This window comes from Kitasatospora sp. P5_F3 (assembly GCF_054049135.1).
Genome location: NZ_JBFUMY010000015.1, coordinates 56468 through 114138, shown reverse-complemented (window position 1 = coordinate 114138; position 57671 = coordinate 56468). Strand labels below are relative to the sequence as shown.

Genomic DNA, 57671 nt, shown 5'->3' with positions numbered 1-57671 from the left:
GCTGAACCGCCCCGGCACGTCGGCCGGGGCGGTGAGTGGTCGGGGTCGAGGGAGGGGCAACGGTCAGGCGGCCCGCAGGGCCTCGGCGGCGAGCGCGTCGCCCTCGCCCCGTCGGACGGGTGCGCTGACCTCGTGCAGGAAACTCGCGACCTCGCGGTACGAGGCCCAGAAGCCGACCTCGCGGTACGGCACGCCGCGCTCCGCGCAGTACTGCATGGTCAGCTCCCGCGCGCGGGCCAGGTGCTTCTGCGCCATGGCGGGGAAGAGGTGGTGCTCCACCTGGTAGTTGAGGCCGCCGTAGAGGAAGTCGATCAGCGGCGAAGGGTTGATGTTGCGCGAGGTGAGGACCTGGCGCTCCAGCCAGTCGAGGGTCTCCTCCTCGCCGTCCCGGACGTCCATGCCCTTGTGGTTGGGAGCGAAGAGCATGCCGAAGTACACGCCGAGCACGGCCGTCTGGACCAGGATGAAGGCGACGCCCAGGGCCGGCGGCAGCACCACGAACACGGCGCCCAGGTAGAGCGCGGCCCGCAGTGCGATCAGCGCGGACTCCAGCACCGGGTACTTGGTCTCACCCTTCGCGATCGCCTTGACGGCGGTCCGCTGCATCTTGAAGCCCTCGAGGGTCAGCAGGACGAAGAAGAGCACGCTCTGGTAGCGCACGATGAATCGCTGCACACCGCGGCGGGTGGCGTACTGCTTGATGTCGAAGATCGCCGTGCGGCGGCCGATGTCGGGGTCGAGCTCCAGGTGGTTGGGGTGGCTGTGGTGCCGGTTGTGGTGGTTGACCCACCAGCCGTAGCTGACCCCGTTCACGAAGTTGGCGTGGAAGTAGCCGACGATCGAGGCGGCCTTCTTACTGCGGAACATCGACTTGTGGCCGGCGTCGTGCCACATGAACGAGCTCTGCGCACCGCACAGGCCCATCCAGGCGGCGACCAGCAACTGCCACCAGGAGTCGCCGAGTTCGAAGAAGGCGACCAGGCCGCCCAGGATCATGGCGGTGTTGAGGACGAGCCGCCGGACGTAGTAGCGGGGGTCGAAGTCCAACAGCCCCTCGGCCTTCACCCGCTTCAGCAGCTCGGAGAAGGTGGCGGAGGCCCCGACTCCCGACGCAGCGGCCTGCTTCGGGTCGCCGGGAGCGTCGAGTGTGTCGAGGGCGCCAGGTTCGGCCTGGCTGACGTGCGGAGACTGCATGCCGTGAGCTCCTTGGGGCAGGCACCCGGTCGTGGCTGACGGCGCTGCCGTCAAGTGACGCGAGGCGCGGCGGGAAGGTGAGATCCGCTGGCGGCGTACGGGCTCGGAGGGCCGAGAGGCGCGAAGATCGCGGTGCCGGACGCCGGACAGGGCCCAGAATCAGGCACCGCGCTGATGCGGTGCTGATCTGTCCCTGACCCGGCGTCACCGTCCGTGCCCGTCACCGCTGGTGAGGCGGAGGAGGTTCAGGCCGCGACGGACTCGGCGGCGAGCCGTTCGTCGAGGGTGCGGACCACCCGGTCGGCGGCCCGGGCGACCTCCAGGTCGTCCGGTGCCCCGATGATGGCCATGAACGCCTCCACCAGGGACTGCTTGAGCGTGTCGGTGTCGGGTGCTTGCTGCTCGGACATCCGGGTCTCTCCTCTTGAAGGTCGATCAGAAGGCTTTGGGTCAGCAGGTATTGGCTCAGAAGGCGTTGCAGGCGCGGAAGATGTGCGCGAAGGAGGCGAGCGAGGCCGGCCCGTCGAAGGCGACGTACTCGGGCAGCAGCACGTCCGGCGCCCACTTGTCCTTGTAGGCGAGCTGGGTCTGGGCGGGGTAGATCGCCTCGCCCTCGGCCCACAGGAAGTGCATCAGCCACTGGAACGAGGCGCTGTGGCCCGGGAGTTCGTGTGCCGCATCCAGACCGGTGAACGGGGTGAAGCCGAAGTGCAGCCAGTCCACCCCCTCGCTGCGGAAGACCTCGATGGCGGAGGAGTTGATCGCCTCCATCAGGCCCGGCGAGCCGCCCGGGATCCGGCGGCTCAGGTCGTGCATCCAGCCGGCCCGGCTTCCGTACACCGGGGAGTACGAGATGTAGCCCACCGGGGCGCCGTCGATGGTGCCGACGAAGAGCCGACGGTGCGACTGGACGGGACCGCCGATCTGGCCGACCAGGAACTCCAGTTGACGGGCGTGATCGCCCTTGGAGCCGAGCCAGGCGCCGTCGATCTCCTGCAGCGCGCCCTCCCACTGGTCGGCCGGGACCTCCTGCACCTGCAGGCCGTTGCGGAAGGCCCGGGAGATCTTGTTGCGCAGCTGCATGAACCGGGAGCCACGCAGGGTGAAGTCGGGCAGGTGGACCGCCCAGGACGCCCCGAGCTGATTGACCGTGAAGCCGCGAGCGGCGTAGTGGTCGGCGTCCGGGCGCTGCAACTGGACGCTCACCAGCTGGAGTTCCTGCTCCCTGGCGAAGGCGGTGAAGCGGTCGAGCAGCGGGCTGTAGGCCTCGGGGGAGGCGAACGGGCCGCCGAACTGGACCAGGTGGCGGCCGGTGCGGCGGTAGACGATGACGCCGTCGGTGCCCGGGGCGGTGAACACGCTGTTGCCGCTGTTGAGGGCGAGGAAGGCGCTGGGGTTCTCGGAGCCGGTGTGGCTGCGGACGGCCTGGAGGACCGGATTATCGGTCTCGGTGGCGGTTGACATCAGGTGTCGGTCCCTTCCGGATCGAATGTGCGGTGAGAGAGAGTAGAGCACCTGGAAATGGCGTCGGGAAAGGGGTGAAAATTCCTTCTGCGGGGCGTCAGCGGGGCGTCAGGGGGATATCAGGGACGGCAGGCAGTGTTATCCCTGTGAACGGCACGGGGAACCGGGTCGGGAACAGGGAGAGGTGCCCGGAGTGGTTTATCGGGGGCCGGGGCTTTGGTCCTGGTCGGGTTTGCGCCCACGCAGGTTCGAATCCTGCCTTCTCCGCGTCCGAATCGGCCGTCGGCTCTCGCCGGCGGCCGATTGAGGCTGTCGGCATCGTGTCTGGAGACTTGTGAGCATGGGATCCGCAGCTGCCCAGCGCCCCCGGCGGGCCCTGATCATCGCCAACCCGACGTCGGGGACCACGCATGCGGCACTGCTCGAAGAGGTCACCGGGCTCTGCTCCGCGCGGTTCGACTCCGTCGTCCTGCACCGCACCACGCACCGCGGCGATGCCACCGACACGGTGCGTGCCGCGCTCCGGGGCGAGGGTGGCGTGCCGGCCCCGGATCTGGTGGTCGCGGTGGGCGGCGACGGCACGGTGCGCGAGGTGGTGGAGGGGATGACCCGGCCCGGCCACGGGACGGCGGCCGCCCTCGCGATCGTCCCCGCCGGAACCGGGAACTCCGACTACCGGATGCTGTGGGGCGAGCGTCCCTGGGCCGAGGCGCTCACCACGGCGCTGGACGGCGCGGGGGAGGCGGAGCTGTACCGGATCGACCTGGCTCTGCTCGCCGAGACCGACGAGCTGGTGCTGCTCGGGGCCTGCTCCGGCGTGATCGCCGAGGCGCTGGTCACCGCGCGGGGCATCCCGCTCACCGGACGGGCCCGCTATGCGAAGGCGTTCGCCGACACCGCTGCGGCGTTCACCCCCTACCCGGGCCGGGTCACCGTCGACGGAGTCGTGCTGCACGAGGGCGACACCGTGCTCGCCAACGTCGGCGGCGGCCGCTACCGCGGCGGTCAGTACCAGGTCCTGCCGCACTCGGAGCTCGACGACGGCCTGCTCGACGTCTGCGTGATCGGCGCCGAGGTGCACCCGACTCAGGTGCCCGAACTGACCCGGGAGGCCCGCCACCTCGATCTGCCTGGGGTCGCCTACGGGCGCGGCCGGAAGATCGTGGTGGAGCGGCTGGACGCGACGCCGCTCTGCTTCGAGCACGACGGTGAGCTGCAGGAGCGCCGCTGGGCCTCGATGACCCTTGAGGTCCTACCGGGCGCCCTCCCGGTCTGGGGTGCGGCCCGGCTTTAGGCCGACCGGCAAGTGCAACTGGCTGCGGCCCCAAGGCCGTTCCGTGCCGGGCCGCCCGATTCTCAGGGAGCCCCACCGTGCCCGTGCTCAAGGAACTCTCGAAGTGGGCAGCCTGGCTGCGCCCGGAGGACATCCCCGATCGGGTGCGCTCGCTGGCGGCCAGTCAGGTGCTCTCCCAGCTGGCCTCGATCCGGGCCGGCGCCGAGCACCCGCTCGGCCGCCGGATGATCGAGGCCTTCGGCCCGCCGTTGCAGCACGATGTCCGGCTCTCCGCCTGTGTGTTGTCCGGGCTCGGGTCGTTCCTCAACCTCGACGACACCGCGTACGCGGGCCATCTCTCCAACTCCACCGTCGCGGTGCCGGTCGCCTACGCGTACGACCGCCGGCTGGACGGCGCCGCGCTGGTCGCCGCCGTGGTCGCCGCCAACGAGTGCGCGGCCAGGATCACCGCTGCTGCCACCCTCGGACCGCTGCGCGGCCACAGCGCGGTGCACACCCACCTGGCCGGGGCGGTCTGCGGCCGGCTGCACTGCGAGGGTGCCGACGACGTGGTGTGGACCAGCGCCGTCGGCCTGGCCTTCGCGATGCCCAACTGGCCGCTGATGCGGGCCTTTCTGGCCAGCGACGCCCGTCTGTTCAACTCCTTCACGCCCGTCCGCACCGCGATGGACGCCTGCGACGCGGCCCGGGTGGGCCTGCGCGGTGCGGCGGACATCCTGGAACACCCGGACGGCTTCCTGGACCGGTTCTCCGCGGTCCCGCTGCCGGACGCGGTCAACGCCGGTCTCGGCGAGCGCTGGCACACCGAGACCCTCTCGTTCAAGATGCACCCGGGCGGCCCCGGGGTGGACGCCGCCGTGGACTGCGCCGCCGCCCTGCGCCGGGAGTTGGGCCCGATCCGCCCCGACGAGATCGCCGAGGTGGTCGTCGAGGCGTCGCTGTACACACTGTTCGCCGGGCGCAAGGCCGCCTCGTACGTGGTCGGCCCCGGATCACCGCTCGGCGCGCTGGTGCTGCACACGCCGTACCCGGTGGCCACCGCGCTGCTCACCGGCGGGCTCACCGTCAACGACTTCTCGGCGCCGCTGCTGAACGACCGGGGCCGCTGGCAGGTCGCCGAACGCGTCCGGCTGGTGCACGACCCCGAGTTCACCAGGGCGCTGTTCGCCTCCGAGGCCCCGTTCGGCGAGGCACTGCGGCAGGCCGGGGACGCGGCCGAGCCGTGGTTGCGCGAGTTCGCGGGAGAGGCGGAGGCGAAGCTCGCGGTGGACGCGGCGAACAGTCGGGAGTCGGGCGACTTCTCCGCGTCCACCAAGGCCACCGGAGCCCGGGTGACGGTCCGGCTGACCGACGGCCGTACGGCGTCCCGGGAGCGTCTCGTCCCGCTGGCGGCGGCCGGCCCGCACACCCGGGCCAACCACGCCGAGCTGATGCGGGAGAAGTTCGTCGAGTTCGGCGGCGACAAGGACGTCGCCGTCGCCGCCGACCGGCTGGACCGGATGACGGCCGACGAACTGCAGGAGTGGATCTCCGCAGCCCTGCGCTGATCAGCTCCGCGTCAGCGGGGAGTCAGAATGCTCTGTCACCATCAACTCGCTTCAGCCAAAGAATTCCTCGGAAAGGCCTGATGATGCTTCTTGACGAATCGGCGGTGGGAATCCTCTCCGGGAATTCCGGTGCTCCTGGTTCCGCTGCCGAAAATGGGCGGGAAAAGCCGCTCCGCAGCTACCCGCTGTATATCGCCGGAAAGGACATCGACGGCGACGGCTGGGTCTACACGGTCAGTGCCAGGTCGCTGCTGGAGGACGTCTTCACCAGCGTCAGCCTGAAGCGCGCCCTGGAGCAGGACCCGGACTCCGACGCGGCGGAGCACCCGTACGTGGTGGGCCGGTGCGCCATCGCGAGCAACGAGGCGATCGATCTGGCGACTGAGGCGGCCGCCGCCGCCGCGCCCGGCTGGGCGGCCGTGCCGCTGGAGCGCCGGATGCGGCTCGGCACCCTCTTCCGCGAGGAACTGATCCGCCGTCAGGACGAGTTCATCGACATGCTGGTCTCCGAGGCGCACCCGGTGCGGCTGGCCCGCTGGGAGCTGAGCTGCCTGCTGCAGGTCTACAGCGAGGAGAGCATCTACTGGTACCGCCAGCGGATGCACACCGAGTTCGAGCACGCAGGTCGCCGGCTGATCGTCCGCCGCCAGCCCGACGGCGTGGTGGGCTTCAACCCGCCGCAGAACGCCCCGGCGCCGAGCGCCGCACTGGCCGTCCTCGCGCTGATGGCCGGCAACGCCGTAGTGGTGCGCGCCCCCCGGAGCATCCCGCTGAGCACCATGTGGATCCTGCGCGACGTGGTGGCGCCGCTGCTGGACGAGGTCGGTGCGCCCCCCGGTGTGCTGAACGCGGTCTGCAGTAACCCGAAGCAGACGCTGGACCGTTGGGTGGAGAGCCCGCTGGTCAACGACATCTTCTACATCGGCGGCAGCCAGGAGGGCCTGCGCTTCCAGGAGCAGTGCGTGGCACACGGCAAGAAGCCGATCCTGGAGCTGGCCGGGAACGACGGCATCATCGTCTGGGAGGGCGCGGACCTCAAGTACGCCGCCGAGGCGATCGCCGAGTCCTTCTACGGCTCCGGCCAGATCTGCATGGTGCCCAACTACGTGCTGGCGCACCCCGCGATCGCGGACGAGCTGATCGAGGAGGTCAAGAAGCAGGTCGCGACCGTGCTGCCGGGCTACCCGGAGGACGAGAACGTGCTGCTCTCCCCGGTCCGGCGGAGCGAGAAGTTCTTCGCCCTGCTGAAGCAGTCGCTGGCCCACGGCTCCGAGATCATCACCGGCGGCCAGCGCACCGAGCTGGACGGGACCCCGTCCGAGACCGGCGTCTTCCTGCAGCCCACGGTGCTCCGGGTGAACGGTCTGGCCGGGGCGCGTGAGCACGACGTCGTCCGGCACGAGACCTTCTTCCCGCTGCTGCCGATCGTGGTGCCGGACGCGGGCGACAACGACGAGCTGCTCGACAGCTTCATCACCTTCGTCAACAGCAACGAGTACGGCCTGCGCAACTCGCTCTGGGCCAAGTCCGCGCGGGTGATCAACGCCTTCGTGCAGCGCGTCACCAACGGTGGCCTGCTGAAGATCAACGACTCGCACATCGGCTTCCTGCCGTACCTGCCGAGCCACGGCGGCACCGGCCTGACCGGCGGCGTCTACGGCGAGGCGAACTACCCGATGCTCAAGACCTCCCACATCCAGGGCGTCAGCATCGCCCACGACGTGAGCCCGCGCGAGGCGGTCTTCGGCTCCAACCCGTCCTGATCGCCCCGTCCTGATCACCCACGACCGGAGGTTTTCTGCCGTGCGCTCCCTCGATTCCGCCCGCGAGACCTGTGAGCGGTACCACCCGGGGCTGGTCAAGGCCCTGGCCGACATCCCCTACGCCGAGCGGGAGGCACCGGGCAGCCCGGTGATCGACCTGTTCCGGGCCAACGGCGGAGTCGCCCTGCTGGTGCCGGCCGAGTACGGCGGGCACGGGGCCGACCCGGTCGAGGCCGTCCGGGTCCAGCGGGCCCTGGGCTCGCTCTCGCCCTCGCTGGCCGCCGCGGTGACGATGCATCACTTCACGGCCGCGATGCTCTACTCGCTGGCCGGTGACACCGGCAGGCTGAGCGCCGCGCAGCTCGACCTGCTGCACGGGGTGGTCCCCGAGCAGCGGGTGATGGCCTCCGGCTGGGCCGAGGGCCGCACCCAGCAGAACATCCTCACCCCGGCGGTGACCGCCGTCCCGGTCGAGGGCGGCTACCGGCTGGGCGGCTCGAAGAAGCCGTGCAGCCTGGCCCGTTCGATGGACCTGCTGACGGCGAGCATCGCCGTCCCGGGCGAGGACGGCACTCCGGAGATGGCGCTGGCGCTGGTCCCGGCGGACTCGCCGGGGCTGACCGTGCACCCGTTCTGGGGCAACGACGTGCTGGCCGCGGCGGAGAGCGACGAGGTCCAACTCGCCGACGTCTTCGTACCGGAGGACCTGGTCATCCGTACCTCCGAGGCCGACCCGCACCGGATCGACGACCTGCAGACCGCCGGGTTCGTCTGGTTCGAGATGCTCATCTCGGCCGGCTACGCGGGCGCCGCCTCCGCGCTGATCGAGCATGTGCTGGACCGGGGCAAGGGCAGCGCGGGCGAGCGGGCCGCCGCCGCGATCCGGGTGGAGGCCGCCTTCGCACTGCTGGAGGGCGCGGCCCGCGCGGTGCGCGACGGGGTGGCGGGCGAGGAGGCGGTCGCCCAGGTGCTGGTCGCCCGGTTCGCCGCCCAGGAGGCGCTGACCAGGGCCGCCGACCAGGCGCTCGAACTGCTCGGTGGACTGGATTTCATCCGCTCCTCCGACCACGCCCGACTCGCCACCGCCGTACGGCCGTTGGCCTTCCACCCGCCGTCCCGGGGCAGCGCGGCAGAGCCGCTGCTGAAGTACTTCGGCGGCGCCCCCCTCGAACTCTCCTGAACGACGTAGCGCCCTGAAAGGGAGTCATCCGTGACCGTGATGCAGACCGCCCCGATCAACGCCGGAAGGGTCGACACCGGCAGCGTCGACACCGAGGAGAACATCCTCAACCTCTACCGGGCCCACCTCAGCAAGGGCCGGGCGACCCTCGCCGAGCTGTTCGGCAGCCACATGGAGGTCGAGTCCTCCGGTGCCTGGGTGACCGCCAGCGACGGTGAGCGCTTCCTCAACGCCGGTGGTTACGGCGTGTTCATCATGGGTGCCAGGCACCCGATCGTGATGGAGGCGGTGATGCGCCAGCTGACCACCCATCCGGTGGCCACCCGCATCCTGCTGGAGCCCACCGTGGCCCGCGCCGCCGAGGCGCTCACCTCGATCACCCCGCCGGGGCTTGACCGGGTGCACTTCGCGCTCTCCGGCGCCGAGGCGGTGGAGACCGGCCTCAAGCTGGCCCGCGCCAACGGCTACAAGCGCACCGTCTCGATGCGCGGTGGCTACCACGGCAAGACCCTCGGCGCGCTGTCGGCGACCGCCAAGGAGGTCTACCAGGCACCGTTCCGCCCGCTCATCCCGGACGTCTCGCACCTGCCCTTCGGCGACCCGGACGCGCTGCGCGACGAGCTCCGCGCGCACCCGGGCCAGGTCTGCGTGATCCTGGAGCCGGTCCAGGGCGAGGGCGGCGTGATCATCCCGCCGAAGGGCTACCTCAAGCAGGTCGAGGAGCTGGTCCGGGAGTTCGACGGCTTCCTGATCCTGGACGAGGTGCAGACCGGCTTCGGCCGGCTCGGCGAGTGGTGGGGCATCGACACCGAGGGCGTGCAGCCGGACGTGCTGCTGGCCGGCAAGGCGCTCGGCGGCGGTGTGGTGCCGGTGTCGGCGGCCATCGCCACCCGGAAGGCGTTCAAGCCCTTCGACAAGGACCCGTACATCCACACCGCCACCTTCTCCGGACAGCCGCTGCTGATGGCCGCCGTCCAGGGCGCCGTCCAGGCGATCAAGGAGGAGCGGCTGGTCTCCAGGGCGATGGAGCTCGGCTCCCGGCTGCTGCCGCGGATCGCCGAGATCGCCTACCGCAACATCCCCGAGCTGGTCGTCGACGTCCGGGGCCAGGGTCTGCTGATCGGCGTGGAGCTGGTCGAGGCGGGCCTGGCCGGAGAGCTCCTGATCGAGCTCTTCAACCACGGCGTGGTGGCCAACCACTCGATGAACGGCAGCTCGGTGGTCCGGTTCACCCCGCCGGCGATCCTGACCGACTCGGAGGTCGAGTTCCTGCTCGACTCCTTTGACAAGGCCACCCTGGACCTCGTTCGGGGCTCGGCCAAGATGCCGGAAGGCGGTAACTGACCGTGCGACACGTCGAACTCGACGCCGTAGTGCGCAACGACAAGGCCGAGGACGTCTTCACGACCGTGGCGAAGTGGGAGCGCTACCCGGAGCTGGCCCCGCATGTGCGGGCCACCACCGTGCACTCCACCCTGCCGGAGCCGGTGGGCAGTTCCAGCTGGGAGCTGCACTTCCGCAGTGGCCTGCTGCGCTGGACGGAGGCGGACACCTTCCACCAGGACCGCCTGGAGATCCACTTCGAGCAGACCGACGGCGACTTCGACAGCTTCGTCGGCAAGTGGGTGCTGCGCCAGGACGGCGCCGATGTCGTGGTGCATTTCGAGGCGGACTTCGACTTCGGCATCCCGAGCCTTGAGGGCATCCTCGACCCGATCGCCGAGCGGGTCATCAAGGAGACCGTGGCCTGGGCCGTCACCGGCCTGTTCGCCGACACCGCCATCCTCGGCGACGCCTCGCTGGCCCAGCCGGTGGCCGCCGCAGGCTGACCGACCAGCGGCGGCGCCGGAACCCCGCCSGGCGCCGCCGCTCCCGCCGACGAAGCTTCCCCCGCACCTCGAACCCGCACCTCGAACCCGCCACGCTGCTCCAGGAGTTGAAACAGTGGACCAGGCCAATCCCTTCGAGACCCCGAGCACCTACTCCCTGCACCGCGCCGAGTACCTGGTCGGCTTCGCGGTCACCACCGGGCTCCTCGTCGCGCACCTCGGCGAGATCCGCTGGCTGCCGGCGATCGGGCTGTTCCTCTACATCGACCTGATCGGATACATCCCGGGCGCGCTCGCCTTCAAGAAGGCGGGCGGGCAGCCGATCTCCAAGACGTACTACGTGCTCTACAACGTCATGCACAGCCTGATCACCCAGGCGGCGGTCGCCGCGCTGTGGTGCTGGCTGGTCGAGCCGGAGTGGGCGCTGCTCGTGCTGCCGTTCCACCTCTTCGGCGACCGGGCGCTGTTCGGCAACTTCATGAAGTCCTTCGCGCTGCCCTTCGAGCCGGTGCGCCAGCAGGGCTACCTGCGGCTGCTGGACGACCTGGGCCTGCCGCACCCCAAGCCGGTCGGCCACGAGATGACGCCGACCCCGGTCGGGCACATCCCGGCGGCCGTCACCCCGCCGGTCCGCGAGCTTCGCGAGGTCCGGGAGCCCGTCGCCCGGGAGGCGGTCCGGTGAGCACCACGGCCGAGCCGATCCGGCGGACCACCGCCGACCCGGTCCAGCGGCGCCGCGATCTGCGTCATCTCGCCTGCCCGGTATCGGTGTTGACGGTCAATCAGCTGGGGCGGGTGCACGGCACCACCGCCAGTCAGGTCACCACCGTCTCGCAGAGCCCGCTGATCGTCGGCGCCAGCCTGAAGGCCGGCTCGGTGCTGGCCGAACTGGCGGCCGAGGCGGGCCGGTTCGCGATCAACGTGGTCGGCGGCGGCCAGAGCGCACTCGCTCGCTGGTTCGCCGACAGCTCCCGCCCGGACGGCGCCGAGCAGTTCGCGGGACTCGACTGGCGGCCCGCCCGGTACTCCGGGGCGCCTCTGCTCGACGGCGCGCTGGCGCACATCGACTGCCGGGTGGCCGGCCGGATCCGGGTCGGCGACCACGAGGTCCTGCTCGGCCGGGTGGTGCACGCCACCGCGGGCGAGGGCGAACCCCTGCTCAGCTTCGCCGGCGGTCTGTACGTCGGCGCGCTCCTGCCGGTCCCCGTCCAGGGGCCCGGTGTCAGCGGAACCAGGAAGGAGAACGTGGGACTATGACCAACACCGTGGCACACGAGGCCGGTTGGGACACCGCACCCGGGCTGCTGGACGGGGCGAAGCACCTCACCCTCGGCCCGGAGCAGTGCAATCTGGCCTACTGGTTCACCGAGGTCGCCCAGGGCACGCTCCGCGATCGGGGCGAGACCGGGCACCACAAGGACGCCGGAGTACCCGACTTCCTGAAACAGCCGGGTCCGCTGCGCGACGCCCTGGTTCTGGAGTTCGGCTACCGGGGACTCTCCGAGGAGATCGCCACCCGGCTGCTGGCCCACTACGTGGCCATCGCGCCCGGCATCCCGGAGCTGGAGTTCTACGCCACCCAGCTGATCGACGAGGCCAGGCACGCCCGGGTGTTCCGCAACCACCTGGTCGAACTCGGCCTCCCTGCCGCCACCTTGGTCAAGGACATCGACGAGATGGCCGCCGACTACCGGCGCCGGGTGCTCCAGCCGGTGGAGGACTTCACCCTGGAGATCGTCCGCGACCAGGCGGACTTCATGGGCGGCGTCGCGGTCTTCGCCATCGTCATCGAGGGCGTACTGGCCCCCGCCGCCGAGCTGAGCGAGCGCAAGTGGACCCCGCTGTCGCCCGCCACCGGCGAGATCTCCCGGGGCACCGCGATCGACGAGATCCGCCACCTCACCGTCGCCAGCACCATCCTTAAGGACCACCTGGCGGCCCACCCCGAGTACCGGCCGAGGCTGCTGGAGATTCTGCGGGCCGGCGTCAAGCTCTGGGACGAGGTGCCCGACAAGGAGTTCGTGATCCACCGCGAGCAGCTCTTCCAGCAGGGCATGGCCGAGCACGCCGACAAGATCGGCGACTACGAGATCTGGCCCGGCGTCCGGATGCTCGACACCACTCCCGAGCAGCGCTACGACATGGCCGAGCAGTGGACCGACGAGATGGCCGCCGAGCGGATGGCGTACATGGGCCTCCCGGTGGAGGTCCTCAGCAGCACCGGGGGTGACGCGGTATGACCGTCGGCCTGGCGGACCCGAGCCTGCGTCCAGGACCGCCGCAGGGCCGTGCCGCGGTCATCGTCGGCGTCGGCGCCTACGTCCCGCCGGATCTGGTCAGCAACGAGGACCTGGTGTCCCGGCTGGACACCTCGGACGAGTGGATCCGCACCCGGACCGGGATCTCCACCCGGCACGTGGTCTCGCCCGGCACCGCCACCTCCGACCTCGCGGTGGAGGCCGGCCGACGGGCCCTCAAGTCCGCCGACGACTCGCAGGTCGACGCGGTGGTGCTGGCCACCACCACCCCGGACCGCCCCTGCCCGGCCACCGCGCCGGACGTGGCGGCCAGGCTCGGCCTCGGTGGTGTCCCGGCCTTCGACGTCTCCGCGGTCTGCACCGGCTTCCTCTACGGGCTGGCCACGGCGGCGGGCCTGATCGCCTCCGGCATCGCGGAGCGCGTCCTCTTGATCGCCGCCGACGCGTTCACCACCATCATCGACCCGACCGACCGCACCACCGCCGTGATCTTCGCCGACGGCGCGGGCGCGGTGGTGCTCCGGGCCGGCGAGGCCTGGGAGCCCGGCGCGATCGGCCCGATCGTGCTCGGCAGCGACGGCGACCAGAGCGATCTGATCACCGTCCCGGCCGGCGGCTCGCGCCAGCGCTCCTCGGGCGAGGCCGCCAAGCCCGGCGACGAGTTCTTCCAGATGGCCGGCCGGGCGACCTACCGGCACGCCGTCGAGCGGATGACGGAGGCCTCGCTGCAGGCCGTCGCCGCAGCCGGCTGGGCCATCGAGGACGTGGACCGGTTGGCGGCCCATCAGGCCAACGCCCGGATCCTGGAGGCGGTCGCCGACCGCCTGGCCATTCCCACCGAACGCAGGCTCTCCAACATCGCGCGGGTCGGTAACACCGGCGCCGCCTCGATCCCGCTGCTGCTCGCGCAGGCGGTCGAGAACGGCGGGTTGGAGGCCGGTCAGCGCGTACTGCTCACCGCGTTCGGCGGCGGGCTCGCCTGGGGCGCCGCCACCGTCACGTGGCCCGCACTCGGCTGAGCTCCACCCCACCACACACTCCAAAAAAAGGACCGATCATGTTCGAGAAGCTCAAGGAAATCCTGGTCAGCAAGCTCAAGGTGTCGCCGGAGCAGGTCACCCCCGAGGCCACCACGGAGGATGTCGAGCTCGACTCGCTCGCCGTCGTCGAGCTGTCGCTGCTGCTGGAGGCCGAGCTCGGCATCTCCATCACCGACGACCAGCTGCTGGAGGCGGAGACCATCGGCGAGATGGCCGCCCTGATCGAGGAAGCGGGCGCACGGGTCTGATGGCCGGCATCGACGTAGCAGTGACCGGCCTGGGGCTGGTCACCCCCGCCGGCATCGGGGTCGCCGCGAGCTGGGCGGGGGTCCGCGACGGCCGCCCGACGGCCGCGCTCGACCCGGTGCTGGACCAGAACCCGGTCCGGATCTCCTGCCGCGTCCCGGGCTTCGACGCCGCCGAGCTGCTCGGCGGCCTCCGGGCCCACCGGCTGGACCCGTTCACCCAGTTCGCCCTGGTCGCCGCCCGCGAGGCGATCGCCGACGCCGGACTCGACCCGCAGACCTGGGACGGCGCCCGGGTGGGCGTCGTCCTGGGCTGCGCCGACGGTGGCCCCGGGACGGTGGAGGCGCAGCACCGGGTGCTGGTGGAGCAGTCCGCCGCCCGGGTCTCCCCGCTGCTGCTGCCGATGCAGCTGCCCAACATGCTGGCCGGGCAGACCGCGATCGAGTTCGGCGCCACCGGCCCCAACCTGGTGGTGGCCACCGCCTGCGCCTCGGGTGCCACCGCCATCGGCACCGCCCGCGACCTGCTGCTGCTCGACCGCTGCGACATCGTGATCGCGGGCGGCAGCGAGGCGATGATCACGCCGCTGGTGATGGCCGGCTTCGCCCAGATGGGTGCGCTGTCCCGACGCCAGGACGACCCGGCGAGTGCCTCCCGGCCGTTCGACGTGGACCGTGACGGTTTCGTCGCAGGCGAGGGCGCGGGCGTGGTCGTGCTGGAGCGGGCGGCCGACGCCCGGGCGCGCGGCGCGCGGATCCGGGCCCGGATCGCCGGGTACGGGGCCACCGCCGACGCCCACCACATGACCAAACCGCACCCGAAGGGCCTCGGCATCGAGTCCGCCGTCCGGTCGGCGCTGGCCGATGCGGGGGCCGCCCCGGGCGACGTCCAACACGTCAACGCGCACGGCACCTCGACCCCGTTGAACGACCTCGCCGAGGCCCGGATGATCCGTCGGGTGTTCACCGGCGACCCGCTGGTCACCTCCACCAAGGGCGTCACCGGGCACCTGCTCGGCGCGGCTGGTGCGGTGGAGGCGGTCTTCACGGTGCTCTCGGTGGAGCAGGGCGTCGTCCCGCCCACCGCCAACCTGCGCACGCTCGACCCCGAGATGGAGATCAAGGTCGCCACCTCGGCCACCGAGACCCGGATGCAGCTCGCGCTGAGCAGCTCGCTGGGCTTCGGCGGGCAGAACGCGGTGCTGGCGATCGCCGCAGCCTGACCACCCCCCTCCGGACGGGCCTGCGCCCGGGGCCCCACACCCGGCCGCAGGCCCGTCGTCATGCCCTCCCCGATCCACCGTCCTTTGGCGCCCTCCCTCTTGGAGCCCCGATGACTGTCACCAGCCCCTCGGCGAGATCAGTGAGCACAGCCGGTTCGCCCCCCTCCGGACGTCTGACCACCAGTCACATCGTCTTCCTGATCGTCGCCGCCGCCGCACCGCTCTCCGCCATGGTCGGCACCGTCCCGCTGGCCTTCGCCATCGGCAACGGCGCCGGCGTCCCCGCCGCGTTCGCGTTCGCCGGGGTGACCCTGCTCTGCTTCTCGGTCGGCTACGCGGTGAGCGCCCGCCGGACGGGCGGCTCCGGTGGCTTCTACGCCTCCATCGCCGACGGGCTCGGCCGCCCGCCCGCCGTGGGCGGTGGCTTCATCGCTCTGCTCGCCTACAACTGCGCGACCATCGGTCTGGTCGGCGCCCTGGGCTACTTCACCCAGCTCGTGCTGGCCGACCACGGCCTGAACCTCCCGTGGGAGCTGTGCGCGGCGGTCGGGCTGGCGGCCGTCGCGGTGCTGGGCTACCGCGACATCGCGGTGAGCGCCCGGGTGCTCGCCGTCCTGATGATCGGTGAGATCGGTGTGCTGGCCGCCCTGGACCTCGCCGTTCTCGGTCGGCACGGCACCTCCGCGCTGCCCGCCGCCTCGTTCTCCCCGGAGGTCGCGACCGGCCCGGGGCTCGGCGTCTCGTTGATGTTCGCGTTCGTCTCCTTCATCGGCTTCGAGTCCGCCGCGCTGTACGGCAAGGAGGCCAAGGACCCGCAGCGCAGCGTCCCCCGCGCCACCTACCTGGCCGTCCTGCTGATCGCCGGGTTCTACGCGCTGACCAGCTGGACGGCGGTGGGTGCGATCGGCGCCGACCAGGTCCGCCAGGTCTCCACCGAGCAGCTGGGGGAGCTGTTCTTCACCCTGGGCACGGACTACCTCGGCTCGGCCGGCGCCACCCTGCTCCAGATCATGCTCTGCACCAGCCTGTTCGCCGCCACCCTGGCCCTGCACAGCGCGGCCAACCGGTACGCCCAGGTGCTGGCCGCCGACGGCCTGCTGCCGGCTGGGCTGGCCGTGGTGCACCGCAAGCACGCCTCACCGCACCGGGCCAGCGTGGTCCAGAGCGTGGTCAGCGCCGTCGCGGTGACCGGCTTCGCCCTCGCGGGCCTCGACCCGTACGCGGACCTGACCACCAGCATGCTCGGCCTCGGCACCCTGGGCATCGTGGTGCTCCAGGCGCTGGCCGCGCTGTCGGTGCTCGGCCTGGCCCGGAAGGGGCTGCGGCTCGGCTGGTGGCAGGGTGCGGTCGCCCCGCTGCTCGGCTTCCTGGGGCTGGCGGCGACGGTCTGGCTGGTGGTCGGCAACTTCGAGCTGCTGACCGGCACCGGGAACACGCTGGTCGCCGCCCTGCCCTGGGTCGTCCCGGTGGTGGGCGCGCTGGGGCTCGGCTACGCCTGGTGGCTGCGGTCCGCGCAGCCGGCCCGGTACGGGCGGCTCGCGCAGAGCCACCGGGCCGCGGCACCGCTCACGGAGCCCGCACCGCCGGTGAAGGTGCCCGTTCCGGTCTCCTGAGAACACCCCCCAGACGCCGCAACGCTCCGAAGGAGAGTGCCGTGCACGATGTACGTGAGCTGATCGAGCTGGGCCCGGAGGCCGTACGACGACTGGCCCGCCGCAGGTACCAGCTGGAGCTGGACGCGCTGGCGGTCGCGCACCGGCGCAGGTCCGCCGCCGTGGAGACGGTCGCCCAGCTGCGGGCCGAGCTCAAGCGGGCCTCGCGCGGGAGTGGGGCGCCCACCGAGCAGGCCCGGGAGGAGTCGCGCCGGCTGCGGGAGGCCGTGCAGCAGGCCGAGGCCGTCGTCCGGGAGGTCGAACTCGACCTGGAGCAGCGGATGTCGGGCATCCCGAACTTCCCGCTGGACGAAGTCCCGGACGGCGACAGCGAGAAGCAGGCGGTGGAGATCCGGCGCGGTGGCCCGGCGCTCCGGCCCGCCGCCGGTCAGGCCAGGCACCACGCCGACCTCGGCGAGTCGCTCGGCATCCTGGACGGGCCGAGGGCGGCCAGGCTGTCCGGTGCCCGCTTCACGGTCAGCCGGGGTGCGGGCGCGCGGCTGGAGCGTGCCCTGACCTCCTTCCTGCTCGACCTGCACACCGAGGAGCACGGCTACACCGAGTACTCCGTGCCGCACCTGGTCAGCCGGGAGACCATGACCGGCACCGGCCAACTGCCGAAGTTCGAGGAGGACTTGTTCGCGACCAGGGTGGGGGACCGGGAGCTCTTCCTGATCCCGACCGCCGAGGTCCCGCTGACCAACCTGGTGGCCCGCGAGCTGCTGGACGAGAGCGCCCTGCCGCTCGCCTTCACCGCCCGGACGCCGTGCTACCGCGCCGAGGCGGGCTCGTACGGCCGCGACACCCGGGGGATCCTGCGGCTGCACCAGTTCGAGAAGGTCGAGCTGGTCCGGATCTGCGCGCTGGAGGACGCCCAGCGCGAGCTGGAGCTGATGGTCGGTCAGGTCGAGGAGTGCCTCCGCAGGCTGGAACTCTCCTACCGGGTGGTCCTGTTGCCGGCCGGGGACATGGGCTTCTCGGCCCGGATGACGTACGACATCGAGGTCTGGCTGCCCGGCAGCGACTCCTACCGGGAGATCTCCTCGGTCTCGGACTGCGGCAGCTTCCAGGCCCGCCGGGCGGGCATCCGGCACCGGGTGGCGGGCGGTGGGAAGCTGCCCGCGGCCACCCTGAACGGCTCGGCGCTGCCGGTGGGCCGGACCATCGCCGCCCTGCTGGAGCAGGGTGTCCAGGAGGACGGGTCGGTGCTGTTGCCGGACGCGCTGGTCCCGTACGCGGGATTCCGGCGGATCCTGCCGGGGGGTGCGGGCAGTGGTTCGGAGCCTTCCGACTTCGTGCGCTTCCGCGTGCCCCTCAGGCCGACTTGAGCTGCTGCAGCGGGTTGGGGTGGTAGAGGCCGGGCGCCTGATTGAGGACCTCCCGGAAGAGGTTCTTGAGCTGCGGGGAGGGCTCCATGCCGAGCTCGTCGACCAGTCGGCCGCGGGCGGTGTTGTACGCCTCGATCGCCTCGGCCTGTCGGCCGCTGCGGTACAGCGCCAGCATCAGCATCTCGGTGATCCGCTCGCGCCATGGGTGGGTGATGCTCATACGCTTCAACTCGCCTATCACCAGCGAGGGTTCGGGGCAGCAGGTGCCGAGCCAGAGCTTGTCCTCAAGTGCCGCGAGGTACTCCTCCTCCAGCTGGAGCGCTTCGCTCTGGCAGAGCGGTCCCGCGGCCACGTCCTGCAGGGGGGAGCCCTGCCAGAGTGCGAGGGCCTCCTCCAGCAGTTCGCCCGCCACCTCGCTGTCGACGGCCATCGCCCCTCTGGCCTGGGCCAGCCGCTCCCGGAACACGTTCACGTCGATGTCCTCGGGCGCCGCGTCCAGGATGTACCCCGAGGCCTGCGTGATCAGCGGAGGTACGTCCCCGTGCGGGCCGCCGAGTTTGCGCAGCGTGCGACGCAGGCGGGAGACATGGGCCTGGAGGGAGTTCTCCACGGTCGCCGGCGGGTTGTCGTCCCAGAGTTCCGTGTAGAGCTGTTCGGCGGGCACCAGGCGCCCGGGCCGGGTCAGCAGGGTGGCCAGCAGGGTGCGCTGCCGGGTTCCCGGGACCGTGCAGAACCGGCCGTCGACGACTGCCCCGACCGACCCGAGAATCCTGAACTGCATTGTTGTCTCCCTGGGGTGACTGGATTGGGTGTTCGGATTGTCAGTCCGTCAACTCGACTACCACTGGAGCGAATTCGCCCCGCTGTCGAACGGCTCCGGGCAGCCCGAAGCCCCGCCCCCCAGGATGGCGGGGACGGGGCTTCGAGGGGGCGCTGCCTACCAGGTGACGAGCAGCTGGTGCACGCCGTAGAGCAGCATGTCGTCACGGAACGGGATGTCGTCCAGGTCGGCCGCCAGGCTCAGCCCGGGGAAGCGGTCCAGCAGCGCGCCGATCGCGGTCTCCAGCTCCAGGGTGGCCAGCGGGGCGCCCACGCACTTGTGGATGCCGTGGCCGAAGGCCAGGTGCTGGTGGGCGTCCCGGGTGATGTCGAGGCGGCCGGGGTCGGGGAAGGCCGTCTCGTCGTGGTTCGCCGAGGGGAGCGCGAAGATGATGCCCTCGCCCTTGGCGATCGGCACGCCGCCGATCTCCATGTCCTCGGCCGCCGTCCGGATGAAGTCGTGCTGCTTGATGGACGCGAAGCGCAGCAGCTCCTCGACGGCGCTCGGGATCAGGCTGCGGTCCGCGCGCAGCAGTTCCAGCTGGCCGGGGTTCTCCAGCAGGAACAGCACGCTGATGGCGATCTGGTTGGCGGTGGTGTCGTGGCCGGCGAAGAGCAGCAGCCGGGCCATCGCCAGCAGGTCGTCGTGGCTGATCTCGCCGGGGATCAGGTACTTGACGCAGAGTCGGCTGATCAGGTCGTCCTGCGGGTCCTTGCGCTTGTCGTCGATCAGCCGGCTCATGAACTCGGTCAGGGTGACGAAGGCGGCGCCGGCCTCCTCGGGAGTGGCGGTCGGCGAGGTGACGATCCGTCCGTTCTCCTGGAAGACCTCGTGGTCCTTGTACGGCACGCCCAGCAGCCGGGCGATCACCAGCGTGGGCAGCGGGTCGGCGAAGGCGGCCATCAGGTCGGCGGGCTTGGGGCCTGCGGCCAGCGCGTCGATCAGGTTCTTGGTGATCCGCTCCACGTCGGGCTGCATCGCGCGGGTGGCCCGGGCGGTGAACTCCGGGATGACCATCCGGCGCAGGGTGGCGTGGTCGGGGTTGTCCATCCGGAACATCGACAGTGCCCGGGGGCTCGGCGGCAGCGGGATCAGCGCCGGGAAGTTCGGCGCCATGTCGTCCGAGCTGACCCGCGGGTCGGCGATGGCGGAGCGGACGTCGTCGTACTTGGTCACCAGCCAGGCCCGGCGGCCGCCGTTGACCCTGACCAACTTGGGTGGGCCGTTCCGCAGTTCGGTGTAGGCGGGCGGCGGGAGCAGCGGGTCGGTCCGCGGCAGCGGGTAGTCCAGGAGCGTCTCGGTGTCGGTCACGGCTCTTCCTCCGGGCGTGGTCGTGCGGGACGGATGGCTACTTGAGGGTCAGGCGGGCAGTTCGGTGATCTCGATGACGGCGGCCGCCATGGTGAACCCGACCCCGACGCTGTAGAGCAGGACCCGGTCGCCGACGGCGAGCGCCCCGTCCTGGAGCAGGTGGTCGAGTCCCGCGAACGGGTCGCCCGCACCCAGGTGCCCGACCTGCCGTCCGAGCTCGCGCCAGACGGTCTGCTCCTCGGTCAGGCCGAGCAGGTCGTGCAACTCGGCCTGACCGCCGCCCCGGTGGACGAACGGCAGGACGGCCCGCGCGATGTCGCCCAGCTGCACTCCGGCCTCGGCCAGTGCCTGGTCCCGGGCCGCCAGGACGGCAGCCGTCCACTGTCCGAACTCGGCCTCGGCACCCGGGGTGGCGGCGTGCTGCTCGAACCGCTTCTCGACCTGGACGGGCGTCTCCTGCAGCGGCCCGGCGGCGAACGGGGTGGCGCCGCGGTCCCACCGCTCCAGGCTGTTGTCGCTCACCACGACGCTGGACAGCAGCCGGGCGAACCCGCCCTCGGTGGAGAGCACCAGCGCGGTGCCGCCGTCGCCCCAGATCGCCTGGACGTAGGAGTTCCAGCGGTCGATCGCGGGGCCGTCGAACCGGTCCCCGGTGGTGATCAGGGCGTTGCTGACGGTGCCGCAGGTCAGGTAGGCGGCGGCCAGGTGCAGCGCGCCGAGACCGCCCGCCGACCGCTGGTCGACGCTGTACGCGATGGCCTGCGGGCCGACCGAGTGGTTGGCCACGTACGCGGCCGGGGCCCAGCAGTCCAGGCCCTGGAACCAGACGCTGGCGTGCAGGTGCAGGCCGAAGTCGGCGCCGGCCAGGCCGGATCGCTGGACGGCCTGCCGGGCCGCCGCGACCGCCATGTCGACCGGCGCGGTGCCGGACTCCTCGACGGCGATGGACTCGTAGCCGAGGTCGCGGTGGTTCTCCCCGACGAGTCCGGCGGCGACGGCGTCGGTCAGCGGGCGGCGGTGCTCGGGCAGCCAAGTCCCGGTGGCTGCCAGGTAGATGTCCGTGGTGGGGCGCATGATGGGGTCTCCGGAGTCAGACGGTGTGGATGGCCGGTCGGTCTGCAGCAGGTCACCAGGCGGGGGTGTCGGTGATCTGCAGGACGGCGGCCGAGAAGTTGAAGCCGACGCCGCAGCCGTAGGCCAGGACGTGGTCGCCGGGCGCGACCAGCTTGTTCTCCAGCAGGTGGTTGATCCCCGCGAACGGGTCGCCGGCCCCGATGTGGCCGGTGTAGCGGCCGAGTTCGCGCCAGACGGTCTGCTCCTCGGTGAGGCCGATCAGGTCGTGCATCTCGGCCTGGCCGTCGCCGCGGTGCTGGAAGGGCATGGCGGCGCGGACGATGTCCTTGATCCCGATGCCGGCCTCGGCCAGCACCTCGTCCTTGAGCCGCACCATGCTGTCGACCCACCGCTTCCAGTCGTTGGCCGCCTCCGGCGCGGTCATCCGGGCCTCGGCGCGCTCGAAGACCGGGACCGGGGAGGTCTGGCCGGGGAAGTCGAGGAACGGCTCCTCACCGCGGGTCCAGGTCTCCAGGTCGTTCTCGCCGAACGCCACGGTGGCCACCAGCTTGGCCACCCCGCCGGTGCGGGACAGCACGGCCGCGGTGGCGCCGTCGCCGAAGATCAGCTGCCGCTGGGTGTTCCAGCGGTCGATCATCGGGGCGGTGAACCGGTCGGCGGTGGTGATCATCGCGGTGGAGGCGGCGCCCGAGCTGAGGTAGCCGGCGGCCAGGTGCATCCCGCCGAGCGCGGTCAGCGAGCGCTGGTCGATGGTGAAGGCGACGGCCTGGTTGCCGGAGGATCGGGCGGCGACGTAGTTGGCCGCCGACCACCAGTCGTGACCCTGGTACCAGAGGTGCGCGTGCAGGTGCAGCCCGTACTCCTCGGTGGGGATACCGGCCCGCTGCAGCGCCTGCCGGGCGGCCTGCACGGCCATGTCGGGGGCGGCCGTGCCGCTGCGGTCGATCAGCACCGACTCGTAGCCGAGGCTCCGGTTGAACTCACGGACCAGGCCCTGCTCGACCGCCTCCGCCACCGGGAACCGCTCCGGCAGATAGGTCCCCGTGCCCGCGATGTAGATGTCCTGCCAGCGCATTCCGCGTCTCCCTGTCCTCGCCCCCGTGTGGGTGGCACAAGTGTGGGAGGCGGCGGTGACGCGCCCCTGACCGTCGGCTGACGCGAGGTCAGGGGCGGTGCGGACGACGCAGCGCCCGTGGCACGGGTGCCAGGGGCGCTGCGGTGTGAGGGTGGGTCAGCCGCGTGCGGCGGGCTTGGGCAGCAGCTGCACCGAGACCGCCACGACGACGGACAGCGCGGCCAGCACCTCGCAGCCCAGCACGAACGCGTGGGTGAACGAGGAGGGCTGGACGGTGGCGCCGAGCGCGTTGTAGAAGAGGTTGCCGATGATCGCGACGCCCAGGGCGGTGCCGACCTGGACGGCGGTCGACATCACACCGGAGGCCGCGGCGGCGAACTGCGGGGGGATGCCGGCCAGCACGGTGGCGGACAGCGGAGCCATCACCATGCCCATCCCGAAGCCGGCCACCAGCAGCGCCGGGGTGATCCAGCCGATCGCCCCGTCGGTGCCGAGCTGGTCGGCGGTGAGCTCCAGGACGACCAGTCCGACGGCCAGCACGACCGAGCCGACCGCGAGGGCCTGCCGACCGAGCTTGGCGCCGATCTGCTTGGCGAGCATCGAGGCCAGGAAGAAACCGGTGCCGAGCGGGACGAAGATCAGACCGGACTGGAGCGCGGACAGGCCGTGGCCCTGCTGCAGGTAGAGCGCGAAGACCAGGAAGAAGGTCGACATCACCGCGTAGAACAGCATGGTGGTGATCAGACCGACCGAGAAGGCGCGCTGCCCGAACAGCGCCATGTTGATCAGCGGCGCGCCGTCCTTGGCGCCCAGCCGACGCTGGTGGACCGCGAACACGGCGAGCAGCACGACGGAGCCGGCCAGGCACTCCCAGGTCCAGGCGGGCCAGCCCTCCTCACGGCCCTTGATCAGCGGCAGGATGACGCCGACCAGACCCAGCGTCACCAGGGCGGTGCCGACCAGGTCGAGCTTCGAGCTGCCGGTGCCCTTGGACTCCGGGACGTGGCGCCGGGTGAGCAGCAGGACGACGGCCCCGATCGGTACGTTGATCAGGAAGATCGCCCGCCAGCCGAGGCCGAACAGGTCGGCCTTGATCAGCACGCCGCCGATCAGCTGCCCGAACACGCCGGCGAAGCCCATCGCGATGCCGTACGCGTTGAAGGCCTTGAGGCGGTTCGCGCCGGTGTACGCGATGCTCAGGATGGCCAGTACCTGAGGCATCATCAGGCCGGCCGAGACGCCCTGGGCGACCCGTCCGACGATCAGCTCACCGGCGTTCGGCGCGACGCCGCAGCCTGCGGAGGCCACGGTGAACAGGGCCAGGCCGATGGCGAACATCCGCCGCCGGCCGTAGATGTCGCCGAGCCGGCCGGCCGTGATCAGCACGGCCGCGACGGCGAGGCTGATGCCGGCCACGACGAACTGGATCGCCCCCGTGCCGGCGTGCAGGTCCTCCTGGATGGACGGGATCGCGACGTTCACGATGAACATGTCCAACGTGATCATAAAGGTGGGCGCCAGTACCACCGGCAGTGTCGCCCAGTTGGGGCGGTCTTCGGCCGGGGCCGCAGCCGGCCCCGCCTTTGTGCTCAGGTCCGCTGTGTCGGTCATCGGTGCGAACTCCTTGTCTCACGTCGGAGGTTGTTCGAATACGGTCTGTGATCGCCTGGATACAGCACTGTTCTCGCGATCGTCCCGGACCGCGCTGGAGCGCCGCTCGAGAGGCCCTGGAGTGTCAGTGCCCGGCCACGGCCGCCCGACGCAGGTGGCGGATCAGGTCGGAGGTGACGGCGAGGGCGTGTTCGGCGTGGTCGATGTAGAAGTGGTCGCCGACGAACTCGCTGTTGCCGAGGTAGTCGGGAGAGCGCTTGTCCCAGGAGGCCATCGCGCCCGGGTCCATCAACGGGTCGGACTTGCCGCTGTACGCCACGATCGGGCAGTTGGTGGCCGCGCCGTCGTCCACGTAGGTGGAGACCACGGCCAGGTCGGCCCGGAGGGCCGGGACGATCATGCTCAGCAGGTCCTGGTTGCCGTAGACCTCCTCGGGGAACGAGCCGAGCGTCCGCATCCACCTCACCAACTCGGGCTCCGGCATCAGGCTCTGCTCGTACGTCACCTGCGAGAACCCCTCCGGCGCCCAGCCCGAGGCGCCGAGCAGGACCGGCGCGGGCTGCCCGTCCCGAGCCATCAGCAGCGAGACCCGGTAGGCGAGTTGGGCACCAAGGCAGTGCCCGAAGAAGGCGTAGGGCCGGTCGTCGAGGTCGTCCGCGATCGCCTCGTAGGCCGCCTCCACCAGCGGCTCGATCTCGGTGAACGCCGTCTCACCCAACCGCTTCTCGCGGCCCGGCAGTTGGACGATCTGGTGGGCGATGTCGGACGGCAGGTACTCGTGCCAGTTGCGGTAGATCGTGCCGCCGCTGCCCGCGTGCGGGAAGAGGAACAGCCTGATCGTGGCGTCGGGGCGGATCTCGGCGGGCTGCAGCCACTGGCCGGTGGCGGTCGGGGTCGTCATGCTCTCTCCTGGGGTGAGGCGGTGGTGGTCAGCCGACGCTGGCGCGGACGGCCGGCAGGACGTGCTCGGCGAGCTCCTTGAACTGCCGGGCGGCGTCCAGCGAGCCGATCCGCAGCACCACATGGCGGGCGCCCGCCCGGACGTACCCGGTGAGCCACTCGGCGCACTCCTCGGCGGAGCCGTAGCCGTACGCCTGGATGCCGGTCATCACGTCCAGCGGGCGGCCGTAGTAGCCGCGGACGTACTCGTCCAGACCGGCGGCGGCGCGGGCCCGGTCGGGGTCGACGTTCAGGGTGGCGTACAGGCCGGGAACGACCGCGTCCGCAGGCCGGTCGTGCTCGGCCAGCAGCTCGCCGATCCGCCGCCAGGCCCGGTCGTACGCCTCGGTGGTGGGCAGGAACGGCAGCCAGCCGTCGTAGCGCGAGGCGACCCGCTCCAGCACCCTCGGGGTGTCGCTGCCCGCCAGCCAGACCCGCGGTCCTGCCGCGGTGGCGGCGGGCGGCAGCCGGTGCAGCAGATCCGCCGTCAGGTGCTTGCCCCGGAAGCTGCCGGCGGCCGGATCCCCGCCGCTGCCCCAGGCCTGCTTCCACAGTCGGACGGTCTCGTCCAGCCGCCCGGCCCGGCCCGCGAACGGGACGCCGACCGCGTCGAACTCGGCCTCGCTCTCCGGCATCGGAAAGCCCGCGCCGACCCCCAACTCCAGCCGGGAACCGGCCGCGTGGTGCAGGCTGGCCACCATGTTCGCGCCGACCAGCGGGTGCCGCAGGGCGGCGGTGAGCGCGCCGGTGCCCACCGAGATCCGGGAGGTGGCCCCCGCCACGGCGGCCAGCACGATCAGCGGGTCGAGCCGGGGGCGGGCGGTGAGCGAGTCACCCGTCCACACCGAGTCGAAACCCGCCGCCTCGGCCTCCCGGGCCAGCTCCAGCAGCGGCCCGACGGCGTAGTCGCCCGTCATCGCCATCTCCCGGGTGGGCAGCAGCAGCCCGAAGCGCAGCGGACGGTTCGTGGTGCTCATTGCGGACTCCTCGTACTCGACGGTGGGTCAGACCTGCGCGGGGACGGTGGCCCGGTCGGCCAGATGGCGCTCCCGCAGCACCCGGCGCAGGATCTTCCCGGTGGGGTTGCGCGGGATGCTGTCGACGAACTCCCAGCGGCTGGGGGCCTTGTAGTCGGCGAGCCGGCCGGAGAGGAAGCGCAGCAGCTCGCGCGGCCCGGCCTGCTGTCCAGGGCGCAGCACCACGCAGGCCAGCACGGCGTCGCCCCACAGCTCGTCGGGCACCCCGAGGGCCGCCACCTCGGCCACCGCCGGGTGCTCGCCGAGCGCCTTCTCGATCTCGGCGGGATAGATGTTCTGCCCGGCCGCGATGATCGTGTCGTTGATCCGGTCGCAGAGGAACAGGTAGCCGTCCTCGGTCAGGTAGCCCGCGTCCCCCAGGTGCAGCCAGAGCCCGACCAGCGTCTCGGCGGTCGCCTCGGGCAGCTGGTGGTAGCTCAGCATCCTGGCCGGGGTGAACACGCAGACCTGGCCGATCTCGCCGGGCGGCAGCGTGCGTCCCTCGGCGTCGACGATCTTCAACTGGTGTCCGGGGCAGGCCTTTCCGGCCGAACCGAGCACCGGGCTGCCGGGGTAGTGGTCCTCCGGCGGCAGGCAGACCGCGACCGTCCCGGTCTCGGTGCTGGCGTAGATCTGCGCGAACTCGCAACCCAGCATGGCCAGGCAGCGCTTCAGCAGGGACTCCGAGATCGGCGCCGCACCGTAGGCCACCTTGCGCAGCGATCCGAACGTCGCCGGGGTGACCCCGGGCTCCTCGATCATCATCTGCAGCATGGCCGGCGCGGCGAAGGTGGTGGTCACCCGGTGCGTCTCGATCAGCCGGACGGCCTCCTCACTGACGAACATCCGCATCACCACGTTGGTGCCGCCCGCCGCGAAGCCGTGCATGAACCAGCCCATACCGGCGATGCTGAAGCCAGGCAGGGAGATCAGGTTGACGTCCTCCGGCAGCCAGTCGATCCAGTCCTGGCCGCTGCGCCGCATCGCCTCCGGCAGGGTGAAGAAGCTCCGGTGCGCGAGCACCACACCCTTCGGCGCGCCCGTGGTGCCGCTGGTGTAGATCTGCAGGACCGCGTCATGGGAGCCGGTGCCCGGATCCATGTCGGTGTCCGGCTGGTCGGCGTGCCAGGTCCGCTGGCCGCCACCGATCGGGCCGGGAGCGGCCAGCGGCACCACCGTCCACAACGAGGGCAGCTCCGCCCGGATCCGGTCCACCAGCGGCCGGAACGCCTCCTCCACGAAGAGGAGTTCGGCGCCGGAGTCGCGCAGGATGTGCTCCGCCTCGCCGGAGGTCAGCCGCCAGTTGACCGGCACCAGCACCGCGCCTGCCTTGGCGCAGGCGAGCGCGATCTCGTAGTAGTGCTCGGACTCCTTGCCGAGGTAGGCGACCCGGGAGCCCCGGTGCAGACCGGCGGCCAGCAGGGCGTGCGCGGTGCGGTTGCTCTCCTGGTGCAGCTCCGCGTACGTGGTCACCCGGCCCTCGCAGATCACCGCCGGGTGTCCGGGGCGCTGCCGGGCGTGCCGGGCGGAGACGGTGACGAGGGTCTGAACTGTGCTTTCGGTCATGGCCGTTGCGGACCTTTCACGCTGAGATGCCGGTGAGCCCGAGTTGGGCGTTGACATGGGCGGCGAGCAGGGTGGCCGTCGGGTAGTCGAAGGCCATCGACGGCGGGAGCGGGACGCGGAGGGCCGCCTCCAGCGCGTTCTTCAGGTCGATCGCCACCAGCGAGTCCAGGCCGACCTGGGCGAACTCGGTGTTCGGGCCCACGTCGTCCGGGTCCTCGATGTGCAGCACCTCGGCGACCCGGAACCGGATGAAGTCGGTGATCTCGGCGATCCGCTCCGGCTCCTGGAGGGTGCGCAGCTGCGCCACGTCGATCGTCCGCGAGCCGCCCTGCTCCGCCCGTACCAGGGCGCTGTACAGCGCGTTCACCACCGGCTTGGCAGCGGAGAAGCGGTCCCAGTCGCACTCCCCGGCCACCAGCTGCGCGGGGCCGTCGGCGCGGGCAAGCAGCGACACCAGGGTGTCCAGCGCCCGGGTGGGGGTGAAGAAGGTGATGCCCTCCCGCTCCAGCGCCTTGACGTGCTGGGCGCTCAGCTTGGCCGACATGCCGACCTCCGACCACGGACCCCAGTTGACGCCCAGCGCGGGCAGGCCCTGGCCGGCCCGCCAGTGCACCAGCTGGTCCACGAACGCGTTGGCGGCGGCGTAGTTGGACTGCGAGGCACCGCCGACCACCGCGGCGGCCGACGAGTACGCGACGAAGAAGTCCAGCTCGGGGAAGTCCGCGGCGGCCTCGTGCAGCAGCCAGCTCCCGTACACCTTGGCGCCGAACAGCCCGTCGATGCTCTCCCAGGTCTGGGCCGAGACCGGCGCGTCGGCCAGTGCACCGGCCGCATGCACGATGCCGCCGAGCGGCTGCGCCGCCTGCTTGAGCGCTGCCAGCACCCGGCGGGCATCCTCGGTGTTGCCGATATCGCCCTGAAGTACCGTCAGTTCGGCTTCGCCGCCGAGCTGTTCGTGTATCACGGCGGTCTCGGCCTCGGTCAGCGGGCGCCGGCCGAGCAGGGCCAGGTGCCGGGCGCCCTCCTTCACCAGCCGCTGGGCGGTCACCAGGCCCAGTGCGCCGAGGCCGCCGGTGACCAGGTAGGTGCGGTCCGGGCGGATCGGCGCGCCCTCGGCCGGCCGGGCGTCCTGCTCGGCGGGCAGCAGCCGCCGGACCCGGCGTACGCCGTCGCGGTACGCGACCTGGAAGTCCCCGGTGTCCTGGGCGAGCCACTCGGCTGCCAGCGCCTGCTCCCCGGCCGCTCCGGCGGGCAGGTCGACCAGGGTCACCCGCAGCATTGGGCGCTCGTTCAGCAGGACATGGCCGAAACCCCACAGGGTGGCCGCAGCGAGCCGGCTGCCGTCGCCCGCCGGGTCGCCGGGCAGCACCTGGGCCTGCCGGGTGGCCAGCCAGAGACGCAGTCCGACGGCTGTCCCGTCCTGCTCCAACTCATCGAGCAGGGTGAGGAGTTCGCGGTAGTTCCGCTCGCACTCGGCGCGCAGCCGGTCCACTCCGGCCGGGCCCTCGCCGGGTTGCCAGAGCCAGGCCAGGTCGGTCGCGCCTTCGGTGCGCAGCAGCTTGACGGCCTGCTCGGGCGTGGAGACCAGGGACACCCGCAGATCGGGCCCGGCGGGCTCGGCGAAGGCGGCCGGGTCGGCGCCCAGCACCACCACGTGCCGGGAGGTCGGCGCTTCCGGTGCGGCGGCCTGCTCGACCCAGGTGGGCACGTGCAGGAAGGGCCGCTCGCCGGTCTCCTCCTCGGTGCCGGGGCCGCTGCCGTTCGGCAGCCAGTAGCGCTTGCGGTCGAAGGCGTACAGCGGAAGCCCGATCCGCCGGCGGGGCCGGTCCCGGTGGAAGCCCTGCCAGGAGACGGGCTGCCCGGCGGTGTACATCTGGGCCAGCGAGCGCAGGATGGTGAGCCCGTCCTGCTCCTTCGGGTGCAGGCTGCTCAGCCAGCGGTGCTCGTCGGCCGCCACGCACTTGCGCGCCAGCGTGGTCAGCGCGGTGGACGGGCCGATCTCGACGAAGACGTGCTTGCCGCGCCGCTCGACCGCCCGCATGCCGGCCTCGAAGGCCACCGGCTCGCCGATGTGCCGGACCCAGTACTCCGGGTCGGCCAGCTGGGCCGGCCGGGCCACCTTGCCGGTGAGGTTGGAGATCAGCGTCAACTGCGGCTGCTGGAAGCGGATTCCGGCCAGCACGGCGCGGAACTCGTCGAACACCTCCGCCATCAGCGGGGAGTGGAAGGCGTGCGAGACCTGGAGCTGTTTCACTGCGAGGCCGCGCTCCTGAAGGATCGCCGTCACCTCCGCGAGCGAGTCGCTGCCACCCGAAATCACGCACTGATCCGGTGAGTTGACGGCCGCCAGGGCCAGGTCGGCGTACCCATCGAGGAGCGGGGTCACCTCGGCGGCGGCGGTCGGCACGGCGGCCATCCCGCCGGGGGCGGAGACCGACTGCATCAGCCGGGAGCGGGCGGCCACCAGGGTCACCGCGTCCTCCAGGCTGAACAGCCCGGCCACCGTCGCCGCGACCACCTCGCCGATGCTGTGCCCGATCAGGGTGCTGGGCCGGGCACCCCAGTCCATCCACAGCTGGGCCAGCGCGTACTCCAGGGTGAACAGCGCGGGCTGGGTGAACCGGGTCTGGTGCACGGCCTCCTGGTCCTCGCCGACGCCGAGCACCAGATCCCGGACGGACCGTCCGAGCAGCGGGGCGAACAGTCGGTCGCACTCGTCCACATGACGGCGGAACACCGGGTAGCGGTCGTACAGCGGCCGGCCCATGCCGGGGTACTGCGAGCCCTGGCCGGTGAACAGGAACGCGGTCTTGCGGGCCTCCGGGGCCTCGACGGCCCGGCGGTCCAGCTGGGCCAGCCCCTTGCTGAGCAGGCCGTCCAGGTCCTCCCGGCCGCCGACCACGCCGGCGATCCGCAGCGGGAAGTGCGAGCGGCCGACGTTGGAGGTGTGGCACAGGTCGGCCAGGTCGATGCCCGGGGTCCGCTCCAGGTGCTCCTGGTAGCGCTCGATCAGCGTGCGCAGCGACCGCCGGTTCTTGGCGGACAGGGTGAAGACCTGGCGGGCGTCGGGCCCCTCGGCGGCGGTCTCGGCGGCGGCGTAGTCGGGCGCCTGCTCCAGCACGACGGCGGCGATGGTGCCGCCGAACCCGAAGCTGTTGACCACGGCACGCTTGGTCTCGGCGGGCCACGGCCGGTTCTCGGTGGGCACCGTCACCGGGTACCGGTCCCAGGGGATCCGGCCGGACGGCGTACGGAAGTTGAGGTGCGGGTAGATCACCGACTCGCGCATCTGCAGCAGCGTCTTGATCACGCCCACCAGACCGGCCACCGGCTCCATGTGGCCGAGGTTGGTCTTCACCGAACCGACGGTCAGCGGCGCGGACTTGGTGTGCGACTTGGCGAACACGTCGCTGATCGCACCCATCTCGATCGGGTCGCCCAGCGGGGTGCCGGTGCCGTGCGCCTCGACGTACTGGATGTCCTCCGGGCGCAGCGCGGCGCGGTGGATCGCGGCCCGCATCACCGCCTCCTGGGCCGGCCCGTTGGGCACGGTCAGGCCCGCGCTGTCGCCGTCCTGGCCGACGGCGGAGCCGCGGATCAGCCCGAGCACGGTGTCGCCGTCCCGCTTGGCGTCCGACAGGCGCTTGAGCACCACCACCGCGCAGCCCTCGGCGCGGACGTAGCCGTCCGCCGACTCGTCGAAGGTCTTGCACTGGGCGTCCGGGGCGAGCATGTTGGCGTTGGAGAAGATCACCGGGATCCGCGGGTGGTGCAGCGCGTTCACCGCGCCCGCCAGCGCGATGTCGCACTCCCGGTGGCGCAGCCCCTGGACCGCCGCGTGCACGGCGGTCAGCGAGGAGGCGCAGGCGGCGTCCAGGCTCACGCACGGGCCGCGCCAGCCGAGGAAGTAGGAGAGTCGGCCGGAGAGCGGGAAGAAGGTGATGCCCGAGGCCAGGTGGCCGTCCAGCTGCTCGTACGGGAGCGATTCGAGCTCCAGCGCGTAGTCGATCGAACTGGCCCCGATGTAGACGCCGCCGTTGCCCCGGCGCAGCGGCGCCGGGTCGATGTTGGAGTTCTCCAGGGCCTCCCAGGTGGTCTCCAGCAGCAGCCGCTGCTGGGGGTCCATGTACTGGGCTTCCTTGGGGGAGATGTTGAAGAACCCGGCGTCGAAGAGGTCGACCCGGTCCAGGAAGCCGCCGCCGGCGGCCCGGATCCGACCCTGGGCCGGCTCGCCGTCCGCGCCCGCCGTGCCCGGTGTTTCGGTGAACCGCTCCAGATCGAAGCGGTCCGCCGGGAAGGGGCCGATGCCCGACCGGCCGTCGCGCAGGAAGTCGGCGAACTCGTCGGGGCTGTTGCTGCCGCCGGGGAAGCGCAGCCCGACACCGACCACGGCGATGGGTTCGTACTTCTCCAGCATCAGGTCCTTGAGGAGCTCCTGCTGCTTGCGCACGGTTTCGAGGGCGCTGCGGAGCTGATCCCCTGCGGGTGCGGCGGTGTCGGGCATGGGTTCCCTTCCATACGGCGGCGGGAGAAGTCCGCCGGTGCTCAGGACTGGTAGAGGTCCTTGAGGATTTCGTCGAGCAGTGCGTGGTCCTGCGCGACCGGGACGTCGTCCGCCGGCGCATCGGTGCCGCCGCCGGGCAGCAGACCCGACAGGTGGGCCACCAGCGCCTCGATGGTCGGCTCGTTGAACATCGTGTTGGCGCTGATCGCGAGCCCGAGCCGCTGCTCCAGCCGCCGCTTGATCTCGGTCAGCCGCAGTGAGGTCAGCCCGAGGTCGAAGTAGCTGCGGTCCAGCGGGAGTTCCTCGTCCGGCTCCAACAGCATCGTGACCCGGAACTCGGCGGCCACCAACTCCCGCAGGGCGTCGGCTCGTTCCGGCGCCGACAGCGAGATCAGCTGCTCGGCGGCAGCGGTTGTGGTCATCGGACCGACCTCCGGGCCGGCTGGTACGGGCTCTGGTTCCTCACAGCGATCGCCTCCGTCTGCTTCGTGGACCCGCGCAGGTCGGGCACCATGCGAACACCCGCGCCTGACCCGGCCCTGACCCGAGGCTGACCGGCGTCGGGTCACCACCACGGGGGCACGGCTCCGTACCTGCTGACGGCCGCTCCAGCGGGGGTCGAGTGCAGCTCCACCCGCCTGCGTCAAGGTGGTGTGCGTCGCTGCCCATCGGGTGGTGCCGGTGCTGAGCTTCGAAGACCGTAGGGAGTTTTGAACATGAGTGATCTCAACGACGTGGTGACCCGTTACCTGGCCATCTGGAACGAGGCCGACGCGGGCAAGCGTGCCGCTGCCATCGCCGACCTGTTCGCCGAGGGTGCCACCTACACGGACCCGCTGGCCGACGTCGAGGGCCACGAGGGCGTCGCCGCGGTGATCAGCGGCGCGCGCGAGCAGTTCCAGGGTTTCGTCTTCAACCAGTACGGTGACATCGACGCGCACCACAACATCGCGCGCTTCCAGTGGGAGCTCGTCCCGGCGGCCGGCGGCGAGAACATCGTCATCGGCTTCGACGTCGCCGCCCTGGACGGCGCCGGCAAGATCAAGAGCATCCACGGCTTCCTGGACAAGGTCCCGGCAGGGCTCTGAGCCCCGCCCACCTGTCTCTGCGGTCCTCGTCACGGGCCGAGAACGAAGGAAGGCCCCCACCGTGAGGTGGGGGCCTTCCGACCGTCTGTGCGCCGCCAGGGACTCGAACCCCGGACCCGCTGATTAAGAGTCAGCTGCTCTAACCAACTGAGCTAGCGGCGCCTGTCTGACGTCGAAGACTGTACGCGACATCAGCAGGATCTCCGAAATCGTGACCACCCGGTCACGGTCAGCTCGGGGCTTCGGCGCCCTTGCGGGCGTAGAACCACCAGCAGACCACCAGGCAGACGGCGTAGAAGCCGACGAAGACCCAGAGCGAGCTGGTGACCGGGAAGAGCGCGAACATCGCCGGGATGAAGAAGAAGCCGAAGGCGGCGATCGAGGCCGAGAAGCCGGTGACCGCGCCGGCCTCCATCTCGGCCTGGTGACGGGCCTCCTCCTGGGCGACGGGGTCGGGGCCCGCGGCGGCGCGGTGTTGGTTGAGGAAGATCACCGGGATCTGCCGGAAGGTCGAGCCGTTGCCGATGCCGGAGAAGAAGAAGGCGCACAGGAAGCCGCCGTAGAAGACCCAGAAGTTGCCCTGGTCGCCGCCGGCCGGGAGGGCGTTGATCACCACGACGACCGAGGCGCCCATCCCGACGAACGAGATGATGGTGCACCAGGCGCCGCCGGTCTTGTCGGCGATCCAGCCGCCGAGCCAGCGGGTCAGGGCGCCGATGAACGGGCCGACCCAGGCGTACTTGGTGGCGGAGTAGGCCGAGTCGATCGGGGTGAAGGTGGTGTTGATCAGGTTCGGCAGGGCGGAGGCGAAGCCGATGAAGGAGCCGAAGGTGCCGACGTAGAGCACCGTCATCAGCCAGGTGTGCTTGCGCCCGAAGATGATCTTCTGCTTGCTGAACGGCGCGGCGGCGACCTTGAGGTCGTTCATCAGGAACCAGGCGGCCAGCGCCATGACGACCAGCAGCGGCACCCAGAGGAAGGCGCCGTTCTGCAGCCAGACCTCGGTGCCGTCCTTCTGCTTCTGAGGTCCGCCGGCCGGCGGACCGAGGATGCCCGCCGTGATCACGATCGGCGCGACCAGCTGCACCACGCTGACGCCCAGGTTGCCCAGGCCGCCGTTGATGCCGTTGGCGTTGCCCTTCCTGGCCTTGGGATAGAAGAAGCCGATGTTCACCATCGAGGAGGCGAAGTTGGCGCCGCCGACGCCGCAGAGTGCGGCGATCACCACCATCACCCCGTACGGGGTCGAGGTGTCCTGCACCGCGAAGCCGAGCCAGAGCAGCGGCCCGATCAGGATGACGGTGGAGAAGGCCGTCCACTTCCGTTCGCCGACCACCGGGCCGACGAAGGTGTAGACCAGGCGGAAGATCCCGCCGGTCAGGCCGGGGATGGCGGTCAGCCAGAACTTCTGCGAGTCGCTGAAGGTGAAGCCCACCTTGCTCAGCTGAACCACCGTCACCGACCAGACCTGCCAGACCACGAAGGCCAGCAGCAGGGCGGGCACCGAGACCCAGAGGTTGCGGTCGGCGACCTTCTTGCCGGTGGCGGACCAGAACGACGGGTCCTCCGGCTCCCACCGGGAGATCGTCGCGCCGGGGCGGTAGCTGTCCTTGCGGTGCCCCGGGGCCTGGGCCGGTGTGCCGCACCCGGGGGTCGGCGTAGCCGCTGGTGGCCCGGATCTGCGGATAGCGTTCCGGCACCGGCCGGTTGAGCCGGGGTTCGTCGCTGCCGGGGTGGTAGCCCTCCGGGAAGTGATCAGGGAAGTTGTCGGGCACGGTCATGACGCCCCCTCGGCGGAGCAGCCGGCCCGTTCGGCACGGAGTGCCGTCCCCCCGCGCGGCGGACTGCTCCGGCCGGGACGACGTACGCCCCGGCCGGTGACCCTCCCCGGGCCCGGTCAGGCGGTCTGGTGGTGCCGTCTGGCCACCTGTGCGTCGTGCCGGTGGCCCAGCCGGCCCATCAGGGCGAACAGGGTGGTGGCCCAGACCAGGCTGAACACCGCCATGGCGATCGCGTTGTCGGTCTGCACGGCGACCAGGACCAGGCCGATCGACAGGGACAGCAGCAGCGCGATGGTCATCGGCCGGACCTGCTCCAGCAGGTGCCAGGCGCCGCGCGGCCCGCCGACCTTACGGGGCTTGGCGTACCGCTCCGGACCGAACTCCGCTTCGGCTTCCATTTCGGGTTCCATCGCCATCCCACTCACCTCCGGGAAAGGCCGGGCGGCGGGTGACCGACCGGCTGGATACCTCCAGCCTGCGCCGATCACCCGCCGCCTGCGCGCCCGAGCAGGAGCGCGGCCACCCCGCAGGTGGGTTCTGGATCGTCGTACGAGCAGACGGTGACCCACTCGCCGGCCGTGCTGCGGACCTGGACCTGCTCGGTGCGGACTTTCGGCCCGTGCGCCGGTGGCCTCGGGCCGGTCCGGACGCATCCGGGGCACCAGCGGCTGGTCGGCGAGCTGAGCGGACATGGCCCAGGCGTTACGCGCTGGGCCGGCTCCAGCCGGCCCGGCCCTGGTCTCAGCCGGAGATGCTCGGCGCGCCGGTCTCGATGTGCCCGGTGAACCGCTGCGACCAGCTCGGGTCGGAGCTGACCGTGACCGTGAAGTCGTACCAACCGTTCTGGTAGGCCACGGCGTTGAAGTAGTCGCTGGTGTTGCCACCGGGCTGCACGGTGTACGTCCAGGGGCCGTCCGCCCGGTAGTTGTTCGGGGTGACGGTGAAGGTCACCGCGGCGGTGCCCGCGTTGGCCAGCCGGAACCAGAGTGCGGTCTTGCCGGTGTCCGGCGCGTTGGCGTACGAGGCGGTCACGGTGACCGTCTTGCCGGCCTTGGTGGCGTCGCCCTTGAAGCGGCGCAGGAAGCGGTTCGGGCCGGTCACGCTCAGGTCGTACGGGCCGTTGCCGAAGTTGGTGCCGCAGTTGAAGAAGTCGCTGCTGCTGCCACCCGGGTCGATGGTGTACTGCCACGGACCGCCACTGCGATAGGCGTTCGCGTAGGCCGCGAAGTGGGCCGAACTGGTCGCCACCGCACCCTCGTTGGCCATCTTGATCCAGACCTTCATCACGCCGCCCGAGCCGAACTCCAGGTGGTCCAGGTTGGCGTTCGGCTGGTACGGCAGCGCGCGGGCCGGGCGGGTGCCGGCCTCCTGCAGCGGCAGGGCGTTGTTGGTCGGCGCGGGGTTGGGCAGCGGGCCGCAGGTGGACTGGCCGATCACGAAGGAGGTGTCCGGCAGTGCGGGCATCCCGTACACCGGCTGGGCGAAGTCGAAGGCGCCGGTCAGGTCGCCGGTGACCTTGCGCCGCCAGGCGCTGATGTTCGGACAGGTGGCGGGCTTGCCCAGGGCGGCCGTCCAGGTCTCCAGGAAGCGCAGCACCGAGGTGTGGTCGAAGACCTCGGAGCTCACCCAACCGCCGCGGCTCCAGGGCGAGATGGCCACCATCGGGACCCGGAAGCCGAGGCCGATCGGCTGGCCGTTGTAGAACTCCCCGGCGGTGCCGGTCACCGGCACCGGCGGCGGGACGTGGTCGAAGAAGCCGTCGTTCTCGTCGTAGTTCAGGAACATCACGGTGGAGTTGAAGACCGCCGGGTCGGCGTTCAGCGCGTCCATCACCAGGTGCACGAAGTGCGCGCCGTCGTTCGGCGGCGCGTACGGGTGCTCGGAGGAGGCTTCGTCGGCGACGATCCAGGAGACCTGCGGCAGCGTGCCGTTCAGCACGTCGGCGCGGATCGCGGCGGCGATGTCCTCCGGGGTCTTCCCAGTGACCCTGGGCACCGAGCCCATGCCCTTGACCTTGAGCGGGCTGCCGGCCGGGGCGTCGGTGAACTGCTTGAAGTAGGCCAGGGCGTTGTCGCCGTAGTTGTCGGCGGCGTTCTGGTAGAGCTTCCAGCTCACCCCGGCGTTCTCCAGCGCCTCGGCGTAGGTCTGCCAGCGCAGGCCGGACTCGTCACCGCCGTTGTAGGCCGGCCCGCCCGCCTTGCCGTCCGGGTCGATCTGGCCGCTCCAGTGGAAGGTCCGGTTCGGTCCGGTGGCGCTCAGGGTGGAGCTGAAGTACGCGTCGCAGACCGTCCAGTTGTCGGCCAGCGCGTAGTGGAACGGGATGTCCTTGCGGTTCAGGTAGCCGAGCGCCCGGACACTGGCCTTGGCGGCCACCCAGTTGTCCATCTTGCCGGTGTTCCAGGCGCTGTGCTGGTCGTTCCAGGAGTGCGCCAGGTCGCCGTTGCACTGGGCCAGCCGCTCCGGGGTCTGGCCGCCGGCCGGGTTGGTGGCGCTGAACGACCACGGGTACTGGCGGCCGGTGCCGTTCGGCTGGTTGAAGACGCTGTGCCCGCCGGGTATCTGGATCGCGGCCCGGTCGGCGAAGCCCCGGACGCCCTTGAGCATGCCGAAGTAGTGGTCGAAGCTGCGGTTCTCCTGCATCAGCACGACGATGTGCTTCGCGTCGGTGATCGTCCCGGTCGCGTCCAGACCGAGCGTGACCGCCTCGGCCGTACCTCCGGCCACGGTGGCCGAACCCGCCACCGCCGCTCCGGCCGCCGCGCTCGCCGACAGTGCCATGAACTTCCTACGACTCAGCTCGGACATCCCGCCTGCCCGTCCCTTCGGTAGCGATGTTGTGCACACACGTTGTGTCCACGACACCGTTCAGGCGGCATCTTTGTGCAGGTCTCGGCGTTGGTCCAGGACTTTGCATCAAGGCTTGTTGGATTGTTCAACGCGGGTTCGCGGAACGAAGGCCGGATGAACGGCCGGGGATCAGTCCCGGACGGTGATCCCCAGCGCCTGGGCGAACTGCGGCGCCAGCTCGAAGAGTTGGGAGCTGCCCAGCAGTGCACCGCGCAGTCCGTCCGGTCCGTCCGGCAGGCCGAGCCGGAGTGCGCCGCGCAGGTCGACCTTGCGGAGCGTGGCCCCCGCCAGCCGGACCTCCTCCAGGGTGGAGCCGGGGAAGGAGACGTCGGTGAGCTTGGCGCCGCCGAGGTCCACGTCGCGGAGCAGGCAGTCCTCGAACACCACGTCGCGCAGGGTCGCGCCGCGCAGGTTGACCGCCTCCAGCTTGCACTGGCGGAACACCACCCGGCGCACCGCCGAGCCGTACGCGGTCAGCCCGGCCAGCACGGTGGAGACGAAGCCGGCGTCCTGCCACTCGCTCTCCACGCAGTCCACCGCGATCCAGCGGCTGCCCTGCACCCAGACGTCGTTGAACCGGGCCTGCCGCAACCGCATCCCGGTCAGCTCGACGCCGGTGAAGGCACACTCCAGGAAGCTCGCGCCGCCGGCCTGCCCCTCGTACGGGCCGCCGTCGAAGTGCACGGTGTCATACCGCTCGTCGGTCCGGAGCGGCCCGGTGTGCGGGGTGAGCAGGTGCGCGTACGGCAGGTCGGCGAGCTGGTCGGGGACGGCGGGCATGCGGGGCTCCAGGAGGTAGGGGGCCCGGCCAGTCTCACATCCGGGGCTGACGGGAGTGCAGCGCGACGCCCACGGCCACCGTCGCCGCGCAGAGCAGCCCGGCCGCCAGGACGCCCGACTCGCCGAGCAGCGTGCAGGCCAGTACGGCCACCGAGGCGACCGGGAGCAGCAACAGCTGGGCCGGGCCGCGCTTGGAGTGCCGGGCGTGCAGCAGCCAGACGGTGAACAGGTAGAGCGCGGTCGGCACGGTGACGGCGGCGGTGGCCGCCGCCGCGCCGATGTGCGCCTCGCCGGTCGCGTACTCGATCGCGACCTCGAGACCGGCGCCGATCGCGGCGGCCGAGCCGAGCACCAGGTAGTGGCCGTAACCCCAGAGGAAGGACCGCCGGTTGGAGGTGAGGATGTGGTGCACCGGCCGGGCGAAGTAGATCCACCAGGCGGCGAAGCAGATCAGGATGCCGCCGGCCGCGAGCGGGATCAACTCGGTCAGCGCCTCGTGCTCGTCGAGCGCGGCCTGCATCGCCAGGGTGGCGGCGGAGACCGTCTCACCGAGCACGATCAGGGTGAACAGGCCGTACCGTTCGGCGATGTGCTCCGGGTGCCAGCTGCTCTGGGTGTGCAGCTCGGCCAGCGCGGGCACCGAGAGCTCGGCCACGATGCCGAGCGGCAGCACCCAGGGCAGGGCGCTCTCCGGCACCAGCAGCACCAGACCCCAGCCGAGTTGGCAGAGGGTGATGCCGGCCGCGTAGCGCAGCGCCATGGTGCGTGCGCCGCCGCTCTCGCAGGCGGCCGCGCGCAGCCACTGGGTGACCATGGCCAGGCGCATCACCACGTAGCCGACCACCGAGAGCGTGAGGTCCTGGTCGGCGAAGATCCGGGGCACCCCGGCGGCCAGGATCAGCACCCCGGTGATCTGCACCAGCGTGGTCAGCCGGTACGGCACGTCGTCCACGTCGTACGCGGAGGCGAACCAGCTGAAGTTCATCCAGGCCCACCAGATCGCGAAGAACGCGAACGCGTAGCTGTAGAGCCCGTGACCGAGGTGACCCGCCGCCAGATCGTGGGCCAGCTGGGACCCGGCCTGGGCGACCGCGACCACGAAGCAGAGGTCGAAGAACAGCTCCAGGGGCGTGGCGGCCCGATGGACCTCACCCTTGCTCCGGGGTGCCATCCGGCGGAACGGCGGCGGTTCGGTCGGGACGGCCTCGCTGCTGGTCATACCCCGATCCTGGCAGTCCGTCACCTGTGGCGCACGTACCACTGCGGCACGCCGTACATCCGACTGACGCCGTTCTGTCCTGCCGTCAGCGAGAGTTGACGACGCAGTGCGCGAACCGGGTGACAGGGGCCGGGTCCCCGGGCGTGCCCCGCCGGTGCTGTTCGGCGTGTCCGGTTTCGACCGGATAGATTCCTCGGCAGTGCAAGGACGACGCGGGCGGTCTGCGAGCAACGCGGAAGGTCAAGGCCGGTGGCGGTACACGGGGGCGGGTCAGCCGCTTGCCCGTGCCGCCGGTCTCGTGATCACCGCGCTGCTCGTCAGTGCCGTCTGGCGTCCGTCACTCCGTTCCGTTCAGGACGTCACTTCTCCCAGCCGACCTTGGTGATGTCGGTACTTGCCAGGCTGCCCGCACCGAAGTTGGCCAGGCCCTTGCGGACCGCCAGGATGCTCGGCCGCTGGTACAGCTCGTAGGTGTGGCCGAGCTCCCAGATCTGCGCGTCGGCCTTGTTGTAGAGCTTGGCCGCCTCGGCCGGGTCGAGGGTGGCGGTAGCGGTGCGCAGCAGCTCGTCGATCTCCGGAGTGGCCAGCCTGGAGTAGTTGCCGAACACGTTGTCGCCCTGCGGGGCACGGAAGTTGGGCACAGCCGCGGAGAGCGGGAAGGAGTCGGTGTTGCGCCAGCTGGCCAGGTCGAACTTGCCCTGGTTGACGTACTTGGCGAAGTACTCCTTGCTCGGCACCTTGTCGACGGTGAGCTTGACGCCCACCTGCTGGAGCATGTTCTGCACAGCGGTGGCCATGTCGATCTGGGCCTGGGCGGAGCCGTCGCTGAGCACGTAGTGCAGCTCCAGCGGCTGCCCGTCCTTGGTGCGTGGCTGGCCGGCCGTTGCTTCCTTCCAACCCGCCTTGTCCAGCAGCTCCTTGGCGCCCGGGACGTTGAACTTGGCCCAGTCGCCGGAGTTGTCCTGGTAGCCGCTCTGGTTGGTCATGAAGAGGTGGTTGCCGAGCGGCTTGAACTCCACCGGCACGCCCTGGTTGACGATCTTGATCAGCGCGGCCCGGTCCAGCGCCAGACCGAGCGCCTGCCGGAGCGACTTGTCGGCCAGCGGCCCGTTGCCACCGAAGGAGATGTGCACCTCGTCCCACGGCGTGCCGGTCCTGATCACGCCGTCCTTGGCGTCCTTGAGCTGGCCGTACGCGGTGGCGGTGCCCGCCGAGGCGTAGTCCACCTCGTTGTTCAGGAAGGCCTGGGTGATCGCCGGGCTGGCCAGCGCCCGATAGGTGATCTTGTCCAGCTTGGGCTTCGGACCCCACCATTCCGGGTTGGGCACCAGGGTGATGGTCTGCGCGGTCTTGTCGATGGTGCCGACCTTGAACGGCCCGCCCCAGACCGGCACCTTCTCGATCCAGCCCTCGTTGAACGCCTCCGGGGTGGCGATGCCGGCCGCCGGGATCAGCGGGTTGAACAGGTTCTGCCAGTCCGCGTACGGCTTGTCGAAGGTGACCTTGACCTCCTGGGCGTCGGCGCCCTGCTCGACCGAGGAGATCTGCTCGTAGCCGGAGGAGTCGGCGATGTTGTACGCCGGGTTCTTGCCGTTGGTGGACTCCCAGACCGCCTTGAAGTCCTGCGCGCCGATCTGCTTGCCGTCCGACCACTTGGCCTTCGGGTTGATCTTGTAGGTGACCACCTGCGGCGACTTGGAGGTGACCTCGGCCGAGGTCAGGTACTCCGGCACCGGCTGGAAGACGCCCTTGGCATCGGTGCGGAACAGCTTGGCCTGGGTGTAGTACATGATCTCGACCGCGTCGCCGTACCGGCCGTCCACCTGGTACGGGTTCCACTGGGTGATCCACTGCTGGAGCGGTGGGCGGAACTCGCCGCCGTCCTTGATTCTGTCCAGCGGTTGCGGGTTGTTGTCCTCGGCGTCCTGGGTCGGCACCACGTTCTTGGCCACGTCACCGGAGCCCGAGCCTGTTGAGCTGCACCCGGTGACGGCCAGCGCCAGCGCGATGGCGAGGACAGCGGCGCGGCGCAGGCCGCGGGCGGTGGTGAAGGTGTCCATCAGGGGTTCCCCCGGGGAGAGTTGGTGGCCGCCAGGTGTGGCGACGCTTGATCATGGGCAGCCAAGTCGGTGTCCGGCCGAGCAGAACGTAACAGCGGATCAGTTCACGTACCAGGGGGTCGTGTTCACACCTGATCGAATCGAAACGGGCCGCAACACTGCGGCAATGCGCCGTCAGCAACCCACTGAAACACTCTGACCTGCTGCTTCACCGAACGGGTTGAGCGGTGTATGTCAGAACTCTGGACGGCCGACCGGCCATGCCGTAGAACTGCTGCGCGCGAAGCTGCGTCAAATACCCCTACAGCGAAGGCAATTCGTCATGTCGACCAGGTATACGAACCTCCCGACCGGGGGCGCGGGGTGATCCGGTACCTGGCCAAACGTCTCGGCTACTACGTGATCCTGCTGATCGTCGCGGTCTTCCTGGCGTACGCCCTCTCCAGCACCGCGCTCGGGCCCCGGAGCTACTTCGAGGCCAAGCAGCCCCGGCCCTCCGCGGCCTCGGTGGACCGGCAGCTGACCGCGCTGAACATCAACGACCGCACCCCCGTGGTCGAACGGTTCGGCACCTGGGCCGAGGGCCTGGTGCTGCACGGTGACCTCGGCCGGACCATCCACGACACCTCGGTGAACGAGGACTTCGGCCGCCGGGTCTGGGTCTCGCTCCGGCTGCTGCTGGTCGGCAGCCTGCTCGGCATGGTGCTCGGGGTGGCGGTCGGCGCCTGGGGCGCGGTGCGGCAGTACCGCTTCTCAGACCGGGCCACCACGCTGGCCTCCTTCGTGCTGCTCTCCACCCCGGTCTTCCTGCTCGCGCTGCTGCTGAAGAACGGCGCGATCGCCGCCAAGGACGCGGCCGGCCACGAGGTGATCCCGTTCACCGGCTACGAGACCCCGGGGCTGACCGGCGGGATCGGGGCCCACCTCGGCGACTGGGGGCTCCATCTGCTGCTGCCCACCCTGTCGTTGGCGCTCGGCGGGATCGCGGTCTACAGCCGCTACCAGCGCGCCACCATGCTCGACGTGCTCGGCTCCGACTACCTGCGGACCGCCGAGGCCAAGGGCCTGACCAGGAACCGGGCGCTGATCAAGCACGGGCTGCGGACGGCAGTGATCCCGATGGCCACCATGTTCGCGTACAGCTTCCTGGGCATCTTCACCGGCGCGGCCTTCACCGAGACCATCTTCGGCTGGCACGGCATGGGGGAGTGGTTCATCCAGGCGATCAACGAGCAGGACATCAACTCGGTGGTCGCGGTCAACCTGTTCGCCGCGGTGGTGGTGCTGGCGTCCGGCTTCCTGGCCGACCTGCTGACCGCCGCCCTCGATCCCCGGGTCAGGTCCTGATGACTGCCGTGCTGCCGCTGCCCACCGCCGAACTGCCCGTCGCCGCCGGACGGTTGCGCCTGGTCACCGGGCGGCTGCTGGCCGCCAAGGGGGTGCTGATCGGCGCCGTGACCGTGCTGCTGCTCTTCCTGTTGGCCTTCGTCGGCCCGTTCCTGACGCCCTGGGACTACGCCACGCCGGACTATCTGGCGCTGCGCCAACCACCCTCCGGCACCCACTGGTTCGGCACCAACGGGCTGGGGCAGGACGTCTTCGCACAGACCGTCCGAGGGCTGCAGAAGTCGCTGGTGATCGGGCTGCTGGTGGCGCTGTTCTCGACCGTGCTGGCCGGGCTGGTCGGCGCCTGCGCCGGGTACTTCGGCGGCTGGACGGACCGCGGCCTGACCTTCCTGGTCGACCTGCTGCTGGTCTTCCCGAGCTTCCTGATCATCACCATCATCTCGCCCCGGCTCAAGGGCTCGGGCTGGATCGCCTTCGTGGTGCTGCTGGCCGCCTTCAACTGGATGATCACCGCCCGGGTGGTCCGCTCGATGACCCGCTCGCTGCGCGAGCGTGAATTCGTCCGCGCCGCACGGTTCATGGGCGTCCACCCGCTGCGGATCATCCTGCGGCACATCCTCCCCAACGTCGCCTCCTTCCTGATCACCGACGCCACCGTCGCGGTCGGCGGCGCCGTGATGAGCGAGGCCGCCCTCTCCTACTTCGGCTTCGGCGTCCGTGCCCCCGACGTCTCGCTCGGCACCCTGCTCGCCGCCGGGACGAACGAGGCGCCGGTCTTCCCCTGGCTGTTCTACTTCGCGGCCGGGCTGCTGGTGCTGTTCGTGCTCGCCGTCAACCTGATCGGGGACGGCCTGCGGGACGCCCTCGACCCCACCTCCGGGAGCCGGCCGTGAGCCCCGCCCTGCTCGAAGTCACCGACCTGGCCGTGGACTTCGGCTCCCAGCCGGCCGTCCGGGGAGTCGACCTGGCGCTCCGGCGCGGCGAGACCCTGGGCATCGTCGGCGAGTCCGGCTCCGGGAAGTCGGTCACCGCACTGGCCGTGCTCGGGCTGTTGCCCGGTACCGCGCAGGTCCGGGGCTCGGTGAAGCTGGAGGGCCGGGAACTGGTCGGCCTGCCGGGCCGGGAGCTGGCCGGGCTGCGCGGACGCAAGGTCGCGATGGTCTTCCAGGACCCGCTCTCCGCCTTCACCCCCGTCTACCGGATCGGCGACCAGATCGTCGAGGCGATCCGGATCCACCAGAAGCTGGACAAGGCGGCCGCCCGCAAGCGTGCGGCCGAACTGCTCGATCTGGTCGGCATCCCGGATCCTTCCCGGGCGCTCGACGCCTTCCCGCACGAGTTCTCCGGCGGGATGCGGCAGCGCGCGATGATCGCGATGGCGATCGCCAACGACCCCGACATCCTGCTCGCCGACGAGCCCACCACCGCGCTCGACGTCACCATCCAGGCCCAGGTGCTGGACGTGCTGCGCACCGCGCAGCGGGAGACCGGCGCCGCGCTGGTGCTGGTCAGCCACGACCTCGGGGTGATCGCCGGGATGGCCGACCGGGTCGCGGTGATGTACGCGGGCCGGGTGGTGGAGACCGCCCCGGTGGACGAACTCTTCGCCCACCCCCGGCACCCGTACACCCTCGGCCTGATCGGCGCCGTCCCCCGGCTGGACGCCGAGGGCGGCCCGCTGGTGCCGATCCCCGGTCAGCCGCCCGCGCTCGGCTCGGTCGGGCCCGGCTGCCCGTTCGCCGACCGCTGCCCGCTGGTGCAGGACCGCTGCCGGACCGCCGAGCCCGAACTGACGGGCACCGGTGACCACTTGGCCGCCTGCGTCCGGGCCGACGAACTGGCCGAGCGCCGCCCCCGGCCGGAGGAGGTCTACCCGGTACCGCCGCTGCCCGCCGCCGACCTGACGCCCCGTGCGGAGCGGGAGCCGGTGCTCCGGGTGACCGGGCTGACCAAGACGTTCCCCGTCCTGAAGGGCACCGTCTTCAAGCGCCGGGTCGGCTCGGTGTACGCCGTCGACGGGGTCGAGCTGGACATCCGCCGGGGCGAGACGCTCGGCCTGGTGGGGGAGTCGGGCTCCGGCAAGTCGACGACCCTGTTCGAGCTGCTGAACCTCGGGAAGCCGGAGGGCGGGCAGGTCGAACTGCTCGGCCAGGACACCGCCAAGCTGGACCGGGCGGGAGCGCACCGGCTGCGCGGCGAGGTGCAGATCGTCTTCCAGGACCCGATGGCCAGCCTCGACCCCCGGCTGCCGATCGGCGACGTGATCGCCGAACCGTTGCTCGCCCAGGGCGCAGCCCGGGAGCTGATCAACCGTCGGGTCCCCGAACTGCTCCGGCAGGTCGGCCTCGACCCCGCGTACGCCGCGCGCTACCCGCACCAGTTCTCGGGTGGGCAGCGGCAGCGGATCTCGATCGCCCGGGCGCTGGCGGTGCAGCCACGGCTGCTGGTGCTGGACGAACCGGTCTCCGCGCTCGACGTCTCGGTACAGGCAGGCGTGCTCAACCTGCTGCAACAGCTCAAGGCCGAACTGGGCCTGGCCTACCTCTTCGTCTCGCACGACCTCTCGGTGATCCGCCACCTCTGCGACCGGATCAGCGTGATGTACCTCGGCCGCACAGTCGAAGCCGGCGCGGCGGCCGAGGTCTTCGCCCGCCCCCGGCACCCGTACACCCAGGCCCTGCTCTCCGCGGTGCCCCTCCCTGACCCGGCAGCCGAACGGGCCCGCACCCGGGTGCTGCTCCCGGGCGACCCGCCCTCGCCGACCGAACGTCGTACGGGCTGCGCCTTCCGCACCCGTTGCCCGCTGTACGCCACCCTCGACCCGGCGCGGCAGACGCGATGTGACGGGGAGTCGCCTGCCCTGGTGGACGGGGTCGCCTGCCACCACGCCTAGGGCCTGAGGCGTGGCACCACCGGTTCAGCGCGGCCGCAGCCCGTCGAAGACCACCTCGAAGATCCGCTGCCGGGCCGCTGGGTCGGCTCCGAGCTGCTCCATCGCCGTGCTGGTGCCGACCAGCAGGGCGATCAGCTCCGGCAGGCCCAGCTCCGGGCGGACCGCCCCGGCCCGTTGCGCGCCGGTCAGCAGCTCGGCCAGCTGCGCCTGGATCGCCTGGCTGGACTCCTGCAGCGCCGCGTGCGCGTCCACCCCGGCAGCGGCGAGGGCCCGGGCGAACTCGTTCTTGCCCGCGGACTGGTCGATCACCAGGCGGAAGCAGCCGAAGAAGGCCTCGGCGGGGTCGGCCTCGGCAGCCAGCCGTGCGGTCCGGGCGGCGATCGACTCCAGCCTGCCCACCATCACGGCCTCCAGCAGCGCCTCCTTGGTCGGGAAGTGCCGGAACAGCGTGCCGACCCCGACCCCGGCGGCCCGGGCGATCTCCTCGGTCGGCACACCGACGCCGCGGGCGGTGAACACCTCCGTGGCGACGTCCAGCAGCCTGGCCCGGTTGCGGGCCGCGTCCGCCCGCAGCGGGCGTCCCTGAGCGCCGTTCATCCCTCCCACCCTTCTCCGCCGAGGGCGGAGTCACTCTGGACAACCGGAGTCGCCAGTCCGTATCGTCGGTAACCTGAGTCGCTAGTCCGATTCTAGTGACCGATCCGACCGGGGGTTGATCATGTCCGATTCACTGTCACCGCGCGAGGTCTTCCGGAAGCTGCTCGAGGGCATCACCGCGGGGCGGTTCGCGGAGCTGGCCGAGCTCTACGCCGAGGATGCCGTGGTGGAGACCGTCTTCGCGCCGGTCGGGCCCCGCCTGTTCGAGGGGCGGGCCGCACTCGCGGCGCGGTTCGCGGAGGTCTCCGAGGCCTCGCCGATGGAGCTGACCTCGAAGGATGTGGTGATCCGGGAGACCGACGACCCGGAGGTGATCGTCGCCGAATGGAACTACCAGGTACACCACCGGGTGACCGGGCGGAACTTCGAGGCCGCCAACATCCAGGTGCTGCGGGTCCGCGACGGACTGATCGTCAGCAGCCGGGATTTCCACGACCATCTGGCCCTCGCCGTGGCCGGCGGCGCCCTGCCACGGCTGGTGGCGGCACTGGAGGCCGAGTAGCGCTCGGCGGGGCCGCTGGAGAGGCGCCTCAGGCGGCGCGCGGGAACCAGGGGTCGCCGACCAGGCGGGGGCCGTCCGGGGTGTGGAGGGTGAGGGACTGCGGGGAGGTGGAGTACTCGGCGAGGGAGACGGCGCCGTGACGGGTCTCCAGCTCGGCTTCGACCCAGACCGGGAGTTTGCGGAGTTTGCGGCGCAGCAGCAGCGCGTCGCGGCGGCTGAACGGCAGCGGGCTGCGGAGCAGCAGCCGGAGCGGGCTGTCCGGTGCGGTGACCGGGACGCCGGTGGCGAGTTCGCAGCCGACCGCGCCGATCGGGCCCCAGCTCAGGTTGTGGCTGTCGACCACCTCGGCGGCTTCGGGGAGCGCCGCCAGCGCCGGGAGCAGGAGTCGGGAGGCATCCAACTGCGGGAGACGGCAAGGCAGTTGCTCGGGCTTGAGGGTGACCGCGACGGCCGACCGAGGGGCGTAGCCGGTGGCCCGCTGGTCGAGGCGAGGTCCGTGCAGGGAGACCGGGACCCAGGACTCGGGGGCGGCCGACGCGTCCCGGGTGCAGCGGACCCTGTCGGGGGCGAAGCCGGCCAGCACGGGCGCGCGCCGGACGGTCACCCACGGGTTGCCGCGCAGCACCGTACGGGCCCAGCCCGGCAGGGGTTCGCCGCCGGAGACCGTCTGCCGCAGGGAGCTGGGGCAGTGCAGCAGGAGCAGGTCGTGCGCGGTCGGCGTCCGGCCGTCCATCGCGGGCACCGGGCCGACCACCCGCCGGGGGCGGCCGGGGTGTTCGTCCTGCTCGTGGTCCCGGTGGCGCCGGGGTGCTGCGGTGGTCATGGCTACCGTGCTCCTGCGTGAGTGATGGTCAGATGGCGTTCAGGCCGTGCCCGGCGAAGACGGCGCGGGCGGCGGCCACCTGCTCGGGTGTCGGGGAGGGGGTGTCGGCGAGCGCGAAGTCCTGGCCCAGGGCCTCGTACTTGGCGGCGCCCAGCTTGTGGAACGGCAGCACGTCGACCCGGGAGACGTTGCCGAGCGAGGCGGCGAAGCCGGCCACGCCGTCGACGTTCTCCACCGGGTCGGTCAGTCCTGGCACCAGGACGAAGCGCACCCAGACCTCCTTGCCGAGCTCGGCCAGCCGCCGGGCGAAGTCCAGCGTCGGGTCCAACTGCCGTCCGGTGACCTTGCGGTAGAGCTCCCGGTCCCAGGACTTGATGTCCAGCAGCACCAGGTCGACGTCGGCCAGCAGCGCGTCGGTGGCCCGGGCGCCGAGGAAGCCGGAGGTGTCCAGGGCGGTGTGCAGGCCGAGTTCGTGCTTGAAGCGGTGGAACAGCTCCCCGGCGAAGACCGGTTGGAGCAGCGGTTCGCCGCCGCTGATGGTGGCGCCGCCGCCGGAGGCCCGGATGAAGGTGGTGTACTTCGCGGCCTCGGCCAGTACCTCGTCGGCACTGGTGCGCTTGCCGTTGCGCATCTTCATGGTGTCGGGGTTGTGGCAGTACAGGCAGTTCAGCGGGCACCCGGCGAGGAAGGTGACGAAGCGGGTGCCGGGGCCGTCCACACCGGTGGAGAGGTCCCAGGAGTGCACCGATCCGGCGGGCGCGCCGATCGGGATGTCGGTGCCGAGCATGACGGCCATGGCAGGACCTCCTGAGTCTGGCTACAGCGAGCCGTGGAAGGTTCGGTTGAGCACGTCGAGCTGCTGCTCGCGGGTCAGCCGGACGAAGTTGACCGCGTAGCCGCTGACCCGGATGGTCAACTGGGGGTAGTTCTCCGGGTGTTTCATGGCATCCAGCAGGGTGTCGCGGTTCAGCACGTTGACGTTCATGTGGAAGCCGTCGGAGGCCATGTAGCCGTCCAGCACCCCGGCCAGATTGCGGATCCGCTCCTCCGGCGTCCGGCCGAGCGCGTCCGGGGTGACGGTGTTGGTGAGCGAGATGCCGTCCTCGGCGTCCTGGTACGGCAGCTTGGCGACCGACAGGGCGCTGGCCACGTAGCCGTGGCTGTCCCGGCCGTTCATCGGGTTGGCGCCCGGGGAGAACGGCTCGCCGGCCCGGCGGCCGTCGGGGGTGTTGCCCGTCTTCTTGCCGTAGACCACGTTCGAGGTGATGGTCAGCACCGACTGGGTGTGCTCGGCGCCCCGGTAGGTCGGGTGCTTGCGGATCTTCCGCATGAACTCCTCGACCAGCCAGACCGCGATCCCGTCGACCCGGTCGTCGTTGTTGCCGTACGCCGGGTACTCGCCCTCGATCAGGTAGTCGGTCACCAGGCCGGTCTCGTCCCGGACCGGGCTGACCTTGGCGTACTTGATCGCGGAGAGCGAGTCGGCGGCGACCGAGAGACCGGCGATGCCGCAGGCCATCGTGCGCCGGATGTCGCGGTCGTGCAGCGCCATCTCGATCCGCTCGTAGGCGTACTTGTCGTGCATGAAGTGGATGACGTTCAGCGCGTGCACGTAGGTCTCGGCCAGCCACTCCATCTGCTGGTCGAAGCGGGCCAGCACCTCGTCGTAGTCCAGCACCTCGCTGGTGATCGGTCCCGACTCCGGGCCGACCTGGGCGCCGGACTTCTCGTCCCGGCCGCCGTTGACCGCGTAGAGCAGGGTCTTGGCGAGGTTCACCCGGGCGCCGAAGAACTGCATCTGCTTGCCGACCGCCATCGCCGAGACGCAGCAGGCGATCGCGGTGTCGTCACCGAACCGGGGGCGCATCAGCTCGTCCGACTCGTACTGCACGCTGGAGGTGTCGATCGACACCTGGGCGCAGAACTCCTTGAAGCCCTGCGGTAGTTGCGGCGACCAGAAGACCGTCATGTTCGGCTCGGGGGCCGGGCCGAGGTTGTACAGGGTCTGCAGGTAGCGGAACGACGAGCGCGTCACCAGCGGGCGGCCGTCCTCGCCGATGCCGCCGATCGACTCGGTCACCCAGGTCGGGTCGCCGGAGAACAGCTCGTCGTACTCGGGGGTGCGCAGGAAGCGGACGATCCGCAGCTTGACGATGAAGTCGTCCACCAGCTCCTGGGCCTGCTCCTCGGTCAACAGCCCGCCGGAGATGTCCCGTTGGAGGTAGACGTCGACGAAGGTGGAGGTCCGCCCCAGCGACATCGCTGCGCCGTTCTGTTCCTTCACCGCCGCCAGGTAGGCGAAGTACAGCCACTGGATCGCCTCCCGGCCGGTGGTCGCCGGTCCCGAGATGTCGTAGCCGTAGGAGGCCGCCATCTGCTTGAGCTCGCCCAACGAGCGGATCTGCTCGGCGAGTTCCTCGCGCGCGCGGATCACCTCCTCGAGCCTGCCCGGGTCATTCGGCATCCTGTCCAGCTCGGCCTTCTCGGCCAGCTTGACCTCGATCAGCCGGTCCACGCCGTACAGCGCGACCCGGCGGTAGTCGCCGATGATCCGGCCCCGGCCGTAGGCGTCCGGGAGGCCGGTGACGATGCCGGCCTTGCGGGCGGCCCGGATCTCCGGGGTGTAGGCGTCGAAGACGCCCGCGTTGTGGGTCTTGCGGTACTCGGTGAAGACCTTCTCCAGCTCGGCGGAGACCGGGTAGCCGTACGTCTCCAGGGCACCGGCCACCATCCGCCAGCCGCCGTAGGGCATGATCGCCCGCTTCAGCGGGGCGTCGGTCTGCAGGCCGACGATCAGCTCCCGGTCCCGGTCGATCCAGCCCGGCGCGTGCGCGGTGATGGTCGAGGGGATGTCGTACGCGACGTCGAAGACGCCCTTGGCGCGCTCCTCGGGGAACCGGTCGGTGATCCTCTTCCAGACCGCCGTGGTGCGCTCGGTCGGGCCGGCCAGGAAGGAGCTGTCACCCAGGTAGGGCGTGTAGTTCTGCTGGATGAAGTCGCGGACGTCGATGCTGTCCCGCCACAGCCCGCCCTTGAAGCCGTCCCAGGCTCCGCTCTGCGGCTTCTCGATGTACTGGGTGCTCATGGTCTGCTGCTCCCGCTTCGGATCGATGCCCGATAGCTATATTGTGAATCCATTCACAAAGCCACACGGGCTCGGAAAGTCCTGTTTCGAAGGGACCTTCGTCCCGGCTCAGATGTGGTCCCCGTAGTACGCCTGCCGCATCAGCTGCTGCATGTCGGCCAGCATCGGCATCCGGGGGTTGGCGGGCGCGCACTGGTCCTCGTAGGCGTACATCGCCTGCTGCGGCAGCGCCGTCAGGAAGGCCGTCTCGTCCACGCCCGCGTTCTTGAAGGACTGCGGGATGCCCACCCTGTCGCGCAGCTGCTCGACCGCCACGGCCAGCGACTCGACGCCCTGCTCGGGGGTCTCGGCGGCCAGGCCGAGCATCCTGGCGATCTGCTGGAAGCGCTCCGGAGCCACGTAGCTCTGGTACTTGGGCCAGCTGGTCACCTTGGACGGGGCGGCGCCGTTGTAGCGGATCACGTGCGGCAGCAGGATCGCGTTGGTCCGGCCGTGCGCGACGTGGAAGGTGGCGCCCAGGGTGTGCGCCATCGCGTGCACCACGCCCAGGAAGGCCGAGCCGAAGGCCATGCCGGCGATCGTCCCGGCGTTGTGCATCTTCTCCCGGGCCACCGGGTTGGCAGGCCCGTTGACGACGGCCTCCTCGAGGTTCTCGAAGATCAGCCGGATGCCCTGCAGCGCAAGACCATCGGTGAAGTCGTTGGCGTAGACCGAGACATAGGTCTCGATGCAGTGCGTCAGCGCGTCGAAGCCGGAGTCGGCGGTGACGGCCTTCGGCAGGTCGGTGGTCAGTGCCGGGTCGCAGATCGCCACGCTCGGGGTCAGCGCGTAGTCCGCCAGCGGGTACTTCTGGCCGGTCTCCGAGTCGGTGATCACCGCGAACGGGGTGACCTCCGAGCCGGTGCCCGAGGTGGTCGGGATGCAGACCAACTTGGCCTTCTCGCCCAGGTCCGGGAAGGTGAAGGCGCGCTTGCGGATGTCGAAGAACTTCTCCTTCAGGTCCGCGAAGACGGTCTCCGGGTGCTCGTACATCAGCCACATCACCTTGGCCGCGTCCATCGGCGAACCGCCGCCGAGCGCGATGATGGTGTCCGGCTGGAAGCCACGCATCAGCTCGGCGCCCTTCTCCACCGTGTCGATGCTCGGGTTCGGTTCGACGAAGTCCAGCACCCGGATCTCGACCGGCTCGGTCCGCCGGTTCAGGATCGACCTGACCCGCTCCAGGTGTCCGATCTCCACCATGGTCCGGTCGGTGACGATGACCACCTTGCGGGCCCCGCGCATGTCGGCCAGGTACTTGATGGAGTTGCGCTCGAAGAAGACCTTCGGCGGGATCTTGAACCACTGCATGTTGGTGTTGCGCCGCCCGATCCGCTTGATGTTGACGAGGTTGAGCGCGGTGACGTTGCCGGAGACCGAGTTGGCCCCGTACGAGCCGCAGCCGAGCGTCAGCGAGGGCATGAAGGCGTTGTAGACATCGCCGATGCCGCCCTGCGAGCTGGGTGCGTTCCAGATGATCCGGCAGGCCTTGACCGCGTGGCCGAACTCCTCGGCGAAGGCCTCGTCCTCGGTGTGCACGGCGGCCGAGTGGCCCAGGCCGTGGAACTCCACCATCTCGGTGGCCAGCTTGAGGCCCTGCTTGCGGGTGTCCGCCTTCAGCACCGCCAGTACCGGGCAGAGCTTCTCCCGGGTCAGCGGCTCGTCCGGACCGACGAAGTCGACCTCGGCCAGGATGATCGAGGTGTCCGCCGGGACCTCGAAGCCGGCCCCCTCGGCGATCGCCACCGGCGACTGCCCGACCACGGCCGCGTTCAGCTTGGCGCCCGCGCAGTTCCGGTCCTCGCCGACGCCGAAGATGTACTGCTCGAGCAGCGCCTTCTCGGCCTTGCTGGCCAGGTGCGCCTTGAGCTTGCGGAACTCGCCGAGCGCCGGGCCGTAGATCTCCTGATCCAGGATCACCGCCTGCTCGGAGGCACAGATCATCCCGTTGTCGAAGGACTTGGAGACCACCACGTCGTTGACCGCGCGCTTGAGGTTCGCGCTCTTCTCGATGTACGCGGGCACGTTCCCCGCGCCGACCCCCAGCGCCGGCTTGCCGCAGCTGTACGCCGCCTTGACCATCGCGTTGCCGCCGGTGGCCAGGATGGTGGCCACGCCCGGGTGGTTCATCAGCGCCCCGGTGGCCTCCATCGAGGGCGTCTCGATCCACTGCACGCAGTGCGCCGGAGCGCCGGCCGCGACCGCCGCGTCCCGGACGATCCGGGCCGCCTCGGCCGAACAGCGCTGTGCGGCGGGGTGGAAGCCGAAGACGATCGGGTTGCGGGTCTTCAGCGCGATCAGTGCCTTGAAGATGGTGGTGGAGGTCGGGTTGGTCACCGGGGTGACACCCGCGACCACACCGACCGGCTCGGCGATCTCCACGATGCCGTCGATGTCGTCCCGGCGGATCACGCCGACCGTCTTCATGGCGGCCATCGAGTGCGTGACGTGCTCGCAGGCGAAGATGTTCTTGACGGCCTTGTCCTCGAACACCCCCCGCCCGGTCTCCTCGACCGCCAGCACGGCGAGCCGGGTGTGCGCCGCGAGCGCGGCCAGCGAGGCCTTCTTGACGATGTGGTCGATCTTCTCCTGGGTGAACCCGGCGTACTCCTGCAGGGCCTTCTGTCCGTTGCCGACCAGGATGTCCACCGCTGTGGCGGCGTCGGAGGGGGCCGGAGTCCCGGCTGCTGCGGCTTGCTGGCGGGCCATCTCGTTCACCTCGGGGGAACGGTGCTGCGTGGCGCTCCGGCGGCGTTGCAGGAGCGGCTGACAGCTCCACCCTCCGTCTGAGGCGGATGAGTCGGCTACGGCCCTAGGATCGAAGTCGAGGGGGACCAAAGGCCCAACGGCCGGGTGCCGTAAGGGCCGGGAGAAGTGCGGCCGCGGTCGCGCCCACTCCGCCGTCCGGGTGAGCGGCCCGCCCCGGGGTGCGGAGCGTCGTGGCCGGTGAAAGATTGGTGGCAGCCCGTCATCCGACCGATCGGAGGAGGAGACATGGGCATTCTGGACAGACTCCGGCACAAGGCCCACGAGAACGCGGACCCGGCCGAGCGGCAGCGGCTCGCCCACGACGAGGCGGCCGACGCCTTCCCCGACACCGCCGTACGCAGCGCCATGCACAAGGCGGAGCCCACCGAGGAGGATCGCCGGGCGGCCGAGGAGATGACCGCCGAGGGCGATCCCTGGGACTGACGCACCGAAGCAATGGGGCACCTCCGCCATCGGAGGTGCCCCATTCGCATGCCCGGCTCTCAGCGCGGCGGCAGCGGCGGGCGGCGCAGGTCGGGCCGGGGCGCGTCCGGCGGCGGGGGAGTGGCCGCCGGGTGCTCGGCCAGCAGCTCCAGCGCCAGCCGGACGGCGGCCTCCAGCTCGGTGTGCAGCGCGGCCGCCCACTCGTGCGGGCCGCGCACCACCTGTACGTCCGGCGCCACCCCGTGGTTCTCCACCGACCAGCCGATGCCGCCGGTGAACCAGGAGGCGTTCTTCGGCACCGAGATCTGGGTGCCGTCGCCCAGGGTGTGACGGCCGGTCATGCCGACCACCCCGCCCCAGGTCCGGCTGCCCACCACCGGGCCGAGGCCGAGCAGTTTGATGGCGGTGATGATCACGTCGCCGTCCGAGCTGGTGGCATGGTCGGCCAGCGCCACCACCGGGCCGCGCGGTGCGTCCTTCGGGTAGCGGACCGGATGGCGGCCGCGGCTGTGGTCCCAGGCCAGCACCCGGCGGCTGAGCTTCTCCAGCACCAGCTCGGAGACGTTGCCGCCGGCGTTCCCCCGGACGTCCAACACCAGGGCGGGGTGGTCGAGTTCACGCCGCAGGTCGCGGTTGAACTGGGCCCAGCCGGAGCCGCCGAGATCCGGGATGTGCAGATAGCCGCACCGGCCGTCGCTCAACTCCCGTACCAGGCTTCGCCGTCGGGTCACCCAGTCCTGGTAGCGGATCGGCCGCTCGTCGGTCAGCGGGGTGACCGCGATCCGCCGCATGGTGGCCCCGTCGGCGGAGCGGAAGGTGAGCTCGACGGTGGTGCCGCCGGTGCCCACGAGCAGCGGGGCGGGGCCGCGCAGCGGGTCGGCCGACCGGCCGGAGACGGCCACGAACTCGTCGCCGTCGCGCAGCCCGTAGCCCGCCAGCGGGGCGCGGGCGCGCGGGTCGGAGGACTCGCCGGGCAGGATCCGCTCGACCAGCCAACGGCCGTCCGGGGCACGGTGGATGTTGGCGCCGAGCAGCCCGAGCGGCTGGCCGGCCGGGGCCGGGCCCTCGCTGCGCCGGGACGCGGAGACGTAGGCATGCGAGGTGCCCAGCTCGCCGAGCAGCTCCCGGAGCAGGTCGGCGAAGTCGTCGGGGCTGGCCACCCGGTCCACCAACGGGGCGTACTGCTCGACCAGTTCGGGCCAGTCCAGGCCGCACATCCCGGCGTCCCAGAACTGGTCCCGGACGATCCTGGCCGCCTCCCGGTACGCCTGGCGCCACTCCTGCGCCGGGTGCACGGTGTGCGTGATCCGGCGCAGGTCGACGGTCAACGGCTGGCTTCCGGAGGGGAGTTGGAGCAGGCGTAGGGTGCCGGAGGAGAACACCAGGACCGAGCGGCCGTCGCCGGAGACCGAGTAGCCGTCCAGCTGTTCGGCGACGGTGGTGCGGGTGCCCTGCGCCAGGTCGAAGTACTCCAGCGCCGGGCGGCCCGAGGTGTCGGCGGGGTTGGCGAAGGTCTGGCCGAGCGCGCCCGCGATCGGCCAGCGCAGCCAGAGCAGGCCGCCCCGGGCGGCCGAGGTGGCCGAGTACTTGGAGGCGATCACCGGGAACGGCACCAGCCGGGTCGACAGGCCCTGCGGGTCGACCGTCACGGTGCCGTCGCCGCCGGTCTGCTCCGGGTCCAGGCCGACCGGGGGCCGGCCCTCGGCCGGGGCGGCGAAGGGTGACGGGGTGTCGGCCGCCAGGGGCACCAGGTACGGGCGGCAGCCGAGCGGGAAGGACATGTCGCCGGTGTGCACGTCGTGCACCGGGTCGAAGCCGCGCCAGGAGAGGAAGACCAGGAAGCGGCCGTCCCGGGTGAAGACCGGGTGCTCGTCCTCGAACCGGCCGCCGGTGACGTCGATGGTCTGCGCAGGATCGGCCACCCGGGCCAGCTGGATCGAGCGCAGCGAGCGGCCGGCCACCGGCTGGGACCAGGCCAGCCACTGCGAGTCCGGCGAGAAGGCCGCGCTGCCGACCGGGCCGTACCGGGAGCTGGCCGCCTCGGTGACGGTGCCGTCGGCGGTGGCCACCAGCAGCAGCCGGCCGTCCGAGGTGACCACGGCGAGGGTCTGGCCGTCCGGCGCGGCGGTCAGTTCGAGCACCCGGCCGAGCTGTCCTGCGGCGATCCGGCGCGGCGGGGTCTCCGGTCCGCCCCGGCTGGGGACGTGGGCCAGCTCGATCGCGTCGGCGCCCTCGGCGTCGGTGACCCAGGCGAGCTGCCCGCTGTGGCCGAGCAGGACCGGCAGCCTGGTCCGCACCCCCGGGGTGTCGGCCAGCACCCGGGCCGGGCCGTCCCGGTGGGTGAGCCAGTACAGGCTGCCGCGCACCGTGATCGCGCTGGCCCGGCCGGTGGAGTCGCAGGCCAGATCCTTGACCTGACTGGCCGTCGGCACCTGGTACGGGCGGCGGCCCGAGCGCGAGCCGCCGAGCGGGACGTCCAGTCGGCGCGGGTGCGGGTGGTCCAGGCTGTCCAGCAGCCAGAGGTCGCCCGCGTGCTGGTAGACGATCCGGGTGCCGTCGCCGGCCGCCTCGCGGGCGTAGTACGCGGCGTGGTCGGTGTGCCGGCGCAGGCCGGTGCCGTCGGGGCGGCAGGAGTAGAGGTTGCCGACGCCCTCGTGGTCGGAGAGGAAGGCGACCCTCGGGTCATGGGGCGGGCCGATGAGCATCGGGGAGGCCAGGTGGCCGGGGTGGTCCGGGAGCAGCTGGGTGGTGCCGAGCCAGAGCCGGCCGGTGGCGCCGCCCCGGTAGCGCTTCCAGGCGGCGGGTTCGTGCGGGGCGGCGGCGGTGAGCAGCACGGTGTGCAGGGCGTCCTGCTGGGCGTCGCTGATCGGGCCCCAGGGCATCCGGCGGCCGGGCGAGCCGTCCGGGGGCAGCGCCCAGGCCCAGGTGTAGTGGGCGAACGGCTCCCCGTACGAGGTCAGGGCGAGCAGTTCGCCGTCCGGCAGCCAGCCGCGCACCCGGGTGTCCTGGCTGCCCCAGTGGGTCAGCCGGGTGGCCTGGCCGCCGTCCGAAGGGGCGGTCCACACCTCGGGGATGACGGTGAGCCAGCTGGTCCAGGCGATGGTGGCGCCGTCCGGGGAGAGCCGGGGGTCGCTGACCCGGGTCCGGTCGCAGCTCACCCGCCAGGCCCGGCCGACCGTGCCGTCCGGGGCCAGCGGGGCGGCCCAGACATCGTCCTCGGCGGTGAAGGTGAGCAGGCTGCCGCGCAGGTGCGGGTACCTGAGATAGCCGGGCTCGGTCACCCCTCCATGCAACGGGCGCCCCGGGCGGGTCGCAACCGGGGTTGCTCCTCACGGACCGTCAGCCCGGCCATTGGTCGAGACCATTGACACCCGTGCGGCGGAGCCGGTTCAGTGGTCCAGTCCAATCCGTGCTCCCCACACCGA

45 protein-coding genes, 2 tRNA genes and 1 pseudogene are annotated in these 57671 nt (G+C 71.2%); 21 read left to right on the top strand and 27 right to left on the bottom strand.

Translation table 11 applies throughout. The features are described 5' to 3' along the window. Positions 1–63: 63 nt before the first annotated feature. From ACXJMZ_RS13250 to ACXJMZ_RS13240, 3 genes are all read right to left on the bottom strand, one after another. Positions 64–1194 (bottom strand): fatty acid desaturase family protein, encoded by a 1131-nt coding sequence (locus ACXJMZ_RS13250; protein WP_457030213.1) that lies wholly within the window; start codon positions 1192–1194, stop codon positions 64–66. A gap of 245 nt (positions 1195–1439) precedes the next feature. Beyond that, the gene (locus ACXJMZ_RS13245) at positions 1440–1604 is read right to left on the bottom strand and encodes a hypothetical protein (protein ID WP_403040301.1); all 165 of its coding nucleotides are present in this window, start codon (positions 1602–1604) and stop codon (positions 1440–1442) included. A 55-nt stretch (positions 1605–1659) separates the two neighbouring features. Next, positions 1660–2658 carry a DUF2156 domain-containing protein gene (locus ACXJMZ_RS13240; RefSeq protein ID WP_457030212.1) on the bottom strand — a complete coding sequence of 333 codons (999 nt, stop codon included), beginning with the start codon at positions 2656–2658 and terminating at the stop codon, positions 1660–1662. 178 nt (positions 2659–2836) lie between these two features. Here ACXJMZ_RS13240 and ACXJMZ_RS13235 point away from each other — a divergent pair. The 15 genes from ACXJMZ_RS13235 to serS all read left to right on the top strand — a co-directional run bounded on the left by ACXJMZ_RS13235 (position 2837) and on the right by serS (position 18017). Continuing rightward, positions 2837–2925 (top strand) — tRNA-Gln (locus tag ACXJMZ_RS13235). A gap of 73 nt (positions 2926–2998) precedes the next feature. Then, positions 2999–3952, top strand: coding sequence for a diacylglycerol/lipid kinase family protein (locus ACXJMZ_RS13230; RefSeq protein WP_457030211.1), 954 nt, complete (start codon positions 2999–3001; stop codon positions 3950–3952). Positions 3953–4029: 77 nt separating this feature from the next. Further along, complete coding sequence (locus tag ACXJMZ_RS13225) at positions 4030–5499, top strand: MmgE/PrpD family protein (RefSeq protein WP_457030210.1); 1470 nt, start codon at positions 4030–4032, stop codon at positions 5497–5499. Between the two features lie 80 nt (positions 5500–5579). Continuing rightward, the gene (locus tag ACXJMZ_RS13220) at positions 5580–7262 is read left to right on the top strand and encodes an aldehyde dehydrogenase family protein (RefSeq protein WP_457030209.1); all 1683 of its coding nucleotides are present in this window, start codon (positions 5580–5582) and stop codon (positions 7260–7262) included. Between the two features lie 40 nt (positions 7263–7302). Further along, positions 7303–8442, top strand: coding sequence for an acyl-CoA dehydrogenase family protein (locus ACXJMZ_RS13215; RefSeq protein ID WP_457030208.1), 1140 nt, complete (start codon positions 7303–7305; stop codon positions 8440–8442). Between the two features lie 39 nt (positions 8443–8481). Beyond that, positions 8482–9786 (top strand): aspartate aminotransferase family protein, encoded by a 1305-nt coding sequence (locus ACXJMZ_RS13210; protein ID WP_457030220.1) that lies wholly within the window; start codon positions 8482–8484, stop codon positions 9784–9786. 2 nt (positions 9787–9788) lie between these two features. Continuing rightward, positions 9789–10271 (top strand): type II toxin-antitoxin system RatA family toxin, encoded by a 483-nt coding sequence (locus ACXJMZ_RS13205; RefSeq protein ID WP_457030207.1) that lies wholly within the window; start codon positions 9789–9791, stop codon positions 10269–10271. A gap of 115 nt (positions 10272–10386) precedes the next feature. Then, positions 10387–10953: a hypothetical protein gene (locus ACXJMZ_RS13200; RefSeq protein ID WP_457030206.1), complete on the top strand. Its 567-nt coding sequence runs from the start codon at positions 10387–10389 to the stop codon at positions 10951–10953. After that, complete coding sequence (locus tag ACXJMZ_RS13195) at positions 10950–11528, top strand: flavin reductase family protein (RefSeq protein ID WP_457030205.1); 579 nt, start codon at positions 10950–10952, stop codon at positions 11526–11528. The genes ACXJMZ_RS13200 and ACXJMZ_RS13195 overlap by 4 nt, the downstream gene beginning before the upstream one ends. Beyond that, complete coding sequence (locus ACXJMZ_RS13190) at positions 11525–12511, top strand: VlmB-like protein (protein ID WP_457030204.1); 987 nt, start codon at positions 11525–11527, stop codon at positions 12509–12511. The genes ACXJMZ_RS13195 and ACXJMZ_RS13190 overlap by 4 nt, the downstream gene beginning before the upstream one ends. Beyond that, positions 12508–13548: a beta-ketoacyl-ACP synthase III gene (locus ACXJMZ_RS13185; RefSeq protein WP_457030203.1), complete on the top strand. Its 1041-nt coding sequence runs from the start codon at positions 12508–12510 to the stop codon at positions 13546–13548. Before ACXJMZ_RS13190 ends, ACXJMZ_RS13185 begins: the two co-directional genes overlap by 4 nt. A gap of 38 nt (positions 13549–13586) precedes the next feature. Further along, positions 13587–13817 carry an acyl carrier protein gene (locus ACXJMZ_RS13180; RefSeq protein ID WP_457030202.1) on the top strand — a complete coding sequence of 77 codons (231 nt, stop codon included), beginning with the start codon at positions 13587–13589 and terminating at the stop codon, positions 13815–13817. Continuing rightward, positions 13817–15037, top strand: coding sequence for a beta-ketoacyl-[acyl-carrier-protein] synthase family protein (locus ACXJMZ_RS13175; RefSeq protein WP_457030201.1), 1221 nt, complete (start codon positions 13817–13819; stop codon positions 15035–15037). The genes ACXJMZ_RS13180 and ACXJMZ_RS13175 overlap by 1 nt, the downstream gene beginning before the upstream one ends. Positions 15038–15147: 110 nt before the next feature. Beyond that, on the top strand, positions 15148–16650 hold the full coding sequence (locus tag ACXJMZ_RS13170) for an APC family permease (protein ID WP_457030200.1): 1503 nt from the start codon (positions 15148–15150) through the stop codon (positions 16648–16650). Positions 16651–16691: 41 nt separating this feature from the next. Further along, a complete protein-coding gene (serS, locus tag ACXJMZ_RS13165; RefSeq protein ID WP_457030199.1) occupies positions 16692–18017 on the top strand; it encodes a serine--tRNA ligase in 1326 nt (441 codons plus the stop codon). On the opposite strand, the gene ACXJMZ_RS13160 is transcribed toward serS, so the two are convergent. From ACXJMZ_RS13160 to ACXJMZ_RS13115, 10 genes are all read right to left on the bottom strand, one after another. After that, the gene (locus ACXJMZ_RS13160; RefSeq protein ID WP_457030198.1) at positions 18004–18798 is read right to left on the bottom strand and encodes an AfsR/SARP family transcriptional regulator; all 795 of its coding nucleotides are present in this window, start codon (positions 18796–18798) and stop codon (positions 18004–18006) included. The two genes, serS and ACXJMZ_RS13160, sit on opposite strands and share 14 nt — an antisense overlap. A 156-nt stretch (positions 18799–18954) precedes the next feature. Then, on the bottom strand, positions 18955–20148 hold the full coding sequence (locus ACXJMZ_RS13155) for a cytochrome P450 (protein WP_457030197.1): 1194 nt from the start codon (positions 20146–20148) through the stop codon (positions 18955–18957). Between the two features lie 48 nt (positions 20149–20196). Further along, the gene (locus tag ACXJMZ_RS13150; RefSeq protein WP_457030196.1) at positions 20197–21222 is read right to left on the bottom strand and encodes a ketoacyl-ACP synthase III family protein; all 1026 of its coding nucleotides are present in this window, start codon (positions 21220–21222) and stop codon (positions 20197–20199) included. Positions 21223–21274: 52 nt separating this feature from the next. Next, complete coding sequence (locus ACXJMZ_RS13145) at positions 21275–22297, bottom strand: ketoacyl-ACP synthase III family protein (protein WP_457030195.1); 1023 nt, start codon at positions 22295–22297, stop codon at positions 21275–21277. Between the two features lie 156 nt (positions 22298–22453). Then, positions 22454–23803, bottom strand: a complete 1350-nt coding sequence (locus ACXJMZ_RS13140; RefSeq protein WP_457030194.1) for an MFS transporter — start codon at positions 23801–23803, stop codon at positions 22454–22456. A gap of 229 nt (positions 23804–24032) precedes the next feature. After that, the gene (locus tag ACXJMZ_RS13135) at positions 24033–24809 is read right to left on the bottom strand and encodes a thioesterase II family protein (RefSeq protein ID WP_457030193.1); all 777 of its coding nucleotides are present in this window, start codon (positions 24807–24809) and stop codon (positions 24033–24035) included. Between the two features lie 28 nt (positions 24810–24837). Further along, positions 24838–25824 (bottom strand): LLM class flavin-dependent oxidoreductase, encoded by a 987-nt coding sequence (locus tag ACXJMZ_RS13130; protein WP_457030192.1) that lies wholly within the window; start codon positions 25822–25824, stop codon positions 24838–24840. 27 nt (positions 25825–25851) lie between these two features. Continuing rightward, entirely contained in the window at positions 25852–27429 is a 1578-nt protein-coding gene (locus ACXJMZ_RS13125) for a fatty acid--CoA ligase (protein WP_457030191.1), read from the bottom strand. 16 nt (positions 27430–27445) lie between these two features. Further along, positions 27446–31933 (bottom strand): type I polyketide synthase, encoded by a 4488-nt coding sequence (locus ACXJMZ_RS13120; RefSeq protein ID WP_457030190.1) that lies wholly within the window; start codon positions 31931–31933, stop codon positions 27446–27448. Between the two features lie 41 nt (positions 31934–31974). Beyond that, complete coding sequence (locus ACXJMZ_RS13115) at positions 31975–32355, bottom strand: acyl carrier protein (protein ID WP_457030189.1); 381 nt, start codon at positions 32353–32355, stop codon at positions 31975–31977. Between the two features lie 294 nt (positions 32356–32649). On the opposite strand from ACXJMZ_RS13115, the gene ACXJMZ_RS13110 reads away from it, so the two are divergent. Next, the gene (locus tag ACXJMZ_RS13110) at positions 32650–33021 is read left to right on the top strand and encodes a nuclear transport factor 2 family protein (protein WP_457030188.1); all 372 of its coding nucleotides are present in this window, start codon (positions 32650–32652) and stop codon (positions 33019–33021) included. Between the two features lie 88 nt (positions 33022–33109). Here ACXJMZ_RS13110 and ACXJMZ_RS13105 read toward each other — a convergent pair. From ACXJMZ_RS13105 to ACXJMZ_RS13070, 8 genes and pseudogenes are all read right to left on the bottom strand, one after another. Then, positions 33110–33183, bottom strand: a tRNA-Lys gene (locus ACXJMZ_RS13105). A 67-nt stretch (positions 33184–33250) separates the two neighbouring features. Then, positions 33251–34525, bottom strand: a complete 1275-nt coding sequence (locus tag ACXJMZ_RS13100) for an MFS transporter (protein ID WP_457030187.1) — start codon at positions 34523–34525, stop codon at positions 33251–33253. Between the two features lie 76 nt (positions 34526–34601). Continuing rightward, positions 34602–34802 (bottom strand): annotated as a pseudogene (locus ACXJMZ_RS13095) (hypothetical protein); the annotation flags it as partial. A 116-nt stretch (positions 34803–34918) separates the two neighbouring features. Then, positions 34919–35200 (bottom strand): hypothetical protein, encoded by a 282-nt coding sequence (locus ACXJMZ_RS13090; RefSeq protein WP_457030186.1) that lies wholly within the window; start codon positions 35198–35200, stop codon positions 34919–34921. Between the two features lie 343 nt (positions 35201–35543). After that, positions 35544–37607 (bottom strand): phosphocholine-specific phospholipase C, encoded by a 2064-nt coding sequence (locus ACXJMZ_RS13085; RefSeq protein ID WP_457030185.1) that lies wholly within the window; start codon positions 37605–37607, stop codon positions 35544–35546. Between the two features lie 171 nt (positions 37608–37778). Next, a complete protein-coding gene (locus ACXJMZ_RS13080) occupies positions 37779–38429 on the bottom strand; it encodes a pentapeptide repeat-containing protein (protein WP_457030184.1) in 651 nt (216 codons plus the stop codon). A gap of 34 nt (positions 38430–38463) precedes the next feature. Continuing rightward, a complete protein-coding gene (locus tag ACXJMZ_RS13075; RefSeq protein WP_457030183.1) occupies positions 38464–39648 on the bottom strand; it encodes a low temperature requirement protein A in 1185 nt (394 codons plus the stop codon). A 359-nt stretch (positions 39649–40007) separates the two neighbouring features. After that, positions 40008–41708: an ABC transporter family substrate-binding protein gene (locus tag ACXJMZ_RS13070; protein ID WP_457030182.1), complete on the bottom strand. Its 1701-nt coding sequence runs from the start codon at positions 41706–41708 to the stop codon at positions 40008–40010. A gap of 363 nt (positions 41709–42071) precedes the next feature. Here ACXJMZ_RS13070 and ACXJMZ_RS13065 point away from each other — a divergent pair, with 363 nt between their 5' ends. Genes ACXJMZ_RS13065 through ACXJMZ_RS13055 form a run of 3 tightly spaced genes read left to right on the top strand, consistent with a single transcriptional unit; the run spans position 42072 to position 45948 of the window. Continuing rightward, positions 42072–43055, top strand: a complete 984-nt coding sequence (locus ACXJMZ_RS13065) for an ABC transporter permease (protein ID WP_457030181.1) — start codon at positions 42072–42074, stop codon at positions 43053–43055. Next, positions 43055–43948, top strand: a complete 894-nt coding sequence (locus ACXJMZ_RS13060) for an ABC transporter permease (protein ID WP_457030180.1) — start codon at positions 43055–43057, stop codon at positions 43946–43948. The genes ACXJMZ_RS13065 and ACXJMZ_RS13060 overlap by 1 nt, the downstream gene beginning before the upstream one ends. Further along, positions 43945–45948 (top strand): ABC transporter ATP-binding protein, encoded by a 2004-nt coding sequence (locus ACXJMZ_RS13055; protein WP_457030179.1) that lies wholly within the window; start codon positions 43945–43947, stop codon positions 45946–45948. The genes ACXJMZ_RS13060 and ACXJMZ_RS13055 overlap by 4 nt, the downstream gene beginning before the upstream one ends. 24 nt (positions 45949–45972) lie before the next feature. Here the strand turns inward: ACXJMZ_RS13055 and ACXJMZ_RS13050 are convergent, their stop codons facing one another. Beyond that, a complete protein-coding gene (locus tag ACXJMZ_RS13050) occupies positions 45973–46545 on the bottom strand; it encodes a TetR/AcrR family transcriptional regulator (RefSeq protein ID WP_457030178.1) in 573 nt (190 codons plus the stop codon). 121 nt (positions 46546–46666) lie between these two features. Between ACXJMZ_RS13050 and ACXJMZ_RS13045 the strand changes: the two genes are divergently transcribed. Further along, positions 46667–47107: a nuclear transport factor 2 family protein gene (locus tag ACXJMZ_RS13045; RefSeq protein ID WP_457030177.1), complete on the top strand. Its 441-nt coding sequence runs from the start codon at positions 46667–46669 to the stop codon at positions 47105–47107. A 28-nt stretch (positions 47108–47135) separates the two neighbouring features. Here ACXJMZ_RS13045 and ACXJMZ_RS13040 read toward each other — a convergent pair whose 3' ends face one another. From ACXJMZ_RS13040 to adhE, 4 genes are all read right to left on the bottom strand, one after another. Next, the gene (locus ACXJMZ_RS13040; RefSeq protein WP_457030176.1) at positions 47136–47930 is read right to left on the bottom strand and encodes a phosphoribosyl-dephospho-CoA transferase MdcG domain-containing protein; all 795 of its coding nucleotides are present in this window, start codon (positions 47928–47930) and stop codon (positions 47136–47138) included. 28 nt (positions 47931–47958) lie between these two features. Next, a complete protein-coding gene (pflA, locus tag ACXJMZ_RS13035) occupies positions 47959–48726 on the bottom strand; it encodes a pyruvate formate-lyase-activating protein (RefSeq protein WP_457030175.1) in 768 nt (255 codons plus the stop codon). Positions 48727–48747: 21 nt separating this feature from the next. Further along, a complete protein-coding gene (gene pflB / locus ACXJMZ_RS13030) occupies positions 48748–51015 on the bottom strand; it encodes a formate C-acetyltransferase (RefSeq protein WP_457030174.1) in 2268 nt (755 codons plus the stop codon). Between the two features lie 108 nt (positions 51016–51123). Then, positions 51124–53763 carry a bifunctional acetaldehyde-CoA/alcohol dehydrogenase gene (gene adhE / locus ACXJMZ_RS13025; protein ID WP_457030173.1) on the bottom strand — a complete coding sequence of 880 codons (2640 nt, stop codon included), beginning with the start codon at positions 53761–53763 and terminating at the stop codon, positions 51124–51126. Positions 53764–54048: 285 nt separating this feature from the next. Here adhE and ACXJMZ_RS13020 point away from each other — a divergent pair, with 285 nt between their 5' ends. Continuing rightward, entirely contained in the window at positions 54049–54246 is a 198-nt protein-coding gene (locus tag ACXJMZ_RS13020; RefSeq protein ID WP_457030172.1) for a hypothetical protein, read from the top strand. Positions 54247–54305: 59 nt separating this feature from the next. On the opposite strand, the gene ACXJMZ_RS13015 is transcribed toward ACXJMZ_RS13020, so the two are convergent. Beyond that, positions 54306–57527: a S41 family peptidase gene (locus ACXJMZ_RS13015; protein WP_457030171.1), complete on the bottom strand. Its 3222-nt coding sequence runs from the start codon at positions 57525–57527 to the stop codon at positions 54306–54308. Positions 57528–57671 lie beyond the last annotated feature (144 nt).

What these genes read in the sequence shown, in the direction of transcription:
- ACXJMZ_RS13145 (WP_457030195.1), bottom strand. Translation starts at nt 22,297, where the DNA reads ATGCGCTGGCAGGACATCTACATCGCGGGCACGGGGACCTATCTGCCG.
- ACXJMZ_RS13170 (WP_457030200.1), top strand. Translation starts at nt 15,148, where the DNA reads ATGACTGTCACCAGCCCCTCGGCGAGATCAGTGAGCACAGCCGGTTCG.
- ACXJMZ_RS13245 (WP_403040301.1), bottom strand. Translation starts at nt 1,604, where the DNA reads ATGTCCGAGCAGCAAGCACCCGACACCGACACGCTCAAGCAGTCCCTG.
- ACXJMZ_RS13120 (WP_457030190.1), bottom strand. Translation starts at nt 31,933, where the DNA reads ATGCCCGACACCGCCGCACCCGCAGGGGATCAGCTCCGCAGCGCCCTC.
- ACXJMZ_RS13020 (WP_457030172.1), top strand. Translation starts at nt 54,049, where the DNA reads ATGGGCATTCTGGACAGACTCCGGCACAAGGCCCACGAGAACGCGGAC.
- ACXJMZ_RS13090 (WP_457030186.1), bottom strand. Translation starts at nt 35,200, where the DNA reads ATGGAAGCCGAAGCGGAGTTCGGTCCGGAGCGGTACGCCAAGCCCCGT.
- ACXJMZ_RS13115 (WP_457030189.1), bottom strand. Translation starts at nt 32,355, where the DNA reads ATGACCACAACCGCTGCCGCCGAGCAGCTGATCTCGCTGTCGGCGCCG.
- ACXJMZ_RS13080 (WP_457030184.1), bottom strand. Translation starts at nt 38,429, where the DNA reads ATGCCCGCCGTCCCCGACCAGCTCGCCGACCTGCCGTACGCGCACCTG.
- ACXJMZ_RS13085 (WP_457030185.1), bottom strand. Translation starts at nt 37,607, where the DNA reads ATGTCCGAGCTGAGTCGTAGGAAGTTCATGGCACTGTCGGCGAGCGCG.
- ACXJMZ_RS13175 (WP_457030201.1), top strand. Translation starts at nt 13,817, where the DNA reads ATGGCCGGCATCGACGTAGCAGTGACCGGCCTGGGGCTGGTCACCCCC.
- ACXJMZ_RS13220 (WP_457030209.1), top strand. Translation starts at nt 5,580, where the DNA reads ATGATGCTTCTTGACGAATCGGCGGTGGGAATCCTCTCCGGGAATTCC.
- ACXJMZ_RS13210 (WP_457030220.1), top strand. Translation starts at nt 8,482, where the DNA reads ATGCAGACCGCCCCGATCAACGCCGGAAGGGTCGACACCGGCAGCGTC.
- ACXJMZ_RS13185 (WP_457030203.1), top strand. Translation starts at nt 12,508, where the DNA reads ATGACCGTCGGCCTGGCGGACCCGAGCCTGCGTCCAGGACCGCCGCAG.
- ACXJMZ_RS13150 (WP_457030196.1), bottom strand. Translation starts at nt 21,222, where the DNA reads ATGCGCCCCACCACGGACATCTACCTGGCAGCCACCGGGACTTGGCTG.
- ACXJMZ_RS13060 (WP_457030180.1), top strand. Translation starts at nt 43,055, where the DNA reads ATGACTGCCGTGCTGCCGCTGCCCACCGCCGAACTGCCCGTCGCCGCC.
- ACXJMZ_RS13040 (WP_457030176.1), bottom strand. Translation starts at nt 47,930, where the DNA reads ATGACCACCGCAGCACCCCGGCGCCACCGGGACCACGAGCAGGACGAA.
- ACXJMZ_RS13160 (WP_457030198.1), bottom strand. Translation starts at nt 18,798, where the DNA reads ATGCAGTTCAGGATTCTCGGGTCGGTCGGGGCAGTCGTCGACGGCCGG.
- ACXJMZ_RS13070 (WP_457030182.1), bottom strand. Translation starts at nt 41,708, where the DNA reads ATGGACACCTTCACCACCGCCCGCGGCCTGCGCCGCGCCGCTGTCCTC.
- ACXJMZ_RS13250 (WP_457030213.1), bottom strand. Translation starts at nt 1,194, where the DNA reads ATGCAGTCTCCGCACGTCAGCCAGGCCGAACCTGGCGCCCTCGACACA.
- ACXJMZ_RS13180 (WP_457030202.1), top strand. Translation starts at nt 13,587, where the DNA reads ATGTTCGAGAAGCTCAAGGAAATCCTGGTCAGCAAGCTCAAGGTGTCG.
- ACXJMZ_RS13045 (WP_457030177.1), top strand. Translation starts at nt 46,667, where the DNA reads ATGTCCGATTCACTGTCACCGCGCGAGGTCTTCCGGAAGCTGCTCGAG.
- pflB (WP_457030174.1), bottom strand. Translation starts at nt 51,015, where the DNA reads ATGAGCACCCAGTACATCGAGAAGCCGCAGAGCGGAGCCTGGGACGGC.
- ACXJMZ_RS13230 (WP_457030211.1), top strand. Translation starts at nt 2,999, where the DNA reads ATGGGATCCGCAGCTGCCCAGCGCCCCCGGCGGGCCCTGATCATCGCC.
- ACXJMZ_RS13125 (WP_457030191.1), bottom strand. Translation starts at nt 27,429, where the DNA reads ATGACCGAAAGCACAGTTCAGACCCTCGTCACCGTCTCCGCCCGGCAC.
- pflA (WP_457030175.1), bottom strand. Translation starts at nt 48,726, where the DNA reads ATGGCCGTCATGCTCGGCACCGACATCCCGATCGGCGCGCCCGCCGGA.
- ACXJMZ_RS13140 (WP_457030194.1), bottom strand. Translation starts at nt 23,803, where the DNA reads ATGATCACGTTGGACATGTTCATCGTGAACGTCGCGATCCCGTCCATC.
- ACXJMZ_RS13130 (WP_457030192.1), bottom strand. Translation starts at nt 25,824, where the DNA reads ATGAGCACCACGAACCGTCCGCTGCGCTTCGGGCTGCTGCTGCCCACC.
- ACXJMZ_RS13050 (WP_457030178.1), bottom strand. Translation starts at nt 46,545, where the DNA reads ATGAACGGCGCTCAGGGACGCCCGCTGCGGGCGGACGCGGCCCGCAAC.
- ACXJMZ_RS13075 (WP_457030183.1), bottom strand. Translation starts at nt 39,648, where the DNA reads ATGACCAGCAGCGAGGCCGTCCCGACCGAACCGCCGCCGTTCCGCCGG.
- ACXJMZ_RS13110 (WP_457030188.1), top strand. Translation starts at nt 32,650, where the DNA reads ATGAGTGATCTCAACGACGTGGTGACCCGTTACCTGGCCATCTGGAAC.
- ACXJMZ_RS13135 (WP_457030193.1), bottom strand. Translation starts at nt 24,809, where the DNA reads ATGACGACCCCGACCGCCACCGGCCAGTGGCTGCAGCCCGCCGAGATC.
- adhE (WP_457030173.1), bottom strand. Translation starts at nt 53,763, where the DNA reads ATGGCCCGCCAGCAAGCCGCAGCAGCCGGGACTCCGGCCCCCTCCGAC.
- ACXJMZ_RS13190 (WP_457030204.1), top strand. Translation starts at nt 11,525, where the DNA reads ATGACCAACACCGTGGCACACGAGGCCGGTTGGGACACCGCACCCGGG.
- ACXJMZ_RS13240 (WP_457030212.1), bottom strand. Translation starts at nt 2,658, where the DNA reads ATGTCAACCGCCACCGAGACCGATAATCCGGTCCTCCAGGCCGTCCGC.